The sequence below is a fragment of the Methylobacterium sp. Leaf123 genome (assembly GCF_001423405.1).
In the GTDB taxonomy this organism is placed as follows: Bacteria; Pseudomonadota; Alphaproteobacteria; order Rhizobiales; family Beijerinckiaceae; genus Methylobacterium.
The window spans coordinates 113,020-169,479 of record NZ_LMNS01000036.1 but is presented as its reverse complement, the minus strand read 5'-3'; the positions used below and the strand labels follow the sequence as shown (position 1 = coordinate 169,479).

The 56,460-nt window shown below is 68.6% G+C and carries 53 protein-coding genes and 2 tRNA genes (2 of these 55 cut by a window edge); 30 read left to right on the top strand and 25 right to left on the bottom strand.

Translation table 11 applies throughout. From position 1 onward, the window contains the following. The 3 genes in view from ASF53_RS17910 to ASF53_RS17900 are tightly spaced (each overlapping or abutting the next) and all read right to left on the bottom strand, a layout consistent with a single transcriptional unit that may run on beyond the window. Nucleotides 1-771, bottom strand: the 5' portion of a protein-coding gene (locus ASF53_RS17910) for a cytochrome b/b6 domain-containing protein (RefSeq protein WP_286134514.1). Its footprint begins 6 nt before the window's first position; the window shows 771 of its 777 coding nt (coding positions 1-771); it begins with the start codon at nt 769-771; its stop codon lies off the left edge, out of view. After that, on the bottom strand, nt 768-1,364 hold the full coding sequence (locus ASF53_RS17905; protein WP_056201459.1) for an SAM-dependent methyltransferase: 597 nt from the start codon (nt 1,362-1,364) through the stop codon (nt 768-770). The genes ASF53_RS17910 and ASF53_RS17905 overlap by 4 nt, the downstream gene beginning before the upstream one ends. Further along, the gene (locus ASF53_RS17900; protein WP_056201457.1) at nt 1,361-2,536 is read right to left on the bottom strand and encodes an acyl-CoA dehydrogenase family protein; all 1,176 of its coding nucleotides are present in this window, start codon (nt 2,534-2,536) and stop codon (nt 1,361-1,363) included. Before ASF53_RS17900 ends, ASF53_RS17905 begins: the two co-directional genes overlap by 4 nt. Before the next feature lie 241 nt (nt 2,537-2,777). Between ASF53_RS17900 and ASF53_RS17895 the strand changes: the two genes are divergently transcribed. The 3 genes from ASF53_RS17895 to ASF53_RS17885 are packed head-to-tail and all read left to right on the top strand — an operon-like array spanning nt 2,778 to nt 3,538. Further along, the gene (locus ASF53_RS17895; protein WP_042508976.1) at nt 2,778-3,065 is read left to right on the top strand and encodes a hypothetical protein; all 288 of its coding nucleotides are present in this window, start codon (nt 2,778-2,780) and stop codon (nt 3,063-3,065) included. 6 nt (nt 3,066-3,071) lie between these two features. Then, nucleotides 3,072-3,317, top strand: a complete 246-nt coding sequence (locus ASF53_RS17890; RefSeq protein ID WP_015824037.1) for a hypothetical protein — start codon at nt 3,072-3,074, stop codon at nt 3,315-3,317. A 2-nt stretch (nt 3,318-3,319) separates the two neighbouring features. Continuing rightward, entirely contained in the window at nt 3,320-3,538 is a 219-nt protein-coding gene (locus ASF53_RS17885; RefSeq protein ID WP_056201453.1) for a hypothetical protein, read from the top strand. Nucleotides 3,539-3,637: 99 nt separating this feature from the next. On the opposite strand, the gene ASF53_RS17880 is transcribed toward ASF53_RS17885, so the two are convergent. Continuing rightward, a complete protein-coding gene (locus ASF53_RS17880) occupies nt 3,638-4,672 on the bottom strand; it encodes an aldo/keto reductase (RefSeq protein ID WP_056201450.1) in 1,035 nt (344 codons plus the stop codon). Nucleotides 4,673-4,986: 314 nt separating this feature from the next. Between ASF53_RS17880 and ASF53_RS17875 the strand changes: the two genes are divergently transcribed. After that, nucleotides 4,987-5,214, top strand: coding sequence for a hypothetical protein (locus tag ASF53_RS17875; RefSeq protein ID WP_056201447.1), 228 nt, complete (start codon nt 4,987-4,989; stop codon nt 5,212-5,214). Between the two features lie 52 nt (nt 5,215-5,266). Here the strand turns inward: ASF53_RS17875 and ASF53_RS17870 are convergent, their stop codons facing one another. From ASF53_RS17870 to arsH, 10 genes are all read right to left on the bottom strand, one after another. After that, complete coding sequence (locus tag ASF53_RS17870; protein ID WP_056201444.1) at nt 5,267-5,866, bottom strand: cysteine hydrolase family protein; 600 nt, start codon at nt 5,864-5,866, stop codon at nt 5,267-5,269. Between the two features lie 256 nt (nt 5,867-6,122). After that, nucleotides 6,123-7,436 carry an efflux RND transporter periplasmic adaptor subunit gene (locus ASF53_RS17865; RefSeq protein ID WP_286134513.1) on the bottom strand — a complete coding sequence of 438 codons (1,314 nt, stop codon included), beginning with the start codon at nt 7,434-7,436 and terminating at the stop codon, nt 6,123-6,125. Next, the gene (locus tag ASF53_RS17860; RefSeq protein ID WP_056201439.1) at nt 7,429-10,659 is read right to left on the bottom strand and encodes an efflux RND transporter permease subunit; all 3,231 of its coding nucleotides are present in this window, start codon (nt 10,657-10,659) and stop codon (nt 7,429-7,431) included. Before ASF53_RS17860 ends, ASF53_RS17865 begins: the two co-directional genes overlap by 8 nt. A gap of 318 nt (nt 10,660-10,977) precedes the next feature. Beyond that, entirely contained in the window at nt 10,978-12,336 is a 1,359-nt protein-coding gene (locus ASF53_RS17855) for an NTP/NDP exchange transporter (protein WP_056201436.1), read from the bottom strand. Further along, entirely contained in the window at nt 12,333-13,070 is a 738-nt protein-coding gene (locus tag ASF53_RS17850; RefSeq protein WP_056201433.1) for an NADPH-dependent F420 reductase, read from the bottom strand. The genes ASF53_RS17855 and ASF53_RS17850 overlap by 4 nt, the downstream gene beginning before the upstream one ends. Next, on the bottom strand, nt 13,060-13,989 hold the full coding sequence (locus ASF53_RS17845; RefSeq protein WP_056201430.1) for an aldo/keto reductase: 930 nt from the start codon (nt 13,987-13,989) through the stop codon (nt 13,060-13,062). Before ASF53_RS17845 ends, ASF53_RS17850 begins: the two co-directional genes overlap by 11 nt. A 72-nt stretch (nt 13,990-14,061) precedes the next feature. Beyond that, on the bottom strand, nt 14,062-14,613 hold the full coding sequence (rsmD, locus tag ASF53_RS17840) for a 16S rRNA (guanine(966)-N(2))-methyltransferase RsmD (protein WP_056201427.1): 552 nt from the start codon (nt 14,611-14,613) through the stop codon (nt 14,062-14,064). 12 nt (nt 14,614-14,625) lie between these two features. Then, a complete protein-coding gene (locus tag ASF53_RS17835) occupies nt 14,626-16,665 on the bottom strand; it encodes a pseudouridine synthase (RefSeq protein WP_056201423.1) in 2,040 nt (679 codons plus the stop codon). Nucleotides 16,666-16,755: 90 nt separating this feature from the next. After that, complete coding sequence (locus ASF53_RS25225) at nt 16,756-16,932, bottom strand: DUF1328 domain-containing protein (protein ID WP_012456035.1); 177 nt, start codon at nt 16,930-16,932, stop codon at nt 16,756-16,758. Between the two features lie 167 nt (nt 16,933-17,099). Next, nucleotides 17,100-17,867: an arsenical resistance protein ArsH gene (gene arsH, locus ASF53_RS17830; RefSeq protein ID WP_056201419.1), complete on the bottom strand. Its 768-nt coding sequence runs from the start codon at nt 17,865-17,867 to the stop codon at nt 17,100-17,102. 50 nt (nt 17,868-17,917) lie between these two features. Between arsH and ASF53_RS17825 the strand changes: the two genes are divergently transcribed. Genes ASF53_RS17825 through arsB form a run of 3 tightly spaced genes read left to right on the top strand, consistent with a single transcriptional unit; the run spans nt 17,918 to nt 19,784 of the window. Beyond that, nucleotides 17,918-18,277, top strand: a complete 360-nt coding sequence (locus tag ASF53_RS17825; protein WP_056201417.1) for an ArsR/SmtB family transcription factor — start codon at nt 17,918-17,920, stop codon at nt 18,275-18,277. Beyond that, complete coding sequence (arsC, locus tag ASF53_RS17820) at nt 18,270-18,707, top strand: arsenate reductase (glutaredoxin) (RefSeq protein ID WP_056201414.1); 438 nt, start codon at nt 18,270-18,272, stop codon at nt 18,705-18,707. The genes ASF53_RS17825 and arsC overlap by 8 nt, the downstream gene beginning before the upstream one ends. A 9-nt stretch (nt 18,708-18,716) precedes the next feature. Continuing rightward, complete coding sequence (gene arsB / locus ASF53_RS17815; RefSeq protein ID WP_056201411.1) at nt 18,717-19,784, top strand: ACR3 family arsenite efflux transporter; 1,068 nt, start codon at nt 18,717-18,719, stop codon at nt 19,782-19,784. A gap of 108 nt (nt 19,785-19,892) precedes the next feature. On the opposite strand, the gene ASF53_RS17810 is transcribed toward arsB, so the two are convergent. Further along, nucleotides 19,893-21,995, bottom strand: coding sequence for a putative bifunctional diguanylate cyclase/phosphodiesterase (locus ASF53_RS17810; RefSeq protein ID WP_056202009.1), 2,103 nt, complete (start codon nt 21,993-21,995; stop codon nt 19,893-19,895). Nucleotides 21,996-22,295: 300 nt separating this feature from the next. Here ASF53_RS17810 and ASF53_RS17805 point away from each other — a divergent pair, with 300 nt between their 5' ends. Beyond that, on the top strand, nt 22,296-23,201 hold the full coding sequence (locus ASF53_RS17805; protein ID WP_056201408.1) for an alpha/beta fold hydrolase: 906 nt from the start codon (nt 22,296-22,298) through the stop codon (nt 23,199-23,201). A gap of 4 nt (nt 23,202-23,205) precedes the next feature. On the opposite strand, the gene ASF53_RS17800 is transcribed toward ASF53_RS17805, so the two are convergent. From ASF53_RS17800 to purD, 3 genes are all read right to left on the bottom strand, one after another. After that, nucleotides 23,206-23,907, bottom strand: a complete 702-nt coding sequence (locus ASF53_RS17800) for an SDR family NAD(P)-dependent oxidoreductase (protein ID WP_056201405.1) — start codon at nt 23,905-23,907, stop codon at nt 23,206-23,208. A 91-nt stretch (nt 23,908-23,998) separates the two neighbouring features. Then, nucleotides 23,999-24,442 (bottom strand): nucleoside deaminase, encoded by a 444-nt coding sequence (locus tag ASF53_RS17795; RefSeq protein ID WP_056201401.1) that lies wholly within the window; start codon nt 24,440-24,442, stop codon nt 23,999-24,001. A 13-nt stretch (nt 24,443-24,455) separates the two neighbouring features. Beyond that, complete coding sequence (gene purD, locus ASF53_RS17790) at nt 24,456-25,778, bottom strand: phosphoribosylamine--glycine ligase (protein WP_056201396.1); 1,323 nt, start codon at nt 25,776-25,778, stop codon at nt 24,456-24,458. A gap of 107 nt (nt 25,779-25,885) precedes the next feature. On the opposite strand from purD, the gene ASF53_RS17785 reads away from it, so the two are divergent. The 5 genes from ASF53_RS17785 (at nt 25,886) to ASF53_RS17765 (ending at nt 30,230) form a co-directional block, all read left to right on the top strand. Then, on the top strand, nt 25,886-26,623 hold the full coding sequence (locus ASF53_RS17785) for a hypothetical protein (RefSeq protein ID WP_056201392.1): 738 nt from the start codon (nt 25,886-25,888) through the stop codon (nt 26,621-26,623). An 86-nt stretch (nt 26,624-26,709) separates the two neighbouring features. Next, a complete protein-coding gene (locus ASF53_RS17780; RefSeq protein WP_056201389.1) occupies nt 26,710-26,925 on the top strand; it encodes a hypothetical protein in 216 nt (71 codons plus the stop codon). A gap of 247 nt (nt 26,926-27,172) precedes the next feature. Next, nucleotides 27,173-28,741, top strand: coding sequence for an exodeoxyribonuclease VII large subunit (xseA, locus tag ASF53_RS17775; protein WP_056201385.1), 1,569 nt, complete (start codon nt 27,173-27,175; stop codon nt 28,739-28,741). 149 nt (nt 28,742-28,890) lie between these two features. Next, entirely contained in the window at nt 28,891-29,118 is a 228-nt protein-coding gene (locus ASF53_RS17770) for a DUF4170 domain-containing protein (protein WP_056201383.1), read from the top strand. A 167-nt stretch (nt 29,119-29,285) separates the two neighbouring features. After that, complete coding sequence (locus ASF53_RS17765) at nt 29,286-30,230, top strand: ribose-phosphate pyrophosphokinase (RefSeq protein ID WP_003599505.1); 945 nt, start codon at nt 29,286-29,288, stop codon at nt 30,228-30,230. A gap of 129 nt (nt 30,231-30,359) precedes the next feature. Here the strand turns inward: ASF53_RS17765 and greA are convergent, their stop codons facing one another. The 3 genes from greA to ASF53_RS17750 form a co-directional block, all read right to left on the bottom strand. After that, nucleotides 30,360-30,824, bottom strand: a complete 465-nt coding sequence (gene greA, locus ASF53_RS17760; protein WP_056201380.1) for a transcription elongation factor GreA — start codon at nt 30,822-30,824, stop codon at nt 30,360-30,362. 20 nt (nt 30,825-30,844) lie between these two features. Then, entirely contained in the window at nt 30,845-31,843 is a 999-nt protein-coding gene (gene acuI / locus ASF53_RS17755) for an acrylyl-CoA reductase (NADPH) (protein ID WP_056201376.1), read from the bottom strand. A 92-nt stretch (nt 31,844-31,935) separates the two neighbouring features. Continuing rightward, nucleotides 31,936-32,541, bottom strand: coding sequence for a hypothetical protein (locus ASF53_RS17750; protein ID WP_056201373.1), 606 nt, complete (start codon nt 32,539-32,541; stop codon nt 31,936-31,938). Between the two features lie 474 nt (nt 32,542-33,015). Here ASF53_RS17750 and fdxA point away from each other — a divergent pair, with 474 nt between their 5' ends. The 12 genes from fdxA to ASF53_RS17695 all read left to right on the top strand — a co-directional run bounded on the left by fdxA (nt 33,016) and on the right by ASF53_RS17695 (nt 45,972). Next, entirely contained in the window at nt 33,016-33,354 is a 339-nt protein-coding gene (fdxA, locus tag ASF53_RS17745) for a ferredoxin FdxA (protein WP_056201369.1), read from the top strand. Between the two features lie 519 nt (nt 33,355-33,873). Then, nucleotides 33,874-34,464, top strand: a complete 591-nt coding sequence (locus tag ASF53_RS17740) for a CarD family transcriptional regulator (protein ID WP_003599510.1) — start codon at nt 33,874-33,876, stop codon at nt 34,462-34,464. Between the two features lie 283 nt (nt 34,465-34,747). After that, complete coding sequence (locus tag ASF53_RS17735; RefSeq protein WP_056201366.1) at nt 34,748-35,620, top strand: RNA polymerase factor sigma-32; 873 nt, start codon at nt 34,748-34,750, stop codon at nt 35,618-35,620. 1,507 nt (nt 35,621-37,127) lie between these two features. Further along, nucleotides 37,128-37,204: transfer RNA gene (locus ASF53_RS17730), tRNA-Pro, on the top strand. A 46-nt stretch (nt 37,205-37,250) separates the two neighbouring features. Next, nucleotides 37,251-37,327, top strand: a tRNA-Arg gene (locus tag ASF53_RS17725). 273 nt (nt 37,328-37,600) lie between these two features. Continuing rightward, nucleotides 37,601-37,792 carry a hypothetical protein gene (locus tag ASF53_RS25895; RefSeq protein ID WP_156635629.1) on the top strand — a complete coding sequence of 64 codons (192 nt, stop codon included), beginning with the start codon at nt 37,601-37,603 and terminating at the stop codon, nt 37,790-37,792. A 574-nt stretch (nt 37,793-38,366) separates the two neighbouring features. Beyond that, on the top strand, nt 38,367-38,801 hold the full coding sequence (locus ASF53_RS17720) for a hypothetical protein (RefSeq protein WP_156635627.1): 435 nt from the start codon (nt 38,367-38,369) through the stop codon (nt 38,799-38,801). Continuing rightward, nucleotides 38,798-40,063 (top strand): glycosyltransferase, encoded by a 1,266-nt coding sequence (locus ASF53_RS17715; RefSeq protein WP_056201361.1) that lies wholly within the window; start codon nt 38,798-38,800, stop codon nt 40,061-40,063. Before ASF53_RS17720 ends, ASF53_RS17715 begins: the two co-directional genes overlap by 4 nt. Before the next feature lie 3 nt (nt 40,064-40,066). Then, nucleotides 40,067-41,392, top strand: a complete 1,326-nt coding sequence (locus ASF53_RS17710; RefSeq protein WP_056201357.1) for a glycosyltransferase family 2 protein — start codon at nt 40,067-40,069, stop codon at nt 41,390-41,392. A gap of 205 nt (nt 41,393-41,597) precedes the next feature. Then, nucleotides 41,598-42,971 carry a hypothetical protein gene (locus ASF53_RS26160; protein WP_210168541.1) on the top strand — a complete coding sequence of 458 codons (1,374 nt, stop codon included), beginning with the start codon at nt 41,598-41,600 and terminating at the stop codon, nt 42,969-42,971. After that, complete coding sequence (locus ASF53_RS17700; RefSeq protein WP_056201352.1) at nt 42,968-44,995, top strand: glycosyltransferase; 2,028 nt, start codon at nt 42,968-42,970, stop codon at nt 44,993-44,995. Before ASF53_RS26160 ends, ASF53_RS17700 begins: the two co-directional genes overlap by 4 nt. Before the next feature lie 41 nt (nt 44,996-45,036). After that, a complete protein-coding gene (locus ASF53_RS17695) occupies nt 45,037-45,972 on the top strand; it encodes an NAD-dependent epimerase/dehydratase family protein (RefSeq protein ID WP_162242236.1) in 936 nt (311 codons plus the stop codon). Between the two features lie 74 nt (nt 45,973-46,046). Here the strand turns inward: ASF53_RS17695 and ASF53_RS17690 are convergent, their stop codons facing one another. Both ASF53_RS17690 and ASF53_RS17685 read right to left on the bottom strand, forming a co-directional pair. Next, complete coding sequence (locus ASF53_RS17690) at nt 46,047-46,763, bottom strand: nucleotidyltransferase family protein (protein ID WP_056201346.1); 717 nt, start codon at nt 46,761-46,763, stop codon at nt 46,047-46,049. Nucleotides 46,764-46,773: 10 nt separating this feature from the next. Then, nucleotides 46,774-47,748, bottom strand: coding sequence for a GDP-mannose 4,6-dehydratase (locus tag ASF53_RS17685; protein ID WP_286134511.1), 975 nt, complete (start codon nt 47,746-47,748; stop codon nt 46,774-46,776). A 526-nt stretch (nt 47,749-48,274) separates the two neighbouring features. On the opposite strand from ASF53_RS17685, the gene ASF53_RS17680 reads away from it, so the two are divergent. The 4 genes from ASF53_RS17680 to wecB all read left to right on the top strand — a co-directional run bounded on the left by ASF53_RS17680 (nt 48,275) and on the right by wecB (nt 52,314). Beyond that, nucleotides 48,275-49,036 (top strand): glutathione S-transferase family protein, encoded by a 762-nt coding sequence (locus ASF53_RS17680; protein ID WP_156635625.1) that lies wholly within the window; start codon nt 48,275-48,277, stop codon nt 49,034-49,036. A 4-nt stretch (nt 49,037-49,040) separates the two neighbouring features. Continuing rightward, the gene (locus ASF53_RS17675) at nt 49,041-49,916 is read left to right on the top strand and encodes a dTDP-4-dehydrorhamnose reductase family protein (RefSeq protein WP_056201336.1); all 876 of its coding nucleotides are present in this window, start codon (nt 49,041-49,043) and stop codon (nt 49,914-49,916) included. Beyond that, the gene (locus ASF53_RS17670) at nt 49,916-50,950 is read left to right on the top strand and encodes a polysaccharide biosynthesis protein (protein ID WP_056201333.1); all 1,035 of its coding nucleotides are present in this window, start codon (nt 49,916-49,918) and stop codon (nt 50,948-50,950) included. The genes ASF53_RS17675 and ASF53_RS17670 overlap by 1 nt, the downstream gene beginning before the upstream one ends. Nucleotides 50,951-51,177: 227 nt before the next feature. Next, nucleotides 51,178-52,314 carry a non-hydrolyzing UDP-N-acetylglucosamine 2-epimerase gene (gene wecB / locus ASF53_RS17665; protein WP_056201330.1) on the top strand — a complete coding sequence of 379 codons (1,137 nt, stop codon included), beginning with the start codon at nt 51,178-51,180 and terminating at the stop codon, nt 52,312-52,314. Between the two features lie 70 nt (nt 52,315-52,384). On the opposite strand, the gene trmFO is transcribed toward wecB, so the two are convergent. Next, entirely contained in the window at nt 52,385-53,809 is a 1,425-nt protein-coding gene (gene trmFO / locus ASF53_RS17660) for a methylenetetrahydrofolate--tRNA-(uracil(54)-C(5))-methyltransferase (FADH(2)-oxidizing) TrmFO (protein ID WP_056201325.1), read from the bottom strand. Between the two features lie 296 nt (nt 53,810-54,105). Between trmFO and ASF53_RS17655 the strand changes: the two genes are divergently transcribed. Beyond that, nucleotides 54,106-55,728, top strand: coding sequence for a calcium-binding protein (locus ASF53_RS17655; RefSeq protein ID WP_056201322.1), 1,623 nt, complete (start codon nt 54,106-54,108; stop codon nt 55,726-55,728). 36 nt (nt 55,729-55,764) lie between these two features. Here ASF53_RS17655 and ASF53_RS17650 read toward each other — a convergent pair whose 3' ends face one another. Beyond that, nucleotides 55,765-56,460 carry the 3' portion of a S1C family serine protease gene (locus tag ASF53_RS17650; protein ID WP_056201319.1) on the bottom strand. 279 nt of this gene lie beyond the right edge of the window, so only the last 696 of its 975 coding nucleotides appear in the window; its start codon lies off the right edge, out of view; its stop codon occupies nt 55,765-55,767.

Here is a 56,460-nt window from a genome sequence, read left to right as displayed (position 1 = left end):
GGGCGTCTCTCGGCCCTTGTTTTGACGCGCATTCTTTCGACGAACCGGCAACCACTTCGTCGGAATGCGCTCTCGCGGCGCCGGCCCGGATGTCGGCCGGGCGGAGCGCCCGGTGATCATGCCCCGCATCAGGTCGAGCGGCCCGTTGGCGAGCACCTGCCAGACATGGATGAAGAGGAAGCCGACGAGCCCGGCCGCCGACAGGAAGTGGATCGTGCGCGCCGATTGCCGGCCGCCGAACAGGGTGAACAGCTCCGGGTAGGCCGCGGTGACGCCGGGCGACATCGTGAGACCCGAGAGCAGCATCACCGGCGCCAGCACGAGGATGACGGCGAGATAGGCGAGCTTCTGAAGGACATTGTAGCGGCGTGCTCCGGCAGCACCCGAGCCGGTGAGCCGCAGATGCGCGCGGATGTCGGCCGCGATGTGCCGGGGGTGGAGCTGGTCGCGATCGGGGGTCAGGCGGCGCCGGAAATGCCCGCTCGCCAGGGCGACGAGCCCGTAGAGCGCGCCGTTGAGCACGAAGATCCAGGCGGCGAGGAAGTGGAGGTTGCAGCCCCAGCCGGTCTGTTCGAGATTCACCGGCAGCGGCAGGACGATCCAGGCCGGGGCGTCGTTGGCGCCGGTCTCGCCCCAGAACAGCCGGGGCAGGGCGAGCAGGATGGCGAATCCGCTGACGAGGAGCGCGAGAAAGGCGCCGGTGTTCACCCAATGGGTCAGGCGCACCCAGAGCGGGTGGCGCGGGACGGCCTTTTCCGCACGCACCATCATGGGCCATCCACCCGCCGCAGCACGTCGAGGCGGTAAGCCTCCGTGCGCGCGCCGGACAGCACCCGGCTGAACGGGGCGGCGCCCGCGATGAAGCCCTCCGCCGCCGCGTCGCCGGAGAGGGGATAATCGGTCTCGCCGAGCCAATGCACGAGGACGCAGTCGCCCCCCGGCGCCTGGCTCGCCTCCACCCGCGCGACGAGGCGGGCCAGATCCTCCGGGCTCAGGAAGTAGAGCATCTCGCCGAAGATGATGAGGTCGAACTGGCCTTCCGGCCAGACCTCCGGCACCGCGCCGCGGACGAAGCGGACCTGCGGATACGCCGCGCAGCGCGCCTGCGCGGCGTCGAGGGCCGCTTGCGCAACGTCGAGGGCGGTCAGCGCCCCGCAGCGGGGGGCGAGCGCCCGGGTGAAGACGCCGATGGAGCAGCCGACCTCGAGAGCGTGCTCGTAGCGCGCCCGCGGCAGAGCCTGGAGCGTCGCGGCGTATTTCTCCGCCTCGTAGGCGCTGGAGGTGAAGCGCCAGGGATCGGGATCGGAGGCGTAGATCTCCGAAAAGTAGTGCTCCGGCAGCGTCTCCGTCCGTCGGCCGCTCATCCCACAGCCTCCGCGACGCGCGGGGCTGCCTCGTCGGGCCACAGGGCGTGGAGCGGCGCATCGGCCGCCAGCGCGTGCGCGGCCATGCCGGTCAGGGCGAAATCCGGGGCCGGCTGGCGCAGATAGGTCGCGAGGTCGCGCATCAGGCGCTCCAAGGGGTGGCTCTCGAGGAAACCCGCGAGACCGATCGAGCGCTGCGCCAGGGTGATCACGTCGAGGCCCGCCTGCTCGACCGCGGCGCGGGCGAGGTTGACATAGGCGATGACCCGGTCCGGGTGGCCGGCTTCCGCGGCGGCGAGGCGGGCGGCGCGGGCGACGAGCAGGCGACTCGTCTCGGCGGCGACCATGGCGCGCCCGAACCGGGCCTGCTGGTGCGGGTCCTCGGCCCGGCCGGTGGCGGCGAGATGCGCCCGGTGCGTCTCGATCACCGCCTCGATCCCGCCGAGCTGGACCGCGAGGAAGCGCCACGCCCCGGCGAAGAAGAAGGGCTGGCGCCCATAATCGTCCGGCGCGCCGATGACCTCGCCGTCGCGCAGGCCGAGCCCGGAGAAATCGACCGTCCCCGTCGCGGTCGCCCGCATGCCGTGGACGCACCAATCCGACAGGTCGGCCCGTTCACCGGGTTCGAGGCGCAACACCAGCATCAGCCGACGCCCGTCTTCGATCCGCGCCGTCACGAGCGGGCGGGTGACGAAGCCCGCCCCCGAGGCGTAGGTCTTCACGCCCTGAAGCCCGTCCGCACCGTCGAGGACGAGGCCGCCCTCGGCCGGCTCGGTGTTCCAGACGCCGAAGAGCTGGCCCTCCGCCGCGTCGCGGGCGAGCCGCTCGGCGACGGCGGCGTCGGCGTAACGCAGCACCAGGGCCAGCGCGTTGACATGGCCCTCGTAGAGCCGCCCGACCGCGAGATCGTCGCGGCCGATCTGCGTCAGGAGGGCCCGCAGCGCGTCCACCCGGGCGGGCTCGCACAATCCGGCGCCGCCCAGCGCCTCGGGCAGGGGCGCGGCGAGATGCCCGGCCCGCCGCAGCCGGGCGATGGCCTGCGCCGGAAAGCCGCCCTGCGCATCCGCCGTCTCGTCGCAGGCGTCGGCTCGGGATGCCCCAGGAGACCGCGCGCGAGAGAGGAGCGAATGGGGCGACACGAGCGGCTCGGGGTTCGATGAATCGTACGACATCCCCCGAACGGCTGCGGCACCCCCGCGCGGGCGCACCGGCCCGCGAGCGGGCTGCCGGCCTTACGGGAAAGCCATCCAGGAACAAAACCTAGAGCGGCAGAGCGCGTCTTCCCATGCGGCGCAGTGGCGGGGGCTGGATTATCCCCGGCGCTATCACGGGCGGAACCGCGGGGCGCCTCATGGGCGTTCCAATCTTCGGCCGGACCGCACAAGCGGCCGGGACGACATCCGGAGGGGAGCGATGGCGGACGACACCGAGCGGCTCGGCCTTCTCATGGGCGTGTTCGAGCTGGCGCTCAGCCGCCTGTTCGAGGCGAGCCCCGGGGGAGGGCAGGCGCGCGACCTGTTCGTGGAGGACGTGCGCCGGCTCCTGGCCGACACCCGCGAGCTTCAATCGGACTCCCCGGCGGTACAGACCTACGAAGCGCTGCTGCGGCGGCTCGGGGCCACCCGACCCGGCGATGCGGACGGGCTCGGTGTGATCCCCACGCCGGAGCAGGGCGCACCGCCGGTCGGATCGGGCGTGTAAGAGAGGGTGCAGACCGTGAGCGAGACCGAACACGAGACCGATCCGGCGCCCGAACCGAAGCTCGCCGGCATCCTGACCTTCCCGCCGGAGGTCGTGGCGGCGCTGGACGAGCATTGCGCGGTCGAGCGCCTGCCGCGGGACCGGGCGATCTGCGAGATCGTCGCCGAGTATCTGCGCTTCAAGGGCTACCTGCGCGCCCGCCCCGCACACCCCCATCGCACGCCCAAGGGCGAAAAGCCGGAAGGCCTCTGACGATGGCGAGTTCGTTCAAGGGCCTCTTCCTCTGCCCGCCGAAGCAGCCGCGCCCGAGCCATGTCCGGGTTCAGGACGGGGAGGGCGGTGAGACCACCCTGCCGCTCGAGGAATACGAGGCCCGCGCCGGCCAGCCGCCGTGGCAGAGCCTGCCCTGGCAGGGTGAGGCCGGCCCCGTGCCGGACGACGGCGACAAGCACGGGCCCGAGATTAGCATGTGAGGCCGTTCACGGCACACCGGGTCGAGTGCGGACGCATCTCCTCTCCCCGCTTGCCCTCTCCCCGCGTGCGGAGAGAGGGGATGGCTGAACCGCCCCGCCTCACCAAGCCGTCGGCTTGGGGTTGCGCTCGTCGAAGCCGATCTGGTGCCAATAGGGATAGATCGGGTTCTCGCGGCTCGCCGCGTCGAGGCGGGCGATCTGGTCGGCCGTCAGCGACCAACCCACCGCGCCGAGATTCTGCTTCAACTGCTCCTCGTTGCGGGCGCCGATGACGATGTTGCACACGGTCGGGCGGCTGAGCAGCCAGTTCAGCGCCACCTGCGGCAGGGTCTTGCCGGTCTCGGCGGCGACCGCGTCGAGGGCATCGACCACGTCGTAGAGGTAATCGTCGGAAACGGTGGGACCGCCCTCCGCGCCGCCCGCCGTGGACAACCGCCCGCCCGAGGCCGCCTGCCCGCGCCGGATCTTGCCGGTGAGCCGGCCCCAGCCCAGCGGGCTCCACACCATCAGGCCGACGCCCTGGTCGAGGCCGAGCGGCATCAGCTCCCACTCGTAGTGGCGGCCGATCAGCGAGTAGTAGCCCTGATAGACGACGTAGCGGGCAAGCCCCTCCTTCTCCGAGGTCGCCAGCGCCTTCATCAATTGCCAGCCGGAGAAGTTCGAGGCGCCGATATAGCCGATCTTGCCCGAACGGGTGAGGTCGTCGAGCGCCCGCAGGGTCTCCTCGACGGGCGTCAGCGCATCGAAGCCGTGCATGAAGTAGACGTCGATATGGTCGGTCTGAAGCCGCTTCAGGCTCGCCTCGCAGGCGCGGATCAGGTGGTGGCGCGACGAGCCGACCGCGTTCACGTCCTCACCCACCCGGAAGGTCGCCTTGGTGGAGATCAGGAGCCGGTCGCGGCGGCCCTTGATCGCCTGGCCAAGGATCGTTTCGGAATCGCCGCTCGAATAGAGGTCGGCGGTGTCGAGGAAGTTGACGCCCGCATCGAGGCAGAGATCGATCAGGCGGCTCGCCTCGGCCACGCCGGTGCTGCCCCAGTTCTGGAAGAACGCGTCCGTGCCGCCGAAGGTGGCGGTGCCGAGGCTGAGCACCGGCACCTTGAGGCCCGAGCGTCCGAACTGCCGGTATTCCATGTCCGTCACTCCGCTGTGGCTGTCTTGAAACGGCTCTGAGGCCGCCGGCCCTCGTCTTGAGGAGCCCGGCGCGCCCCGGCCATGCGGCGGACCGGGCGGGCCGCCCTGTGAGGCGCGAAGGGCGCCGCTGCCATCATACCGCCATCGGGCGCCCGCGGTTCCGCCACCGAAAGGGACAGGTTCCGCAAAGACTTCGTCAACCAAGAGCCACTATTAAAGCTCAAGTTTTAGGAACCCGGATCCGGGCTGCCTCTTCATTCATCACATCCGGCGGCACCGTCGCCAGCCGGCCTTAACATTGGGAAAGTCGCTCCGTGAGTTTCACCGTCAGCGCCGGCACCGCTTCGCGCGTCTATTCCTGGCAGCACGGCTCCCTGCTGAGCGCCCTGGAGCAGGGCCTGTCGCTGACCACCTCGGGCATGAGCGATGTCCGCATCGTGGACTCGGAAGGCCGCAGCCACAGCCCCGCCGCGCTCTACCAGCGCGTGTTCGGCCAGCAGCCGACGGACGCGGCCGCGCAGACTCTCGCCCGCGCGGCCTGATCCTCCTCGCGCATCGTCCCGAAAGCCGCGATCCACCTTTCGGGCGGATGCTCTAACCCCGGATCGCCGCAGCGTCCGGCGCCACCACCGCGAACAGGTCGCTCAAACCGGCGAGGCTTGCGGCCTGCACCGCCGCCGCCGGAACGGTCGCGCCGTCCGGACCCGGCAGGGCGCGGGTTGCGGTCGCCGCGGCCACCACGGTCGGGCGGAAGCCGAGATTGAAGGCGCTGCGCGCGGTGGAATTCACGCACATATGCGTCATGAAGCCGGCCAGGATCACATCCTTGACGCCTGCCGCCTCCAATTGCGCCTGAAGGTCGGTGCCGACGAAGGAACTCGGATAGGCCTTGGTGATGACGGGCTCCCCATCCCGCGGCGCGACCTCGTCGCTGATCTGGCCGATGGCGGCGGTGAGGTCGTAGGGCGAGCCCGGTCCGGCATCGTGGCGCACATGGAAGACCGGGATACCGGCCTTGCGCGCCCGTTCCAGCAGCGCCTGCGCCTCGCGGATCGCCGGCTCGACGCCCTCCAGGCGCATCACGCCCTCGCGGTAGGTGTTCTGCAGATCGATCATCACCAGCGCCGACACCGACAGGGAAGCGGGCTCCGGCGGCAGGCCGGACAGGCTGCGAAGCGTTTTGAGGTCGGTCATGGGTGGCCCTTCTCGTGGGATGCGTTTCCGGGCGGGATGTGAGCCGAGCGGGGCCGCCCGCGCAACCTGTCGATAAGGCCAACAGGCGTGAAGCCGCCGATCCCACCCACCCCCTCATCCTGAGGTGCCCGCGCCAGCGGGCCTCGAAGGATGCTCCCGATCCCGCGCGATGGCTGGAGGATCCTTCGAGGCCTCCGCTTTCGCCCCGGCACCTCAGGATGAGGACCAGGGGTAGGATCAGCGCTGCCCGAAGGCCCTAACGCTGCGCCGCTTGCATCGGCTTGTCCGATTTCGGCGGCTGGGGGGCGATGCGGCCGCCGTCCTTGAGATCGGCCGGGGGGCTCAGCACGAGGCGCTCGCCGCCCGAGAGGCCCGTGTCGACCTCGACCACCGTGCCCTTGTCGCGGGCGACATGGACCTCGACCCAGGTCACGCGGTCGTCCTCGCGGGCGACCGCCACGCGGGTGCCGGACTGGTTGAACACGAGAGCCTCGGCCGGCACCGACACCGTGGCGCCGCCGGTGCGGGGGATCGCCAGGGTGACGTAGACGTAGAGGCCCGGCCGCAGGGTGCGGTCGGGATTCGGCACATCGACCTGCGTCGTCAGGGTGCGCGAGGAGGCGAGCAACGCCACCGAACTGCGCTCGACCGCGCCGGAGAAGCTGCGGTCGGGCATCTGCGGCACCTTGATCCGGGCCGCGATGCCGGGCTGCACGCCCACCGCCGCGTTCTGCGGCACGTTGACGGAGATGCGCAGCACGTCGTCCCGGTCCATCGACAGGAGCGGCGTGCCCGAGCCCGCATCGGCCTGGACGAGATCGCCGACATCGACGTTGCGGGTCGTCACGACGCCGTCGAAGGGCGCGGTGACAATCTCGAAGCCGGTCAGCGCCTTGAGCCGCCCCACGGTCGCCTGCTGCGCCTTGATGTTGGCCTGGGCCACCTTCACGTCGGCCTCCGCCGAGGCGAGGTTCGCCTGCTGCGCCAGCACGCCGGCCTGGGTGTTGTCGGCGTTCTGCTTCGAGGCCCAGCCCTGGCCGGCGAGCGTCGAGGTGCGCGAGTTCGTGGCCTGGGCGAGGTTCGTATTGGCCTTGGCCTGATCGACCATGGCCCGGGCCCTCAGAAGTTGCGCCTCGAGCTGCCCGAGCTGCGCCTCGGCCTGGGCGAGCTGCTGGTCGAGATCCGGGGCGGCGATGCGCAGGAGCACGTCGCCCTTCTTCACCCGCGAGCCGAGATCGACATGGCGCTCGGCGATGTAGCCGGTGGCGCGGGGATAGATCCGCGCGGTGGCGAAGGGCTCGGTCTGGCCCGGCAAGGTCAGCTCGATCGGCCCGTCGAGGCGCTTAGCCTCCTCGGTGCGGACTTTCGGCACGAACTCCATCTGCCGGGCCCGCGTCGACTCGGCCCGGGCCGCCCGCTGCCAATGGCCGTAGCCGCCGTAAGCCAGCAGGCCGAGCGCGATCAGCCCGGCCAGCGCGAAGCCGCCCTTGCCCGGCGGTGGCGGGATTTTCTTGTCCTCGCCATCGGTCACGGGCGAATCCTCCGGTCGGATCGGACGGGCATCAGACATAATCCTCGAGCGGCTTGGCCTCGCCCCGCCGCAGCAGGCTGTAGAGGAACGGCACGAACAGCAGGGTCGAGGGCGTGCCGAGCGCGATGCCGCCCATCACGGCCCGCGCCAGGGCCGCGTTCTGCTCGCCGCCCTCGCCGGTGCCCAGCGCCATCGGCACGAGCCCGAGGAACATCGCACTCGCGGTCATCAGCACCGGCCGCAGGCGCGTCTCGCCCGCGACGATGGCCGCCTCACGGGCCGAACAGCCCGTCGCCTCCCGGTGTTCCTTGGCGAAGGTGACGAGCAGGATCGAGTTGGCCGAGGCGATGCCCACCGACATGATCGCCCCGAACAGCGACGGGATCGAGAAGGTGGTGCCTGTGATGAACAGGCTCGCGACGATGCCGCAAAAGGCGACCGGCAGGGCGGCCAGCACCACGAAGGGGTCGCCCCAGCTCTGATAGTTCACCGCCATCAGCAGGTAGACGGCGATGACCGCGATGCCGAGGCCGATCCCGAGCCGGAAGAAGGCGGCGCGCATGTTCTCGATCTGCCCGCGCACGCTGATCTTGTCGGGGGCCGGCAGGGTCTTCTGCTCCTCGGCGACGATCCGGTCGATGTCGCGGGCGACCGCGCCGAGGTCGCGGTCCTGCACCGCCGCGTAGACGTTGAAGGTCGGCTGCGTGTTGACGTGGTTGATCACCGTCTGCGTCGGCTGGCGGGTGATCGTGGCAATGCTCGACAGCAGCGTCAGCGCGCCGGGCCCGCTGCCGGCATTGGCGCGGGCAAAGAGCGGGGTGTTCTGTAGGGCGGTGAGCGAGGCGTTGCGGTATTCCGGGGTCTGGACCCAGAGCTGGTAGGGGATGCCGGTCTTCGGGTCGGTCCAGAAGTTCGGGTTCACTTGGAAGGAGCCCGACAGCGACACGTTGAGGCTCTGGGCCACCTGCTGCTGCGTCAGTCCGAGTTCGGAGGCGAGCCGCCGGTCGACATCGACGAAGAATTGCGGCGCGTCGACGATCTGGTGCAGGTGCACGTCGACGAGGCCGGGCGTCTCCTTCAGCCGCGCCTCGATGCGCCGGGCAGCCGCCAGATCCTTCACCGTGTTGCGGCCGGAGACCTGCACGTCGATCTGCGCGATCACCCCGAAATTGAGGATCTGCGTGATGATGTCGGAGGGCTGGAAATAGACGATCATGTCGGGGAAGCGCTCGCGCAGGGTCTCGCGCAGGCGGCGCTGATACTCGGCGACCGGGCCGTGCTCGTCCTTCAGGTCGATCAGCATCTGCCCGTCATTGTAGGAGACGAATGAGCCGTCGGAGAAGGCGAAGTTGTAGTTGTTCGAGGGCAGGCCGATATTGTCGAGGATCTGGTCGATCTCGTCCTCGGGGATCACTTCGCGCACCACCTTCTCGACCTCGGCGAAGACCTGCTCGGCGGTCTCGATGCGCATGCCCGGCCGGGTGCGCAGGTGCATCGTCATCTGGCTCGATTCGACCTGCGGGAAGTAATCCTGCCCCGTGAAGACGAAGAGCCCGCCGGTGCCGGCAAACAGCAGGATGACGCTGGTCACGGTCGCGACCGGGTGGCGCAGAACCGCGTGGAGCAGCCCGACATAGCCGCGGTGGAACCGGTCGAACCGCGCCTCGAAGCCCCGGCGGAAGGCGCCCGCCAGCCGGAAGACGGGGGCGAGCAGCCAAGCCAGCGCCCGCTCGATCCGCCCGCGGCGCGGAGCTTCGCCCTCGCCGCCATGGTGCTGGAGGTATTCGCGCGCCACCAGCACGTCGATCATCACCGGCACGAGCGTGCGGGTGAGGAAGTAGGAGGTCAGCATCGCGAACACGACCGCGAGCGCCTGGGGCGTGAACAGGTATTTCGGGGTGTCGGTAAGCGCGAAGACCGAGACGAAGGCGGCGCAGATCGACAGCGTCGAGATCAGCGCCGGCTTGGCGATGCCCGCCGCGCCCTCGACCACGGCGTTGCGGAAGGGTTTGCCCTCCTCGAACAGACGGTAGGTGTTCTCGATCGCCACCGTCACGTCATCGACGAGGATGCCGACGGCGAGCGCGAGCCCGCCCAGCGTCATCACGTTGATGGTGTGACCGAGCGCGGCGAGCAGCGCCAGCGAGGTCATCAGGCAGAGCGGGATCGAAACGAGCACGATCAGGGTCGAGCGCCACGAGCCGAGGAACAGCAGGATCGTCAGGCCCGTCAGCGCCGCGGCGATGACGGCCTCGTGCCACACGCCCTCGATCGCGTTCGAGACGAAGACCGACTGGTCGAAGAGCGGCTTGATCTCCATGCCCTCGGGGGCCGCCGCGCGGATATCGGGAAGCGCCGCCTTGACGTTGTTGACGACGTCCAGCGTCGAGGCGGTACCGTTCTTCAACACCCGCATCAGCACCGAGGCGGCCCCGTCGGCCCGCACCACGTTGACCTGCGGCGGGCCGCCGTCGCGGACATAGGCGACGTCGCGCACCAGAACCGGCTGACCGTTGACCACCTTGATCGGGATCTCGTTGAGCGCCGCGATCGCATCCGGCGTCGCGTTCATCTGCACCGGGTATTGCTGCTCGCCGATCTTGGCGAGGCCCGAGGGGATCGTCAGGTTCTGCGAGGTGACGGCGTTGGTCACTTCCAGCGGCGTCATCCCCAGCGCCTGGAGCGCGTGCAGGTCGAGATCGACCATGACTTGCCGCGGGGCGCCGCCGAAGGGGGAGGGCAGGGTCGAGCCCGGCACCTGAGTCAGGCGCTGGCGGATGCGGTACTGGGCGTAGTCGTAGACCTTGTTGAGGCTGTCCTTGGCCGAGGTCAGCGCGAGCTGGATCACCGGCACCGAGGAGGCGGAGAAGCGCACGATCACCGGCGGCTGCACGCCCGGCGGCATCAGCGCGCGGATCGAGTTCGTGGAGGAGACGACCTGGGCGATGGCCAGATCGATGCTGACGCTCTGGTCGAAGTAGATCTTCATCACCGACGTGCCCTGCAGGCTCGTCGATTCCATCCGGGCGATGTTGTTGACGTTGTTGGAGATTCCGAATTCGGAATAGGTCGTGATCCGCTTTTCCATCTCCGGCGCGGACAGGCCCGTATAGGTCCAGACCACGACGACGACGGGGATATCGACCGCCGGCAGCACGTCCTTCGGGGTCACGACGATGGCGCTGACGCCGCCGAGCATCATCAGCACCGCGAGGACGTAGGTCGTGATGCGAAACTTGAGGGCGTACTGGACGAGTCCCATGAATCTCCGGTGAAGTTGGATCTCCGGTGGATGTCCGGTCAGAGTGCCTCACGAAACGCCCGGTCGCCGACGGCCCTTAGCCGGGCCATGCCGACGGAAATTTTGTGAGAGACACGAAGCCTTGCCCGAGCCATGGCGCGGGATGATCCCACGAATACCGCACGGCGACTGTTTCTGTTCTATGTCCGATTGTCGCCGAAAACATGCGCGCGCTGCGATGCCGCATCGCCGCCTGTCCCCGCTGTCCAAGCGCATCGCATCCGCCCGGCAGAGACAGGGTTAAACTGAAAACAACCTTTGCAACAATTGATCTCAAGGTCAGCGCGGTGGCAACGACGCCGGATTGTCGTCTGCTTGTGCCGCCAGCTGTGCCGCTTCTTGCTGTGCCGCGTCTTGCCGCCGCGCCTGCGCCCGGCCGAGCCAGAGCGCGTTGAGGAGCCACGCGGCCGAGAGCGGCACCGCCACCACCGCCGCGGCGTGGCCGCCGAAGCCGAGCGCGGTGAGCCCCGCATGGGACCACGCGCCGATCTGATCGCCGAGACGGTAGACCACCGTATCGATGAAGCTTTTGGCCTTGTAGCGATCCTCGCGCGGCACCACCGTGAACAGCACCTCGCGCACCGGCCGGGCGATGGCGAAGTTGCCCGCGCGGCGCAGCACGTAGATCACCACCACCGAGGCGACGCTTGGCGAGAGCGCGAGCGCGGCAAACCCGATGATGCTCGCCGCCGGCAACAGCGCCAGCGTCACCCCGACCCCGAGCCAGCGGGTGATGCGCCCTGTGAGGAAGAGCTGCACGCCGAGCGTCAGGGCGTTCACGGCGAGATCGACGTTGGCGAAGAAGGCGGTCTGCGCCCCCCGGCTGGGGAAGTTGTTCTTGGCCACCGCCGCCTGCTCGAAATACAGGAAGGTCGCGGTGATCGAGAACAGCGCCAGGAACAGCGCGATGTTCAGGAGGTAGGGCGAGGCGAAAGTGCGCCGGATGCCGGCCCAGATGTCGCCGCCGATGACGTCGCCCGCCCGCGATTCCTCCGGCACCTCGTGGAGGCGCCCGATCAGGCGGGCGAGGCCCCGCATGGCGAAGACCGCCGCTTCCAAGAGCACAGCGGCGGCGATGAGCAGCGCCCAGGTCGGCACGTCGCGGGCCAGCGTCGCCGTCACCGCCGAGCCGCAGATGGCGCCGAGCGTCGCGCCCGCGGCGATGAAGCCGAACAGGCGCTTGCCCTGCTCGGTCGAGAACACATCCACCACCGTGGCCCAGAAGATCGAGACCACGAACAGGTTGAAGATCGAGAGCCAGACGAAGAAGGCCCGGCCGACCCAGACCGCCGTCTCACCCTCGGCCATCGCGATGAGGCCGGCAAAGATCAGGATGTTGAGGATGAAGAAGCGGTAGGTGAGGGGCACGAAGCGCGCCCGCGGCAGGCGCTTGACCAGCCACGCGAAGGGCAGGTTCAGCGCCAGCATGCCGATCAAGGTCGCCAGGAACAGCCAGGGCAGGTTTTCCAGGCCGCCCGCCACGCCCATCTGGTCGCGGATCGGGCGCAGCACGTAGTAGCTCGCGAGCAGGGCGAAGATGTAGGCCCAGGACCACGCCAGCGCCGGGCCCTCGCCCGGCCTCACATCGACGAGGCGGGCGAGACGGTTCGTGAAGGAAGAGGCCGGAGCCTCGCTCAAGGCTTCACCCCGAGCTTCTGCTTCAGTTCCGGCGCCGAGAGGTCATGGCCGAAGCCGGGCGAGCCCATGGCAAAGGTATCGGCCGCCTTGAGTTCGCCGACCACGACGGGGTCGAAGCCGGCATCCGAGACCAGGGTGCGGGCGGTCTCCAGCGCCTTCGGATCGTTGCCGGCGATCGGCACCGCCATGCGCGGCTCGGGCCGGCCGGCATTCTTCTGGAAGATCTTGTAGTTGGCCGCATTGAAGGCGCGCACCACGCGAGCACCGGCCAGATACTTGGCCGAGACCGTACCGATGCCGTCGCGCTCGACCTCGTCGGCGACCGCCCCGTCGCGGGCCTTCACCGCATTGCCGGCATCGATCACCACCTTGTTCTTGAGCGCCGCGGCGTTCTCACGCCCCAGCTCCGGATAGGCCTTATAGGGCACCGCGATCAGCACGGCGTTGCCGAAGGCGATCGCTTCGGCCGGGGTTCCGGCCCGCGCCTTGGGCCCGAGTTCCTCCACCAGTGGCTTCAATTCCTCCGGATGGCGGGAGGCGAAGAACACCTCGTAGCCCGCCTTGATCCAGAGCCGGCCGAGCGTGCCGCCGATATTGCCCGCCCCGATGATCCCGATTCTTTTTGTCGTTTCGGACTGCGCGAAAGCGGGCAGCGCGGGGAGCAGGAACGAGCCGGCGAGGAGCGCCAGCGCCGCGCGCCGACCCAGAGAAATCCCAAAAGAATCAGACCGCATCGATGAAGGCCTCCATCTTGCGCCGCTCGGCGGCATCCGGCAGCCGCCCGGTCGCGGCGGCGAGGTTGTCCTCGACGTAACGCGCCTGGGCCATGCCCGGGATCGGGCAGGTGACGGCCTCGTTGGCGAGCACGTATTTGAGGAAGAACTGCGCCCAGCTCTTGCAGCCGAATTCGGCGGCGAACGCGGGCAGGGGCTTGTCCTTCACCGCCTTGAACAGGCGGTCGCGGCCGAAGGGCACGTTGACCATCACCGCCACGCCGCGCTCGGCCGCCAGCGGCAGGATGCGTTCGGCCGCCGCCCGGCTGTCGAGGGCGTAATTCACCTGCACGAAGTCGAGTTTCTCCCGCTTCATCACCGTTTCAAGCTCGGGGAATTGCTCGTCGCGCCAGACCGTGACGCCGACATAGCGGATGCGGCCCGTCTCCTTGAGGGCGCGCAGGACGGCGAGATTGGTCTCCGTGTCGATCAAATTGTGCACGGCGATCAGGTCGATCTTGTCCGTGCGCAGGCGCTGGAACGAGCGCTCGGTCTCGGCCTCAGCCGCCTCCCGGCCGCGGGCCGCGACCTTGGTAGCGAGAAAGATCTTTTCGCGCAGGCCCTGGAGGATGATGCCGAGCACGTCCTCGGCCGTGCCATAGCTCGGGGCGGTGTCGATCACCCTTCCGCCGAGCGCGACGAAGCGCTCAACCGCCTCGCGCAGAGGCGCGGTGGCTTCGGGCGTCGGCGCCACCTCGTAGCGGCGCGAGGTGCCGATGCCCATGGCCGGCAACCGCTCGCCGGAGGAGGGGATCGGCCGGGTGATCAGGGCGTCGGCGGCGCGGGCCGGGCGCAGCAGGGTCGGCGCGAGCCCCGCTCCGGCGGTGAAGGCCGCGCCCTGCAAAAGGGTTCGGCGGGAAAGCGGCGGGACGGGCGGCATGGAGGCGGGCTCCTCTCGCGGACGGGCGTGGCCCGAGCGAGATAGGGCAACCTCACGGCGCGGGCGAAGGGCTCAACCTTCGAGCCGAGCGAAAGTCACCACCGTCTCGCCGTAGCTGCGCCGCTCCAGTTCCTCGAAACCGGGCGGCAGGACCGGACCGGCCTCGGCGGCCTCCTCGACGAGGACCAGCGCGCCGGGGCTGAGCCAGCCGCCCTGAACCGCGGCCGTCAGCGCGGCGGGTGCCAGGTTCTTCCGGTAGGGCGGATCGCAGAAGACGAGGGACGCGGCCTCCGGGGCCGGCCCGAGCCGGGTCGCGTCGCGTTGGATCAGCCGGGCGCGGTCCTCGCAGCCCAATGCGGCGATCGCGGCGCGGATCAGGGTGCCGGCTTGGCGCCCCTCATCCACGAAGAGCGCGCGGGCCGCACCGCGGGAGAGCGCCTCGAAGCCGAGGGCGCCGGTGCCCGCGAACAGGTCGAGCACCACGGCGTCCTCGACCGCATCGTCGTAGGCATGGGCGAGCACGTTGAACAGGGCTTCGCGCAGGCGGTCGGAGGTCGGGCGGATGCCCTCCGCCTTCGGTCCGACCAGCCTGCGCCCGCGCCATTCGCCGCCGACGATCCGCACGCGCGAGGCCCCTTAGCCCTCGCCGCGCGGCGGGCGGCTCGGACGTCCGCCCCCGCGCGGTCCCGGCTTGCCACCACCACCGGGGCGACCGCCAGGGGCACCGCCGGGCTTGCCGCCGGGGCGACCGCCAGGCGCGCCGCCGGGGCGACCGCCCGGGCGCCCACCGGGCCGGCCGCCGCCACCGGGCTTGAAGTCGCCCCGCGGGCCACCTTTCGCGCCACCCTTGAAATCGCCCCTGGCGCCGTCGCGGTCACCGCCCTTGAAGCCGGGCTTGCCGCCGAAGCTCTTGCCCGCACCACCACCGGGGCCCTTGCCGGAACCCTTGCGGAAGGCGGGACGATCGGACGCCTCGGCGCCGCGCGGGGGCCGAGCCGGACGCTCGCCCTCGGCGGCACGGGGCCGGTCGCGGGGAGGGCCGCGACGCTCGGGCGGGCGCCCTTCGCTCGGGCGCTCGCGGCGGGGTGCGCCCTCGCCGCGCTCATGGAAATCACGTTGAGGCCGGCCCTCGCTCCGCTCACGCGGCGGACGCCCCTCGAAATCGGAGGGACGCTCGCGGGGCGGCCCACGGCGCTCGGCCGGTGCAGCCTCCCCGTCCTCACGGCGGCGGGGCCGGGCATCGCCCGCGGGGGGGGCGCGGCGGAAATCGTCACGGCCCGGCCGCTCGTCGCGGGCGCGGTTCTCGCGCGGTCCCTCGCTGCGCGGCCTGTCCTCACGGGGACGGTCTTCGCGCGACCGATCTTCGCGGGGCCGATCCTGGCGCGGCCTGTCTTCGCGCGGCCTGTCGCGGGGCGCGGACCGCTCCTCCTCGTTGCGGAAGCGGACCCGGCGATGCGGCTCGGGCGCGGGGGTCTCGGGCGAGGGCTGAAGCCGCTCCACCAGCACCCGGCGCTCGCCGGCCGCCTGAATCGCGCCGACGCGCTCGCGGCCGCGCTCGGCCGCCGCCGCGCGGGCGGTCTTGGGGTCCATGCCCCGGCGCGGCACCTTCGAGGCGCGGGGCCGTGTCTCCTCGTCGGCGCGCCACACGGTCGGGGACGGAGGCCGCGGGGCCGGGCGCGCACCGGCGCGGGGGGCGGCAGGGCGGGCGGGATCGCGCGGCGGACGGCCGGCCGACCCACCGCGAGAGCCCGAACGGGCTTCCGAGGGGCCCTCGTCGCGCGCCCCATGACGGCCCCGCGCCGCGGGCGCCGGGGCCGGCGTGGCACGCGTGGCCTTCCTCGGGCTGCCGAAGGGGGCGATCGTCTCGCGCACCGGGCTCTCGAAATCGACGCCGGCCTGTTCGGCGAGGTTCTTTCCGAGCTGCTCCTTGAGAACCTTGGTGCGGATCTCCTCGACGAGGCCGACTTCGAGGTCGCCGAGCTGGAACGGTCCGAACGAGAGCCGGATCAGCCGGTTCACCGAGAGGCCGAGATGTTCGAGGATGCGCTTGACCTCGCGGTTCTTGCCTTCGCGCAGGCCGAGCGTCAGCCAGACGTTGTCGCCCTGCGCCCGGTCGAGGGTTGCCTCGATCGGGCCGTACTCCATGCCGTCGACGGTCAGGCCCTTCTTGAGCTTGTCGAGATCGGGCTGGGTCACGTCGCCGAAGGCGCGCACCCGGTAGCGGCGCAGCCAGCCGGTATCGGGATGGGCGATCACCTTGGCGAGCCCGCCGTCATTGGTGAGCAGCAGCAGCCCTTCGGTGTTGATGTCGAGCCGGCCGATGGCGACAACCCGCGGCAGCTCTTCGGGTAGGCCGTCGAACACCGTCGGGCGGCCCTCCGGGTCGCGGGCGGTGGTGACGACGCCGCGCGGCTTGTGCAGCAGCCAGAGCCGGGTCCGCTCGCGGGCGGGCAGGGGCTCGTCGTCCACCGTGATGCGATCGGAATCGGTCACGTTGATCGCCGGCGAGGTCAGAACCTTGCCGTTGAGGGTGACGCGGCCGGCCTCGATCAGGGCCTCCGCGTCGCGGCGGGAAGCGATGCCGGCGCGGGCGATGGCCTTGGCGATGCGCTCGCCCTCGGGCGTGGCGGGTTGGTCCGCAGGCACGGCCGGGGAGGGGTCTGGAATGTCGGTCATCCGCGCCCCTTATCAGAGCAGCGGGTTGCACAAAAGGAAAAGGCGGCCCGCGAGGGCCGCCCTTTCATCGAACCGTGCGGTTCAGCTCGGTCACAGTCGCGGCGAACGACCGCGCACCGCACCCATCACCGCCGAGATCAGGAACAGCGCGATCGCGACGAAGAACACGATCTTGGCCGCCTCCATGGCGGTGCCGGCGATGCCGCCGAAGCCGAGCAGCGCGGCGATCAGAGCGACGACGAGAAAGGTAACAGCCCAACCGATCATGGTATCCTCCTGACGTCCGTCTCAGACGGTGTCTTGCAGTGTCTTCGAAGTCTTGTCCTGGCTGAGAAATTGCCAAGCTGCCGGAATCGTTCCGTCGATGGCGTTGAAAACGGATGCTGGGGGCGAAGCGTTCCGGGACGTGCCCGGCCCCGCCGCGTTCGGCCGACCTACGATGCCGGCTCGGCGGATGGCGCCCGGACAAAGCCCACATCGGCGGCGACCGCCTTGAGCCGGTCCGGTTCGCGTTCCTTGCGCTCGGAGTAGCGGTCGACGAGGTAATCGGCCCGCCCGCGGGTCAGGAGCGTGAACTTCATCAACTCCTCGCACACGTCCACGACCCGGTCGTAGAGCGGCCCCGGCCGCATGCGGCCGGCCTCGTCGAATTCCTTGTAGGCCATCGGCACCGAGGACTGGTTCGGGATGGTGATCATCCGCATCCAGCGCCCGAGCACCCGCAGGCTGTTCACCGCATTGAAGCTCTGCGAGCCGCCCGAGACCTGCATCACCGCGAGGGTGCGCCCCTGCGTCGGGCGGACCGAGCCCTCGCTCAGCGGCAGCCAGTCGATCTGGCTCTTCATCACGGCGGTCAGGTTGCCGTGCCGCTCGGGGCTCACCCAGACCTGCCCCTCGGACCAGACCGAGAGGTCGCGGAGTTCGCGCACCTTCGGGTGGTCGGCGGTCGCGTCGTCGGGGAGCGGCAGGCCGTGCGCGTGGAAGATCCGCACCTCGCCGCCCATCGCCTCCAGCAGCCGGGCCGTCTCGTAGGCCAGGAACCGGCTGAAGGAGCGCTCCCGCAGCGAACCGTAGAGGATCAGGAAGCGGGGCGCGTGCGCGAGCGGCGCCGACGCCTGCACCCGCTCGGCGGTGGGCCGCTCGACATGCGCCTCGGAGAGGTTCGGCAACCCGTCGGCGAACGGCTGATGGGGCTTGTCCACGCGGCGCTCTTTCCATACGCTTCAACAAACGTTGAATTGATGGACCAGCCATGGACGAACGGCAAGCCCTCGCCGCCTTCGCCGCGCTCGGCCAGGAGCACCGTCTCCGTGTCGTGCGCGCGCTCGTCATCGCCGGGCCCGACGGCCTTGCCGCCGGGGCGCTGGCGACCGAGGTCGGTGTCGCCAGCACCAACCTGTCCTTCCACCTGAAGGAGCTCTCGCATGCCGGGCTGATCACGTTCCGGCGCGAGGGCAAGTCGGTCATCTACAGCGCCGCCTATGCCGGCCTGTCCGATCTGATCGCCTTCCTGATGCGCGACTGCTGCCAGGGCCGGCCCGAGGTCTGCGCCCCGGCCGTCGCCGCCCTGTCGGCCTGCGCCTGCCCCAATGGAGACACCGCCCATGCCTGAGGCGTTCGACGTCGTGATCTACCACAACCCTGCCTGCGGCACGTCCCGCAACACCCTGGCCATGATCCGCAACGCCGGCATCGAGCCGCATGTGGTGGAGTACCTGAAGACTCCGCCGAGCCGGGCGCTCCTCACCCGGATGCTCGCCCGCGCCGGCCTCTCGGTGCGTGACGTCCTGCGCGAGAAGGGCACGCCCTACGCCGAACTCGGCCTGGCCGATCCGGCGCTGACCGACGCGCAGCTCCTCGACGCGATCGAGGCCCACCCGATCCTCCTCAACCGCCCGCTCGTGGTGAGTCCGAAGGGCGTGCGCCTGTGCCGGCCGTCCGAGGCAGTGCTCGACCTCCTGCCGGCCCCGCAGGGCGCGTTTGTGAAGGAGGACGGCGAGCGCGTGGTGGACGCGCACAGTCGTCGCGTCGCCAGTACCTGAGGAAGCCCGATGTCCCTGTTCGAACGCTACCTCACCCTCTGGGTGGCGCTGTGCATCGTGGCCGGCCTCGCGCTCGGCCATGTCATGCCCGGATTCTTCCACGCCGTCGGCGCCGCCGAGATCGCCCAGGTGAACCTGCCGGTGGCAGTCCTGATCTGGCTCATGGTCATCCCCATGCTGCTCAAGATCGACTTCGCCGCCTTGCGGCACGTCGGGCGGCACTGGCGCGGCATCGGCGTGACGCTCTTCATCAACTGGGCGGTGAAGCCGTTCTCGATGGCAGCGCTGGGCTGGCTCTTCGTGGGCACTCTGTTCCGTCCGTACCTGCCCGCCGACCAGATCGACAGCTACATCGCCGGGCTGATCATCCTGGCGGCCGCGCCCTGCACGGCGATGGTGTTCGTGTGGTCGAACCTGACCCGCGGCGAACCGCACTTCACGCTGAGCCAGGTGGCGCTCAACGACAGCATCATGGTGGTGGCGTTCGCGCCCCTCGTCGGCCTTCTGCTCGGCCTGTCGGCCATCACCGTCCCCTGGGGAACGCTGGTGCTGTCGGTGGCGCTCTACATCGTCATCCCCGTCGTGATCGCGCAGGGGGTCCGCCGAATTCTGCTGGCCTCCGGCGGCCAAGCCGGCCTCGACCGTCTGCTCGGGAGGCTCGGTCCGGTCTCGCTGGTGGCGTTGCTGGCCACCCTGGTGCTGCTGTTCGGCTTCCAGGGCGAGCAGATCCTGGCCCAGCCGGCGATCATCGGCCTGCTCGCGGTTCCGATCCTCATCCAGGTCTACCTGAATGCGGGGCTGGCCTATCTGCTGAACCGCGCTGCGGGCGAACAGCACTGCGTCGCGGGCCCCTCGGCCTTGATCGGCGCCTCGAACTTCTTCGAACTCGCAGTGGCAGCCGCCATCAGCCTGTTCGGCTTCAACTCGGGCGCGGCGCTCGCCACCGTGGTCGGCGTCCTCATCGAGGTGCCGGTCATGCTCACGGTCGTGTGGATCGTGAACCGCTCGAAGGGCTGGTACGAGCGCGGCGCGTCTGTCCGAGGAGCGATGCGGCCATCGGTTTCCCGGGAGACCTGAGACGGGAGAGCCGCGCGCGTCTGACCGCGGCCTCCGTGCGTAGAGGCGCCCGGAGCATGTCCCCCAGGCGCTCGAAAAGCTTCCGAACAGATCCTTCCCCAAGGTCCGTCAGGCCACCAGCGTCCGTGCGGGCCGGCCCTCGGAGGCGGTTCCGGCTTCGAGCAGGGCAGCGATCTCGTGGATCGGGCGGGGCGGGCTGAACAGGTAGCCCTGCACCTCCTGCGCACCCTCCGTCCGGATCGTGGCGAGCTGCGGCTCGGTCTCGACGCCCTCGACCAGCGTGGTGATGCCGAGGCTCGCCCCCAGGCTCACGATGGCGCGGATGATCGCGCCGGCCTCCGACTCGGCGGCGCAGTCGCGCACGAAGGAGCGGTCGATCTTGATCTTGTCGAAGGGGAAGCGGCGCAGGTAGCTGATCGAGGAGTAGCCGGTTCCGAAATCGTCCATGGAGATGCGCACGCCGAGCTTGCGCAGGGTGTGGAGCGTTTCGAGGTTCGCCTCGGTGTCTTCGAGCAGCACGCTCTCGGTGATCTCCAGTTCGAGCCGGCTCGCCTTGAGGCCGCTGGCCGCGAGCGCGCCGAGCACGCTCTGGACGAAGCTGCGGTGGCGCAGTTGCAGCGGCGAGACGTTGACGGCCACGCTGATCTCGCCCGGCCAGGCCACCGCGTCGCGGCAGGCCTGGCGCAGCACCCATTCGCCGATCGGCACGATCAGGCCGGTCTCCTCGGCGAGCGGGATGAACACCACCGGGCTCACGAGCCCACGCTCGGGATGGTGCCAGCGGATCAGCGCCTCCATGCCGGTGATGCGGTTGTCGGACAGGTCCACGAGCGGCTGATAATGCAGTTCGAAGCGGTCCTGCGCGAGCGCCTCGCGCAGCTCGCGTTCGAGGCCGAGCCGCTCGCGCAGGGTCTCGTCCATCTGCGGTTCGAACAGGCGGACGGTGCCGCGCCCCTCGGTCTTCGCCTCGTAGAGGGCGAGATCGGCCTCTTTGAGGAGGCGCTCGATGTCGTGCGGGACGTCGCCCTCGGCCAGGGCGATGCCGGCGCTCATCCCGATCTCGACGGTGATCCCGTCGAGGGCGTAGGGCGCGGCCACGACCTCGATCAGGCGCTCGGCCAGGGCCGTGGCCCCGGCCGCATCCTCGACGCGGGAGAGCACCGCGAATTCGTCGCCGCCGAGCCGGGCCACCACGTCGTGGCTGCGCACATGCCCGCGCAGCCGCTCGGCCACCGCCCGCAGCAGGGCGTCGCCCACCGCGTGGCCGAAGCTGTCGTTGACGGGCTTGAACCGGTCGAGGTCGAGGCAGAGCACCGCGAGCGGCGCCTCCGCGTCGGTGCGCAAGGCCGTGATCCATTCGGCGCCGACCTCGCGCAGGCGGGTGCGGTTCGGCAGGTCGGTGAGCCCGTCGTGGCGGGCCATGTGGATGATGCGCGCCTCGTTGCGCCGCCGCTCGGTGATGTCCTCGAAGGTCGCCACCCAGCCGCCGCCCTCGGCCATGGGCCGGTGGGTCACGGCGATGACCCGCCCGTCGGCGAGTTCGCGCAACACCGATTTCGACCCGTCGCCGCTGAGCGAGGTGCGGGTGCCCTCGCTGATCGCATCGACCGTGGCGCCGCGCTTGTAGCGCCCGAGCGCCACCAGCATCTCGATGATGGCGCGCTGGCCCATGCCGACATGGACCACATCCTCGGGCAGGCCGAAGATTTCCAGATAGCGCCGGTTCCACACCAGGAGCCGCTGCTCCGCATCGAACATGCACAGGCCGTGCGTCATGTTCTCCAGGGCCGCGTCGAAGCGCCGGTTCTGCTCGCTGAGTTCGGCATGCGTCTCGATCAGAGCGCGCCGGGTCTGGTGCTGCTCGGTGACGTCACTGCCGACGCCGCGATAGCCGAGGAACTCGCCCTCGGGCGAGAAATGCGGGCGGCCGCTGATTTCGAACCAGCGCGGCGTGCCGTCGGGATGGCGGTAGACGTAAGTGAGTTCACGGAACGATCGCCGCGCGGCGATCGTCTCGCGGTAGGCGGCCAGGCTCGCGCCCTCCTCCCCGCAGAACAGGGCCGACCGCGTCACCCCGATCAGATCCTCCGGAGGGCGGCCCAGCAGGCGCTCGGCGCCCGGGGAGACGTAGCTGAAGCGATCCTCGGCATCCGTGGCCCAGAGCCAGTCAAAGGCGATTCGCGCGAGTTCTTCGAGGTCGTTCAGGGGCATGGGCTCACCGCAGACGAGCCGGACCTTCACGCCCAAACGTGAATATTTCCTCATGCCCGCGACTTGGACATCCTGCCCAATTTTTGCCCGAGCTGTGATGGCCCAAGTGAGCTGCAAGTGAGCCCCAAGTGCAGCGGAGACCCAAGACTGTCGCCTGAATTGCACGGACCTGGGAAAGTTCCACAAGGTTGCATCGCCGCAATCTCAGGGCCCCAAACGACCGTCCGATCCGGTGCGCCGGAGCCTTCGCCCCGCCGAACCGTTATCCGCGGCACGACAGCGGCGTCGGAAGGATCGCGGATGGCAGAGGGCGACGACCTGTTTCCCGGCTTCGCGCCGCTCTGGATCGAGGGGCCGGCGGGCCGCTGGTTCGGCCGGGCCGGCGGCTCCGAATCGGCACCGCCGCTCCTGCTGCTGCACGGCTTTCCGCAGAGCCACGCGATGTGGCACCGGCTGGCGCCGGCGCTCGCCGAGACGCACCGCGTCATCGCCCTCGACCTGAAAGGCTATGGCTGGTCGGCCGCGCCGGATTCGGGGAGCGGGCAGAACGCCTACGCCAAGCGGCGGCTCGGGACGGAGATCGTCGCGGTGATGGAGCGGCTCGGCCATATCCGCTTCGCGCTGGCCGGCCATGATCGCGGCGCCCGGATCGGCTACCGGCTCGCCCTCGACGAACCCGGCCGGATCGAGCGGCTCGCGCTGCTCGACATCGTGCCGACCGACGTACAGTGGGCCCGCATCGAGGCGAACCCCGCGGCGAACCCGCACTGGCCGTTCCTGTCGCGCCCCGCCCCGGAACCGGAGCAGGCGATCCGCCGCGATCCGGACGGTTATTTCGAGGGGCTGCTGCGCGACTGGACCGCCGCACACGATCTGGCCGCCTTCGACGCCCGCGCGCTCACCCTCTACCGGCAGGCCTGGGCCGTGCCTGAGCGCATCCACGCGATGTGCGAGGATTACCGGGCCGGCGGCGCCGACGGGCCGGACCGCGACGACCTCGCCGCGGGCCGGACCCTGGCGATGCCGGTGCTCGTGCTCGCGAGCGAAGCCTATCTCGATCGGGACAAGCCCGAGACCGCGCTGGCGGCCTGGCAACGGACCTTTGCGCCGAAGGCGCAAGGCGCGCGGATCGCCTCCGGCCACTTCATGGCCGAGGAAGCGCCCGAGCCGACGCTGCGAGCGTTGCAGGCTTTCCTGGCGGCGTGATTCCTCAAAAGCGCTCGACCCACGGCCGCAGGGCGATCTCGTCGGTCCAGGCGCTGCGATCCTGGCGCAGGAGGGCGAGGTAGCTTTTCGCGATGGCGTCCGGATCGAGGGTCGCGTCGGGGTGCTCCCCCGGATCGGGCCGGGCGGCGGAGCGGATGGCGCCGTCGATCACGATATGGGCAACATGGATGCCCTGGGGCTGCCACTCCCGGGCAAGGCTCTGCGCGAGGCCGCGCAGGGCGAACTTGCCCATGGCGAAGGGGGCCGAGCCCGCAAATCCCTTTACGCTCGCCGAGGCACCGGTGAACAGGATCGCGCCGTGGCGGTGGGGCAGCATCCGCCGGGCGGCGGCCTGCGCCACGAGGAAGCCGCCATAGGCCGAGACCGTGAGCGCGCGGGCCACGGCCTCCGGATCGAGATCGACGGTGGCCCCGCGCAGCCGGCCGCTGGCGTTGTAGACCACCACGTCCGGCGCACCGCCCAGCGCCGGTTCGAGCCGGGGGAACAGGGCCTCGACCGCGCCCGGATCGGTCGCGTCGCAGGCATGGAGTACGGCCCCCGTCTCCGCGGCGAGGGCGTTGAGCTTTTCGGTGTTGCGCGCCGCCAACCCGACCTTCAGCCCCTCGGCCGCGAACAGGCGCGCCAGGGAGGCGCTCAGGCCGGGGCCGGCACCGACGATCAGGGCGCGCTGGTAGGTCGGGACCACGGGAGGGGGCTCCGGTGCGGTAAGGGGATGAAGGGGCGAACGCGCCGGGCCGAGCCGCGGTTCGAGGCCCTGCAACAACGCCTCTCCCGGCTCACCCCCGCCGCTCGGCAAAAAAATCCCTGAGGAGGCCCGCCGCCTCGCCCGCGCGAAAGCCCGAATAGACCTCCGGCGCGTGGTGGCAGGTCGGCTGGTTGAACACGCGGGGGCCGTGCTCGACGCCGCCGCCCTTGGGGTCGGAGGCGGCGTAGTAGAGCCGGCGGATGCGGGCGAAGGCGATCGCGCCCGCGCACATCGGGCAGGGCTCCAGGGTCACGTAGAGGTCGCAGCCGGTCAGCCGCTCGTCGCGCAGCGCGGCGCAGGCGGCGCGGATCGCCAGGATCTCGGCATGGGCCGTGGGGTCGCACAGCGTGCGCGGCCGGTTGCCGGCCACCGCGAGCACGGTTCCGTCCCGCACCACCGCCGCGCCGACCGGCACCTCGCCCAAAGCCGCGGCCTCGCGGGCGGCGGTGAAGGCGAGGTCGAGGAAATCGGGCATCCGTCGCCCTTCGTCAGTCGCCCTTGGAAGCCGCCTCTCCGGCGGCCGCTTCGCGGGTGACCTCCCGGCCGCCGATATCGCTGCGGAAGAAGCCGTCCGGCCAATCGATGCGCTTCACCGCGGCATAGGCGCGGTCTTTCGCTTGCCCGACGCTGGCGCCGAGCGCCGTGACCGCGAGCACCCGTCCGCCATCGGCGAGCAGCAGGTCGCCGTCGCGGCGGGTGCCGGCCTGGAACACCAGAACCGTCTCGTCGCCCGCCTTACTCCCGGTCGCCTCGACGCCGCGGATTTCCGTGCCGCGGGTCACCGCGCCGGGATAGCCCTGCGCCGCCATCACCACGGTGAGCGCGGCGCGGGCGGCGTCGAAACCGATGGCGACGCCGGAGAGGTCGCCCTGGGCCGCGGCCAGCAGCGCCGGCACGAGATCGCCGGTCAGGCGCGGCATCAGCACCTGCGCCTCGGGATCACCGAAGCGGGTGTTGTACTCGATGAGCTTCGGCCCCTCGCTCGTCAGCATCAGCCCAGCATAGAGGATGCCGGAAAACGGCGTGCCGCGGGCGGCCATGCCGGCCAGCGTCGGCGCGATGATCCGGGCCATCACCGTCTCGGTGATCTCCGGCGTGACGATGGAGGCGGGGGAATAGGCGCCCATGCCCCCGGTATTGGGGCCGAGGTCGCCGTCATGGACGCGCTTGTGGTCCTGCGCCGTCCCGATCGGCACCGCACGGGTGCCGTCACAGAGGGCGAAAAAGCTCGCCTCCTCGCCGAACAGGCATTCCTCGATGACGAGCGCCCCGCCCTCCGTTCCGTCGAGGATCGCCCGCACGGCGGCCTCGGCCTCGGGCAGCGTTTCGGCCACGGTCACGCCCTTGCCGGCGGCGAGCCCGTCAGCCTTGACCACGATCGGCGCACCGCGCTCGCGCAGATAGGCCAAAGCCGGATCGAGGTCGGTGAAGCGGGCGAAGGCGGCGGTCGGGATGTCGTGCTCGGCGCACAGATCCTTGGTGAAGCCCTTCGAGCCTTCGAGCTGCGCCGCGGCCTTCGTCGGCCCGAAGGCGGGGATGCCGGCGGCCTGAAGGTCGTCGACGAGCCCGGCGACCAGCGGCGCCTCCGGCCCCACCACTACGAGCCCGACCTTTTCCGCCCGGCAGAAGGCGACGACGGCGGCGTGATCGGACACCGCGAGGTCCGGCCGGTTCTCGCCGTGCTGCGCCGTCCCCGGATTGCCGGGGGCGATGAACAGCCGCGTGCAGAGCGGCGATTTCGCGATGGCCCAGGCCAGCGCGTGCTCGCGCCCGCCGGAGCCGATGAGCAGGATGGAGAAGGGCTCGGTCATGAGAAGAACCCTATCCAAAAAATTTTGGGCCGGGGGAAGGGCGTTTCGCGTTTGCCCCGGCGACGCGGCCGGTCCTCCCCCCGGTCCCGCAAGGGGGAAGTCGCCGCATGGCGCCGCAAGATCGTCAGCCAGACCGTCATGAGGGGCCGGGCCGAAAACGGCGCGGGCTCGGCCTCACCGGCGCCAACACCCTGGTGCAGACGCTGGCGATCCTCGGGGCAGGGGCCTGGGGCGTCTACACCTTCGTCTACGAGGCGCGGATCAAGCCGGGGCTCGCCCCGCCCTCGGTCTCGGTGAAGACCGACCTCGCTCGGGTCGGCGAGCGCGGCGACCGGGTGGCGATCCGCTCGACCGTGACCCGCACCAATGTCGGCCAGGCGGGCGTGCGCGTGCTCGGGCTGACCTACACCGTGGTCGGCATCCGCACCCGCTTCTCCGAACCGGGCGACGACACGGCGGCGCGGGAGGCCGCCTTCCGGGCCTCGCTCACGGGCACGGCGACTGTCGATGCCGCCCGCGATTATGTGCGCGAGAGCGGCGGGACGCCGATCCTGCGCCAGGGGTTGCTGTTCTCCGGCGCGACCCCGCTCCCGAGCGAGCCCTCCGACCTCAATCCGGGCGAATCCGTCTCCCGCGACGTGATCGTCTATGCCGACCGCAAGACCTTCGACGCGGTGCGCTTCGAGGTGCGGCTCGCCTACGCCAAGGAGGACGACCCGCCGGTGCGCCTGCGCTTCGAGGCGGGGGCGGACGGGGTGCTCGCGACCGTCCCGGCCGAGCCCTGCCCCGCACCGAAATGCCCGCTGCGGACCACGGATTTCGCCACCGAATTCTCGCTGTGGTGAGGGCGCCGACGCGGCCCTCCGCCGGGATCGTTTTATCGCGTGCGCCGGACGGAACGGTTGGCCGGGCTCACCTGTTGATGACTGCCATGCCGATCTGTCGCCACTCGATCGCCTCCCCCGCCCGCCCGCCCCGCGAGCACCCGATCGTTCGGCTGTCGCACTACGTGGTGCAGCGCCGCTCGGCGCCACGGGCCGCCAACGACAACCGCCGGTCGCGGCTCGCGCCGGTCTGGCCCTGGGCCATGGTGGCCGCCGCCGCCCCGGCCGTGACGGCGGCGCTGATCCTCTCGCGCCTGATCTGACGCCGGGCGCCCTCGTCGCACGCGTTGTCCTGTCTGCTCTCCTTCGTTTCTCAAGTGCCCGGCGCAGCCGAAGTGTTGCTCCGTACAGGGCGCGTGCCCTTCGCTTGGCGCGTGAGCCCTGCTTGGCCGAACAAGCCGTCGGCGCGGCTGGCGGACGCGGCTCCGGGGCCACACCCGCACGCCGTTCCCCAGCCGATCGCGCGGGCGCCCTTTACCTCACCCGGCCCGTTCCCTAGCGTCCGGCCCCATGCCGCTCGTGCCCCCGCCGCGTCCTGCGACCTCTGCCGCCGCCGTACCGCCGCCGGGGGAGCCGGCGCCCTCGGCGCTGCTCCAGGCCAACACTCCCGAATGGTCGGTCGGCGATCTCGCCGCCGCCCTCAAGCGCACCCTGGAGGACGCCTTCGGGCATGTGCGCCTGCGCGGCGAAATCACGGGCTATCGCGGGCCGCACGGCTCGGGCCACGCCTATTTCTCGCTGAAAGACGGCTCGGCGAAGATCGATGCGGTGGTGTGGAAGGGCGTGCTCGGGCGCCTGCGACAGAAGCCCAAGGAAGGGCTTGAGGTCGTCGCCACCGGCAAGATCACGACCTTTGCCGGAAAATCCTCGTACCAGATCGTCATCGACTCGATGGAGCCCGCCGGCATCGGCGCCTGGATGGCGCTGCTGGAGGAGCGCAAGCGCCAGCTCGCGGCGGAGGGGCTGTTCGAGGCGGACCGGAAGCGGCCGATCCCGTTCCTGCCGCGGGTGATCGGCGTCGTCACCTCGCCGACCGGCGCGGTGATCCGCGACATCCTCCACCGGCTGGAGGATCGCTTTCCCCGCCCCGTGCTGGTCTGGCCGGTGCGGGTGCAGGGGGAGGGGGCGGCCGAGGAGATCGCCGCGGCGATCCGAGGCTTCAACGCGCTCGCGCCCGATGGCCCGATCCCGCGGCCAGACGTGCTGATCGTCGCCCGCGGCGGCGGCTCGATCGAGGATCTCTGGGCCTTCAACGAGGAGGCGGTGGTGCGCGCCGCCGCCGAGTCCGAGATCCCGCTGATCTCCGCCGTCGGCCACGAGACCGACACGACGCTGATCGACTTCGCCTCCGACCGCCGCGCGCCGACGCCCACGGGTGCGGCCGAGATGGCCGTGCCGGTGCGGGCCGAACTCAGCGCCCAGGTCCATGAACTCGGCGCCCGGCAGGCGGGCACGATGCTGCGGCGGATCGAGCGCGAGCGGGCGGATTTCCGGGCGCTGGTGCGGGCGATCCCCGGTGCCGACGCCTTCCTCGCCGTCAAGCGCCAGCGCCTCGACCTCGCCGACGCGCGGCTGCGGCCGGCGCTCGCCGCCAATGCCCGCGATTCCCGTGAGCGCCTGAACCGCCTCGCCGACCGCCTCACCCGGCGCTCCCCGGCGATCGCGCTGGCCGAGGCGCGGGCGCGGCTCGCTGCCATCGACCACCGCCCGCGCACCGCCATGAGCCGCATCATCGAGCGCCGCCACGACCGGCTCGACGCGCTCACCGGCCTGCTCGGGGCGCTCAGCTACAAGGCCGTGCTCGCCCGCGGCTACGCCCTCGTGCGCGATGCCGACGGCCTGCCGGTGCGCTCGGCCGCAGCCGCGGCCCAAGCCGCGCGGTTCCAACTGCAATTTGCCGACGGCGCGATCTTTGCGCGCCCCGAAGCTGCTCCGGACGACCCCGTTGTGCCCCCCCTCGCCGATACCCCGCCCGCGGCGCGCCCGAAGCGCGCGCCGCGCCGGGCGACATCCGAGTCCGCTCCGAAGGCAAAGGAGACAGCACCCAAGACCGCCGCACGGCAAGGATCGCTGTTCTGATCGCCCGCGGCCGGGCGCTGTCCGCCCCGCCCCCGGCTCACCCCCTCCTTGCGCGGCACGCACCTTGACCGGCAGGGCCGCCTCTGCGACCGAGCGGCACGGCTCCTGCCTCACCGGCGGCGGGCCCCGGCATCCCGCAGGAGAGACGCGTGACCACGACGATCGACTCGGATCAGAAGCTCCACCTCGTGTTCGGCGGCGAGCTGGAAGATGTCTCGAGCGTGCGCTTCCGCGACGTGAAGGATCTCGACATCGTCGGCGTCTTTCCCGACTACGCCTCGGCCCAGACCGCGTGGCGCTCGAAGGCGCAGGCCACCGTCGACAATGCCCAGACCCGCTACTTCATCATCCACCTGCACCGCCTGCTCGAACCGTAATGGGGGCGGGGCAGGGCCTCGTGCATGAAGCCTTTGTAACGAAACCATTGTGAGGGCTCGGCCCCGCTGGTATGAGCCGCGCGGCCGGATGCTTATGCGGTCTCGGACGTAATCGTTTCGCGCGCGTCCCGCGAATGACTTGCAGAGTGAGCCGAGAGACGCCCGGCATGACGTCGTCCATCAAGATCATCGCCGGCAACGCGAGCCGTCCGCTGGCGGAAGCGATCGCCGGCTACCTCGAATTGCCGCTCGCGAACTGCATGGTCCGGCGCTTCGCCGACATGGAGATCTTCGTCGAGCTGCAGGAGAACGTGCGCGGCGAGGACGTGTTCATCGTCCAGTCCACCTCGTTCCCGGCCAACGACCATCTGATGGAGCTGCTGATCATGATCGACGCCGCGCGTCGGTCGTCGGCGCGGCGCATCACGGCGGTGATCCCCTATTTCGGCTACGCCCGGCAGGATCGGCGCACCTCGGGCCGCACGCCGATCTCGGCCAAGCTCGTCTGCAACCTCATCACCGAGGCCGGCGCCGACCGGGTGCTGACGCTCGATCTCCATGCCGGGCAGATCCAGGGCTTCTTCGACATCCCCACCGACAACCTGTTCGCTGCCCCCGTGATGGTGCGCGACATCAAGGAGCGCCTGGCGCCCGGCGAGCGCATGGTGGTCTCGCCCGACGTCGGCGGCGTGGTGCGCGCCCGCGCGCTCGCCAAGCGCATCGATGCATCGCTGGCCATCGTCGACAAGCGCCGCGAGCGGGCGGGCGAGTCGGAGGTGATGAACATCATCGGCGACGTCGAGGGCCAGTCCTGCATCCTCGTGGACGACATCGTCGATTCCGGCGGCACGCTGGTGAACGCGGCCGAAGCCCTGCTCAACGCGGGCGCCAAGGAGGTCTCGGCCTACATCACCCACGGGGTGCTGTCGGGCGGCGCCGTCTCGCGCATCGCTGCCTCGCGGATGAAGGAACTCGTCATCACCGACTCGATCCTGCCGACGCAGGCGGTCAAGCTCGCCCGCAACATCCGCGTGATCTCGATCGCGCCGCTGCTCGGCGAGGCGATCGGGCGTACGGCGACGGAATCGAGCGTGTCGAGCCTGTTCACCTGAACGAATAACGGGATTCCAAAGGGATCATCCCTTCGGCGGGGTCTCGGGGCAGCGCCCCGAGTTTCCTTCACCAGGGCTCCGCCCTGGACCCGCGAAAGGACTTGTCCTTTCGAAACCCCAGACTTCCGCTCAGCGGATTTCGGCGATCTCGAACTCGTGGTCGTTGACCGTCACGGTGTCGCCGACGGTCTTGCCGGTGAGCGCGCGGGCCAGCGGCGCGACGTAGGAGATCGAGCCGGTGGACGGGTCGGCCTCGTCCTCGCCGACGATGCGGAAGGTCTGGCGCGTGTCGTCCTCGCGCATCACGGTCACCGTCGCGCCGAAGCGCACGGTATCGCCCTCGAACGCTTCGACCGGTTCGGCCGAATTCTTCCGCGCGGTCCAATAGCGCAGATCGCGCGAGACACGGGTGTGGTCGGCCTTGTCCTGTTGCGGCGAGAGGCCAGACAGCTCCGCCTCCAAGCGTGACACCTCGGCTTCGATCTGCGCAAGACCCTCGGGCGTCACGAAGTTGGTGTGGGAGGAGATGGGCCGATCGGGAAGATCCTCGAAGGCCTCGCCACCTTCCGGCTCACGGACAAATGCTCTGCTCATGAAACACGCAATGCTCAAGCCTAAGCCGAGGTTCCACCGATGGTGACGACGGTGCGGCCTCGGACCTGACCGTCGAGCAGGGTTTCGGCGAGGCCGCCCGCCTCTTCCAGGGGGACCGTCCGCGTCATGGCCTGGAGCCGATCACGGTCGAGGTCGCGCGCGAGCCGGGCCCAGGCCTCGCGGCGGGGCCCTTGCGGCGTCGTCACGCTGTTGATGCCGAGCAGGGAGACGCCGCGCAGGATGAAGGGCGCGACCGAACTCGGAAGGTCCATGCCCCCGGCATTGCCGCAGGCGGCGATGGCACCGCCGCCCTTCGTCATGGACAGGACGTTGGCGAGCACCCGGCCGCCGACCGCGTCGATGCCCGCGGCCCAGCGCTCCTTGGCCAGAGGGCGCGGCTCGCCCGCGAGCGCCTCGCGCTCCAGGAGCTCGGCCGCACCGAGACCTTTCAGGTAATCGGCTTCGCCACTCCGACCGGTCGCGGCGATGACGTGCCAGCCGGCGCGCTTCAAGAGCGCCACCGCTACAGACCCGACGCCGCCGGAGGCCCCCGTCACCAGTGCCGGACCGGCCTCGGGCGTGAGCCCGTGCCGCTCCAGGGCGAGAACCGAGAGCATCGCCGTGTAGCCCGCGGTGCCGATCGCCATGGCCTCGGCCGGGCTCAGTCCCTCGGGCAGGGGCACCAGCCAGTCGCCGCGCACCCGAGCGCGCTCGGCCAGACCGCCGAGATGGGTCTCGCCGACGCCCCAACCGGTGAGCACCACGGCATCGCCGGCCTTGTAGTCGGGATGCGCCGAGGCTTCGACGGTGCCGGCGAAGTCGATGCCGGGGATCATGGGGAAGCGGCGGACCACCGGCATCCGGCCGGTCATGGCGAGCCCGTCCTTGTAGTTCAGGCCCGAATGGGAGACCCGCACGGTGACGTCGCCGTCCATCAGGTCGGCCTCGTCGAAGTCCCGCAGGGCGAGGCTCTGGCCGGCTTCGCCCTTCTCGATCACCCAGGCCCTGAACGCCGCCATGATCCGCTCCTCCCGTCTCGCGTTGGGAAGGGAGCTACGGCGGCCCGGCCTCGAATCAAGGCCGCCGAGCGGGGACGCCGCGGCGGCGTGCCTCAATAGCCGTCGTAGATGCTCCCCTGCGAGAAGCCGAGGCCCACCGCCACGTCGGCGGAGGAGGCGCCGGCAATGCCGAGGGCGTCCGGGATCGAGCCGACCCCAAGGGGCCCATAACCAGGGCCGTAGCCGGGGCCGGGGCCGAAATCGGGTCCGCCGGCGGGCACCCAGGCGGCGCGGGCGGGCTGCACCAGAACCCGGCGCTGCGTGGTGGTGTAGACCGGCGGCAGGGTGTGCGGGATCGCCTCCGGCGGCCGCACCAGCACGCGGCGGGTCTGCACCGCGTAGCGCGGCGGGGTGGTCACCCAGCAGCCGACGAGTTGGCCGTAGGCGTCGGTGCGCATCTCCCACCGGCGCCCGCCGGGGGCGACCAGCACCCGCTCGGTCACCGTGTCGTAGATCGGCGGGGAGGTGCGGTAGACGGTGCGCGGCGGCTGGACCAGCACCCGCTCCGCGACGGTGTCGTAGACCGGCGGCGTCACGACGCGGCGGTAGCACTCGGCGCTGACACAGCCGCCCCCGGCCTGCGCGGGCGCGGCCAGGACGAACACGGAGACGGCGGCAAGGGAGGGGAACAGGCTCGAGCGGGGCAGGGGGATGGCCATGGAACAACCTCGGAACGCGACTTCGATACGATTTCGACGCCGCCGCGAGTCCCGTGCGGACCTCAGCGTGGCATGCCATTCGACGTACAGAGTGCGGCCAAGGTTGCTGACCGAACAAGCTCGATTGTCAAAGACAGTAAAATTAACCAACGACTAAGACTACGCAGATCTAAACACCGGGCCTCGACTTGAAATATCCGCCGACAGGCGGGGTCGCGCCGGATCGGGGGCGAAGGCGGGGGCGTTGCCGAAAAACCCTTCGCGCCGCGCAGGGGAGGGCGGGCGGCAGGGCGCGCTTGTCAGCCCCTCGGCCAAGGGCTAGAGCGCTTCCAAATCGGGCGGCGGCGGCGCCCGGGACACTTGAAACCGCCGCACGGGGAATCGCATCCGCAAGCGGGTGACGGGCCGGTGAGGAGCGCGCCCGACCCTGCCCAGGCACGCGGTAGACAAGCGGATTTAAGGACCGAACGGCCCATGACCTACGTCGTCACCGACAACTGCATCAAGTGCAAGTACATGGACTGCGTCGAGGTGTGCCCCGTGGATTGCTTCTACGAGGGCGAGAACATGCTCGTCATCCATCCCGACGAATGCATCGATTGCGGCGTCTGCGAACCGGAATGCCCCGCCGAGGCGATCAAGCCCGACACCGAGGGCGATCTGGAAAGCTGGCTGAAGCTCAACGCCGACTACGCCAAGACCTGGCCCAACATCACCCAGAAGAAGGACGCCCCCTCCGACGCCAAGCAGTGGGATGGCGTGAGCGGCAAGCTGGAGGCGCATTTCTCGCCCAAACCCGGCTCTGGCGACTGAGACTCCGCCGCGCACTCACAGGGGGCACGGCGGGACGGGCCCTGGAAACGCGGCGGCCTCTCGTCGCAGGCGGTTCATCCGGGGCACTGATCCAAACGCACCACGGCCTCCCTCGAAAGATCCACCGGAAGTCCCGGCGACGCTCTTTTCGATCCGCGAAAAACCTTCGATCCTCCCATGCGGAGATGCGCTCGCGCGCCGGCAATCCTTTGATTCGCCGGCCCGTTCGTGTTACATAAGGGCTCGCCGTCGCTCACGCCCGATGCGCCCCCTCCTGATCGCCCTCAAAGCGAGTTCCGTCTTCCTGGAAAAGAGGTTGGCTGCGATCGACCGCCGGAAGCATCTCGCTCCCGGTGGGTGCCTTCGTGTGGTGTGAGCAACGCGAGAGCCCGGGAACCGGCCAGCGCCTCGATGGGCGCGCCGCCGGACAGAGGCATGCGCCGGGTGTCCCGCCCCGGAGGTGACGAGCGTGCGGGCGTGGACGCGCCCCGCGTGGATGACAGTGGAGGCTCATTCCGCATGACCACAGCCAAGAAGACGACGGTAGCAGGCCGCCAAGGCTTCAAGACCGGCGAGGCGGTCGTGTATCCGGCGCACGGCGTCGGGCGGATCACCGCGATCGAAGAGCAGGAGATCGCGGGCTACAAGCTCGAACTGTTCGTCGTCTCGTTCGAAAAAGACAAGATGGTCCTGCGCGTTCCCACCGCGAAGGCCAACAGCGTCGGCATGCGCAAGCTCGCCGAGCCGGAACTCGTCAAGAAGGCCCTCGACGTGCTGACCGGCCGCGCCCGCATCAAGCGCACGATGTGGTCGCGCCGCGCCCAGGAATACGAGGCCAAGATCAATTCCGGCGACCTGATCTCGGTCACCGAAGTGGTGCGCGACCTCTTCCGCTCCGAAGCCCAGCCCGAGCAGTCCTACAGCGAGCGTCAGCTCTACGAGGCCGCCCTGGACCGCGTCGTGCGCGAGATCTCCTCGGTGAACAAGATCACCGAGACCGAAGCGCTCAAGCTGATCGAGCAGAGCCTCGCGAAGTCGCCGCGCCGCGCCAAGGCCGATGCGGAAGCCGATGCCGAGGGCGAGGACGACGTGCAGGAAGAGGCCGCCTGAGACGGGTTCACACAGCGAATCAGATCGCTGCACGTTTCGTATCTGCGAACCAGAGGGCTCGGCGCCACGCCGGGCCCTTTTTTCATGCGCCGCCCGTACAGCTCTTGACGCTTTCGTGTTCGACGCCACGCGCCCGTAGGGAACAAGCGTCGCATGGATGTGTTGTGCCTCTGCCACGGATGGCTTGCCCCCTGGTCCTGTCCGGCCTGTCGCCGACCAACGGGACCGATGCGAGCCGATCCGAAACGCTCGAACCAAAAATGCTCGAACGAGAGAGGCGGGGATGGCAGAGATCGCGGGGATGCGGCGTCAGTTCATTCGAACAGCGATGGAGGCGCCGTTCCTTGCGAGGGATGAAGAGCGTGGGCTGGCGGTGGCCTGGAAGGAAGCGCGCGACGAGCGCGCCCTGCACCGTCTGATCTCCGCGCATATGCGCCTGGTGATCGCGCTCGCCGGCCGCTTCCGCCATTACGGTCTGCCGATGGCTGATCTCGTCCAAGAGGGCCATGTCGGCCTGATGGAGGCCGCAGCCCGGTTCGAGCCGGAGCGCGAAGTCCGCTTCTCCACCTACGCCACATGGTGGATCCGCGCCTCGATCCAAGATTACATCCTGCGCAACTGGTCGATCGTGCGCGGCGGAACGAGTTCCGCGCAGAAGGCCCTGTTCTTCAATCTGCGCCGTCTGCGCGCCCGGCTGATGCAATCGACCGAGGAGCAGGTCGGCTCTGAGATCCACGGACGGATCGCCACCGCGATCGGCGTCTCACGCGAGGACGTGGCGCTGATGGATGCGCGCCTGTCGGGCCCCGACATGTCGCTGAACGCCCCCGTCGGCGAGGAGAGCGAGGCCTCCTCCGAGCGCATGGACTTTCTGGTCGACAACGCCGCCCTGCCCGACGAAACGGTCTCGGCCCTGGTCGATGGCGAGCGGCGGCTCGTCTGGCTGCGGCAGGCCCTGACGGTGCTCTCCGAGCGCGAGTTGCGGATTCTGCGGGAACGGCGCCTCGCCGAGGATCAGGCGACCCTGGAAGCGCTGGGCCACCGCCTCGGCATCTCGAAGGAGCGCGTCCGCCAGATCGAGAACCGCGCCCTGGAGAAGCTGCGTCGGGCGCTCGCCGAGAAGTTCCCGCAAGCACCGAGCAGCGTCTACGCCTGATTTATCGAAGCAGGTCTGATCAAGGGCGGCACATCTGTGCCGCCCTTTCGCGTTCCAGAACGCGATTCAAAGGCGAGAGCCGTTCGCTCGACGGATCCAGTCGCCCTTGCCCTACCGCGGCCCGAGGTGCCGGCAGGCACGACTGCGAACCGCTTTGTGGCCAACGCGATAAAGCTGCGTGCCTTGGCCGCCAGGAGCCGCAAAGTCGGCGAAGGAGAACAGGGCATGCCGGCGGGCACCCGTCCCGTCAGCACGCACCGATGGGACCCGTGGAGGCCTCTCTGTTGACGATGGTGACGGTGAGCCCACGTCGGCCCTTGCCCAGCCACGGCAAAGCGTGGGCCAGCGGCTCAGCGCGTTGCGGGGGCGGGGACGCCCATGGTGATCGTGCTGACCTCGCTGCCGCGGTTGAGCGCCCAAGCGGTACAGGCTCCGACATCGGTACGATGAGCTGCGGCTTCGCGTTCGGGCGGTGTCATCGGCGCACTGCGCTCGGCGAGGTCGGCGAGCAAACTCGAAGATACCATCCTCAACCTCGGCCACCCTGCGCACGATCAGCGGTGTTTCCCGGGGCTCCTCGACAGCGACGGCGATGATTGACGTTGTGGCGCGTCAGATCGGCCTGTGCGGGCTTCAGATCGACGCGAACCGTGGATGTGCTCGTGGAGCGCGGAGAACGCCGTGATGCTCCCAGAGATGCCGCAGCACGATCCCACACGTCCGGCATTCTTGCCGACTTGCCTTGGCATCATGGGGCCTGTCGACGTGCCGTTGATCTGGATGCCGACGCGCCCGTCCGGGTTGGCCATGCCCCTGTAGCGGCACGGCATCGAGGTGGGCGCTATCTGCGGATTGTCTGCCGGTTGGCGCCTATCAGCCTCAGACCATGGGTCAGCGCCAAGAGAGTGCCTCGTGCCCGGCTTCCTCCAATCCGTGGGATTCGGACCGGGGGCGGGCTCCTCATTGGGGCCAGGACAGCGGCACCGGCCAGACTCGCCCGGCCCCGGTCGACTTTCGCCAGCCGCCCGCAGGCGCTTGAGCAACACCGTGTGAAGCGCGTCCACACGGCCTCCGCGTGCCCGTCACGCAGACGGCGCCAACAACCCAAGCTGCAGGTGAGACGGGCACGCGGACGCTCTTCGCTCCCGCCAAGCCAGAGACTTGCCTCAAGCGTGTCGCGGCGATCACCGGTCACGGCAGGGACCGAACAACGGAGCGTTACGCAATCACTCAAAGCCCAGCCGTCCCCCATGGCGCCCAGGCGCGACAGGCACCCGGCTCGCGTGGGACGCGCCGAGGCACCGCCCGACCACGACACGATGCCGTCGCGCAAAATATGATTTTTTAAATATCAATATTTATCAGTATGTTAGACTAAAAAAAGCTGAGCCATGGGCGTGAAAAGCCGCCCTTGGCGCGCAAGAACGGCCACGAAGCGCCCCGACCCGCTTGCGACCGCGAAAAGTGCCGGCTATAAGCCCGCTCGTCGGCCTTCGGCGGCCGGCATCGGAGTGTAGCGCAGTCTGGTAGCGCACCACGTTCGGGACGTGGGGGTCGCAGGTTCAAATCCTGCCACTCCGACCAAGCAAGAAGAGGAACGCCCCATAAGGGCGTCGAGACGTTAAAAAAGGCGCCCGTAGCTCAGCTGGATAGAGCACCAGACTACGAATCTGGGGGTCAGAGGTTCGAATCCTTTCGGGCGCGCCATTCGTCTCTTTTTCACACTTCACAGTTACAATTAATCCTCCCTCCCTAACGGGAGGAGGCGAGCTGAGCCACCGCATCGATGGTGTTCTGGCAAGCCGTCGCGGGACGATTGGAAGTCAGCCGCTGGTGGTGCCGGGCGCGTTTCAGAGGGACCGGCGTCTTCGGGTAAAGTTCGGCCCGTTGCCCGGCAAGAACGCCGCGCTTTGCAAATCGGCCTGAAAGGACTATCCCCAAGCTCGGCCATATCGCTGGCTGATTCTTCGAGGAGTTTGGATGACCATAGACAAGCAGCCCGATCGCACGACTGCGCCGCTCGCCTTTGTCTCTGACCAGAACTACCCAGGAAATCTTGACTGCACGTCCGATCGCCCCGTTGCCGACGAATCGGACGCAATTGAACGCCATCAGAAGGCGAGCGTATCGCCGACCAACACTTTCGAAGGTTTCGGCTCTTTTTCAGGCTGAGTCAGCGCCGCCCAAGAACCTCGGCAAGGAGCCTCGATAAGCACTATAGGCAGCACACCGCCTACGCGGCCGAGTCTCCTTCTCAGGCGCCGGACAATCCTGCCGCGGATGCGTATCTCCTGCGGTAGGCTCGCACTTCGATCCAGACCCTATCCGGACTGCGGTGCCGGAGGATCTCCGGCAGAAATGCCGTAAGAGAGGCAGAGGCCCAGTGCGATCTCGGATACTCCCCACCCGATTGCATCACACCTGCTCCCCAGGACTATGATGCGGCTACCAGTCCGTCGAACGGAAGCCTGCCTCCTGCACCACTCCATCTCCGCAACCAGCTCTCCATGCCAGGCTGATCACGTGGCCGAGGCCATCCGGCTAGCGATGACGGTCGCGAGATAAGGCAGCACGGCATCGTCGCACGTGGGCACGTTACGCTTCACGCAGGCTGAAATGCCAAAATCGCCAACTTTGAGCGTTGACCTGAGCGGTGTGCCCGCACGGCTTGCCAAGCCGCAACCCACCTGCTAGACGCAAGCATAAAGACTTGGTTGAACACCTATTCAGAAATAGATCCAGTATAATGGCGAAGAAGAGGCTGATCGTAATTGATGGGCTAGAAGACAAACAGGGACGATCCCTGCTTGTCATATCTTCACTTTATAAGTGCCGCTCCGAACTTGCCGACACCGAGATTCGCTTTATCGACGTAGATAGCCCGGCCGTGCGGGGCGCCGTCGATCTTCTGCATTGGGAAACCGGCCTCGACGTCCGCATCCCCTCCGATCTGAGCGAGTACGGCGGCGACTCGATGTTTGCCGGCGCCAGCCTGTACGCCGCCATTCGCTTCAACAGCCTGGATGGGCTGCACGTCGCAGAAGCAAAGTTCTTCAAGGTTCCGCTTCTCCTCGCCCTCCAGTTCCTCCCTGAATCGGCAACAAGCGAGCAATTGGCGCTCCTACAACCGGCGCACGATCCGGCTCTGTTCGCCCAACACCTGATCGAGCGCATGCGATGACCGAGCGCGCAGCGGGACGCCCTCCCATCATCCTCATCGTCGGAATGCAGAACAGCGTGCATGTTGCGCGCTGGATCAACATGCTGCGCGGGGATTTCGCACGCATCGTCGTCTTTCCAGTCCATACTGAGCAACCGGCACCGGAACTCCGACCTTGGTCCCTCGTCGCCGGCCTCAGCGACGTCGAAGCCTTGGAACCGGGCGAGGTTGGCGTTTTCCAACTCGGCAAATCCGACGGTGAACGCTATGCCACGTGGAAGTCGGAGCGGGCGGCCGGTCGGCTGTTTCCTGCTTCCCTCGGCATTGAAACGAACCCGAGTCTGACCCTGCCCGACGAGCTGATCGCCGCCATCCGGACGCTGCGGCCGGATCTGGTGCACACGATGGAAATTCAGCTTGCGGGCTATCTCGCCCTCGGCGCCAAGCGGTATCTTGGAAGCGCTATGCCGCCCTGGCTCCTGTCGAACTGGGGGAGCGACATCTATCTCTACCACCGCCTGCCCGCGCACCGGTCGGTCGTGCTCGAACTGGTGGGTGCCATCGACGGCTATCTGGCGGAATGCCGACGTGACGTGCCGCTGGCGCGCCGGCTCGGTCTAAAAGGGCACGCCTTCGACCCAATGCCGGCCTCCGGCGGTATCGATTTCAGCACGATCCCGGCGCTCGACCAGCTCGCCCCCCCGTCGCAGCGCGACACCATCCTGGTGAAGGGCTATCATGGTTGGTCGGGTCGTGGGATGCACATCCTGTCCGCTCTGCACCTCGCTGCGCCAGCCCTGCGCGGCCACCGCATCCGGGTCCAGTTCTGCTCCGCGGCGATGCTGGAGATGATGCGGGCCATGGCAGAATCGGACGGGCTCGACATCGCACCGGTCCCCTACGCCCCAACCCACGAGGAAGCCCTCGGCCGGGTCGCCGAAGCGCGCATTGTCGTTGGCATCGGGATCTCGGACGGGATCGGCACGACCCTTCTCGAAGCAATGTGCTACGGCGCCTTCCCAATTAAGGCGACGACTTCCTGCGCCTGCGAGTGGGTTCAGAGCGGCCGCGATGGCATCATCGTCGATCCCCACGACGTGAACGGACTATCCGAGGCTCTCGTGCGGGCCGCGTCGGACGACACGTTGGTCGATGCCGCCGCCACGCGCAACCGAGCCCACGTGGAGGAGCGCTGGGACGTCGGCCGCAACAGCGCGACCGTACGAGCGATCTATCGCCACATGTTGGGCGACGCCCCCCGAAACGCCGCGCCGGCCGCCTGAACCATGTCCACCGAGACTGTGACGATCCTCATCCCCGTCTACAATGGCGGGCCGTTCCTGACCCAGGCCATCGAGAGCGCGCTCGCGCAGACCTGGCCGGCGATCGAGGTGCTCGTCGTCGACGACGGATCGGAAGACGACGGCCATACCGAGCGGGTCTGCCGCTCCTTCGGTGACCGGATCCGCTATCTGCGCCGGGAGAATGGCGGTGTCGGCGCGGCTCTCAACACCGGCATCGCCGCGATGACCGGCCGGTATCTGAGCTGGCTCAGCCACGACGACATCTACGATCCGCGAAAGGTCGAGGTGCAGATGAAGGCCCTTGCGGCGCAGCCCGCCGCCTGCGTGATCTTCGGCGGCTACGCCACGATGAGCGAAGACGGCACCGTCCTGGCCGAGATCGAGACCGGATCGGGCTATCGCAGCGATCAGCCGCTCTGGGCGATCCTCGAAGGCCGCATCAACGGCTGCACCATCCTGCTCGACCGGGCTCTCCTTGAGCGCCACGGCAGCTTCGACATCGGACTGCCGACGACCCAGGACTACGAGTTGTGGTGGCGACTCGCGCTGCACTACCCCTTCATCTACGTGCCCGGTGCTCTGGTTCGGCACCGGGTTCATGAGGGACAGGGATCGCGGGGGCGTCGCCATATCGAGGAGGCGAACCTTCTCTGGATGGAGATGCTGGAGCAGGTGCCGGAGGAGCAGGCACGCGCGCATTCCGGTTCGGAGATGGCGTTCCTCCTGCGCGCCCGCGACTTCCTCCAGATCACCGGCTACGACAGCGCCAAGCAAGGTGCCGACGCGCTAATCCGCCGGCGGGCGGCGACAATATCCGTCGGCGTAGTTCTCGGCAGCCGCAGCCCGCATGAGGCAGCGCTCGCGAAAGTCGAACTTACCAGCAGCGGCCTCGATCTCGCTTTCCTCCTCGTGGATGCATCACCCGACCAGCATTCCCTGCTCATCGCCGACTCGCTTTCAGATAAACTCTCCGGCGACGTCATCGGCGCCCCGGTCGATCCGAAGGATCTGGCCGCCCGCGCCCTTGCCGAATTCGATACTCCGATCTTCGCCTTCCTTCCCCATGATGTGTCCGTCTCCGCTTTCTGGTCGGCGATTGCCCACCTCCTGCGTGATCCGGCCCTCGATGGCACCGCCATCCCGCAGATGGTGAGATCCGAGTCGGGCGCGCATCCGCTCGGTCCCTTGTCCGGCCTCATCGTGCGTCGCAACGCCCTCTCCGCCGCCTTGACCCGAGCCGTCGAGACCCGCAGTGACTTCATCTCCTCCCTCGGCATGTCGAACCGGCTCAATGTCGCCGCAGCCTGATCCGCTCCCCGACGCGTCCCACCTAGACGGTCTGCGCGTCCAAGTTCCCGGCGAGCATCAGATCTGGCTCGTCTTCGGCGATCAGCGCCACTACATCACGGGTATCGACGTCCTGCGGGCAATCTTCCGCGACGACGACTTTCGGGCCTCCCCGGATTGCGCAGAGCTGTTGGAGGGGAGCGTACTCGGTCCCGGCAGCCGGCTCGTGCGCGCAACGGAAAGCGAGTCGGTCTACCTCGTGGTCAGCTCGGAGCTCGGTCAGGAGACCCGGCATCTCGTCGTCGATGCGGCGCAGTTCGAGCGCTACGGCTTCGCCTGGGAAAAGGTCGCCGAGATTTCGCCGGAAGCTTTACAAGGCATCCCGGTCGGCCTGGCGCTCGGGCCGCTCGCGACCGCCACCGCTATGGCCGAGCGCGAGAACATGGAACGGCTACTTGAGAGCCTGCATCCAAGCCGGCCGATCCTACTGTTGCTGCTGGAAGAGCGGGACGAATTCGCGGAGCGGTTCGCCGCTCATCTTCAGGAGAGCGTCCGCCGCCGGGTTCATGTCCTTCTCGGCTGGCTTGAGGCCGGGCGACTCACCCTGTCGTCCGGTCTCCCCAACACGTCGGATGCTGTGACGGTGCGAATGTCCGACACGGCGCTGGCATCGGCTGCGCGGATCTTGCGAATCCAACGGATCGACATGCTCGCAACCCAGTTCCGGCCCACCGTGCGGACGGTCCTGAAGGCGCTCGATCGCCCCTTCGATCTCACCCCAATGCGCGTCCCTTCGGAACAAGGTGATGCAAACGGGGAAATGCAGGCGCTCGCGCGGAAGGCGGCCCGTGTCGTCGCCTGCAGCGATGCGATGCTGAGCGCCCTGCGCGCCGGGTTGCCGGGACAGACGATCGCGACCGGCCTCGATCCGGAAGCGCGCAAGCCCAACCTGTTCCGCGTGCACCCGGCCCGGCTCGATGCGGATGAGGCCCTGCGCATCCTGATCTGGGGCGGAGACTCGGGGCCGGAGAGCGGTCTCGTGGAGGAGACGGTCGCGGCCAGCCGCAACGGGGATCTCGCGCCGCGGTTCTTCGGCCTCGACGGGACGCAGGCGGCATCTCCCGCCGGATTACGGAATCTGGGCCTGGCCGATCGCCTCGACCTCAATAGGCTGGCCTGTGTCCTGCGCCCACATCTTGTCTGGTTCCCGAACCCGGCTCCAGAGGCGTTCGACTTCAGGGTCTCGGCGGCCCTGGCGCAGGGTTTACCGATCCTGGCCAGCGCCGCCTGCGGTCTCAACCTTCGCTTGGCAGGCCGGCCCTATACGTGGATCCTCCCTCCAGAGGCGACGGCAGCCACCGTGGTGGCCGAACTTGGGGCGATCCGGACGAAGTGGGCATCTGAACATGCTCGCCTGCATCGGACCGAAGCCGCACCGGGCTTCTATCCGGGCGCCTATCTCACATGGGCCACGACGGATGCGCCGCCTCAGGCCGAGCCGCCATCCAGCGATACGGTCGCCCTCGCGCCGGCCCCGCTTCCCACGAAGATGGCGCCTGCCCCGATCCCTGCAAAGAAAAAATGGCGGCTTTTCAAATGACGATACCGGCCGCAGCCGGATCGCCGGCCGGTCGCCGGCCGATCCGCGCGCTAATCTGTGATTTCGACTTCTACTCCGCCCTCGGCGGCGGGCAGACGTTCTACCGCCGCGTGATCGAGCGGCATCCAGATTGGACGTTCGTCTATCCATCGCGGGGCCGCGACCTCGCAGGTGACGTCCGATCCCGGCTTCCCGCCAATGCGAACCCCTACGGCTTCGACCGTTTTCTCTCTCCCTGGGGGCTCCTGGCTGCGCTGAAGATCGAAGGCTCTGAGGAGCTATTCTACGCGTCGATCGTCATCCAGATCGCCGTACCACTCCAGGGCCAGTTCCTCGACGTCGTCGAGGTGCCCTCGTTCTTCCCCGTAGCGCATCTCATCCGTCCGATCTTCGCCGCCTTCGGCATCGGCGTCGGAACGGTCTCGCTGGGGATGCTCGGATGGCTGAGCGTCAGCAACCGCAACGCCTACGCCTCGGAAGTTCCGGAGGCGGTGGTCGAGCGGCTCGAGGATCTGGAACGGCGCTGCATCGCTGGAGCCGACGTGAGCTATACGATCTCGGATCTCCATGCAGCCGAGAACGACCGGACGAAGCCCTCGGCGGTCATCGACATGCACGATGCCCTCGATACGGTGCCGCCGCCCGCTGCCCGTCCGCCGGGGGAGGGACCACCCGATCTCTGGTTCGTCGGACGTCTCGACCGGAACAAGGGCCCCGACCTCTTCATCGAGATCGCGTCGCAGATTCCCCGCTCGCTCTACCGGAACTGCTATCTGTGCGGTCCGGACAATCCCTGGGCCTCCTCGGGACCGCGCTGGTCCGAAACGGTCCTCGAACTCGCCCGCGAACGGCAGGTCCCCGCCGAGTATCTTGGCGAGATCAGTCATGAGGAGTTGTGGTCGCGCGCCTTCCGTGGCCGGTCGGTGCTCGTCATCCCGTCCCGGTCCGACGCATTCAACTACGTGGCGGTTGAGGCGACCATGTCGGGGGCTCCGATCCTGCTGTCGAACCAAGCGGGCGCCGCAGCCTTCCTCACGGCGCGCCATGCCGGCATCGCCCCGCCGATCATCGATCCCAACGATCTGGCCGACGCTGCGGCCAAACTGAAGCGTCTGCTCGGTGAGTACGAGACGCGGAGCCGGCACCTGCGCAAGACCATCCTGACCGGGGGTTGGCCCGCCCCCCGCAACGACTTCTTCGTGGACGTGATCGGTTCGGCCCCGGCGGGGTCGGGCCGCGCCGACCCTGATCTCCTCGAACGTGCCCGCGCAGCCGATCCGCTAAACTTGGCCCCTGCCCGGATTTGGCGCTCGGTGGCGCCTCCGCCCGCCGGAAACGACATCGAGATCATTCTGCGGGCAGGGCGTGACCGAGGGGCACTCGAACGAAGCTTGACGGCCTTGCGCACGCCGAATGCCGACGGCCTCGCGGTGACAATTCTGGTCGAAGGAGGGCGGGAGCCCGAAGGGCTGCCGCAACTCCTGCGCAGCTTCCATCCCGGCGCGGCGATCGTCCGCACAGGGAGCAAGGACACGGCTGCGGCGATCAACGAGGCGTTCGACCGATCGCAGGCTGCAGCGGTCATGCTGCTCGATCCAGGCGACAGCGTTGACGGTGTGGCCCTGCGCCACCTCTTCCAGGCTCTGCAAGGGACGCCGGATGCAGATCTTGCGATCGGCCTGTGGTCGGAACTCGACACGTTCGGATCGATCCTGCGGGATCACCCGGCCGAGGCTTTCGATCTTCGCACTCTGATCGGTCCGGGGGCACGCCCCGGCGGGATCTTGGTGCGCCGGACCGAGCGCCTCATGATCGACGAATCCATGGGAGATTGCGGCCTCCTCGAGCTCTATGGCCGCCTCGCCGCCGACGCTCCCATCGTGCGTGGCACCGAACGGATCGGCTGGTCCTGGCCTGCCGCCGAAGCCAATGCGAGACTGCACAACCCGGCCGACCTGTCGCCGCTGTTGCTGAAATGGCTGCTCGATTCCCCCCGCACGGGCAGCCGGGATGCTGCTGCTTGAGCACCGGAATGGTTACGCCGCAACCGCTCGAGCGCGTCCGTGTGCTCGTCACTGGGGGTTCGGGCTTCCTGGGCCAGCATCTGGTCCGGGCACTGATCCCGTTCGGAGCCGAGGTCATCGTCCTCATGCGCGATCCGGAGGCGAGCGGGTGGATGCAGGCTCTGAACCGCGAGCCGGAGCGCGCCGGCCGTTTCAGCGTCCTGCACGGCGATCTCTTGGATGAGGAGGCCGTCGTCCGGGCGGCGGCGGGCGCCCAGATCGTCTTCCATCTCGCCGGGCGTGGCGGCGGCGGTGGATCATTCCGGGCCTTCACGGATGCGAACGTCACCGGCACCTGCAATGTCCTGACCGCCTGTGCGGCGCATTCGGTCGCCCGCCTCATCTTCATCAGCACCGCCGCCGTCTACGGGAACGGCGCGCAGCTTCCACTCGATGAGAGCTACCCGCCGCGGGGCAGCAGCATCTACGCCGCCTCGAAGATCGCGGCGGAAGCCCTGGTCGCAGCTTATGTCGCGACCGGCGCATGGGCCGTGACGCTGCGCCCGTCCAACATCTACGGTCCAGACCAGATGACCGAGACGGTGGTGACCACTCTCTTGACCCAACTCGGCGCGACGGACGAGATCGTGCTTCGCGCCCTGCATCCGGTCCGCGACTACATCTATGTCCAGGACGCCGTCGATGCGCTGCTCGCCGCAGCCCTCCGTCCGGACCTGCCACCCGGACGCACGCTGAATATCAGCTCCGGCGCCGGATGGTCCGTCCGGCAGCTCGCGGAAGCCGCGATCACCGCCGTGCAGCGCACCGAGCCGAACCGATCCGTCAGGGTTCGGCCGGTCGACAGGCCTGCCAGCGCGCCGGTCGACTACCTCGTCTGCGACAACACCGCCGCCCGCGCAGCGCTCGGCTGGATGCCGCGCGTCGATCTCGTCGACGGCCTACAGGCAAGCTACGCCGCCCGGATCGGGCGAGCCTGACCCCGCCGCTCCACCCCCGCCTTGGGATGGCAACGGCATCGGCCCAAGGATCTTGTGTCGGCGTGCGGTCGGGCTCAGGCCGCCGGGAGGAAATGCTCGGGCCGAGCCGTGAACTGCTCCTGGGCGCGGGCATAGTCGTCGGGACGGCCGATATCGATCCAGTCGCAGTCCTCGACGTAGCTCACGACTTTCTGCGACGACGCCAGCAGTGCACGCACGAGGTCGGGCATGTCGAAGAAGGTGTCGGCTGGGATGAGCGGCGCGACGGCTTCCTTCGAGAGGACGTAGAGGCCCATCGAGGCCTCGAAATGCATCGACGGCTTCTCCCGGTACTCCGACACGGTCAGATCCGAGTCCACGGTGAGCGCCCCGAAATCGGCCTGCAGCGTCCGACGATGGGTCGCGATCGTGGCCGCCGCCCCACGATCGAGATGCTCGCGCACCATCGCCGAGAAGTTCAGCGTCGTCAGAAGGTCGCCGTTCGTGACGATGAAGTGATCGGGCAGTTGATCGAGGTTGGCGGCGATCGGGCCGCTGGTGCCCAGTGGCTTGTCCTCGACCCTGTAGGTGATGTTGAGGCCGAGATTCGATCCGTCCGTAAAAAAGCTCCGGATGAGATGGTGGAGATGGTTCACGGCCAGGATGACGTCCGTCACCCCATGCTGGCGCAGTTGGCGCAGCAGCAATTCGAGGATCGGCATCTCGCCGATCGGCATCAACGGCTTGGGCATGACAGCCGTGTAGGGCATCAGGCGCGTGCCCTTGCCGCCGGCGAGAATGATGGCCTTCATCGCTTGTCTCTCAGACGACGTAGCGATCGACGTCCCGCCGATCGTGCTGGGACCGGAAGTGCTCGATCGTCCGCTCCAGCCCCTCACGCAGGCCGACCTTCGGCGTCCAGCCTGACTGCGCCTGGAACAGGCGGTTATCGGAGATCAGCCGTTCCACTTCGCTCTTGCTCGGGCGGATGCGCTGCTCGTCCGTCTCGATCACCGCCTTCGAGCCGACGATCTCGAGGATCATGGCCGCCACCTCGCCGACCGTCTGGCCGGAGCCGACGCCGAGATTGAAGGTGCCGCCCTCGAGCCCTGGGGTCACCGCCGCGGTCAAGAATCCGTTGGCAGTGTCGGTGGCAAAGGTCAGATCCCGCACCGGCGTGGTCGAGCCGAGCTTGATCGCTGTCCGCTCTGGCTCCAGCGCCTGCATGATGACGGTGGGGATGAAAGCGCGGGCCGATTGGCGCGGGCCGTAAGTATTGAACGGCCGTACGGTCACCACCGGAACGTCAAAAGACCGGTAATAGGACTCGGCGATCTTGTCGGCGCCGATCTTCGAGGCCGAATAGGGCGATTGTCCCTGCAGGGGATGCGCCTCGTCGATCGGGACGTATTGCGCCGACCCGTAGACCTCCGACGTGCTGGTATGGACGACGCGCTGTACCCCATGCCGGCGCGCCGCTTCGAGCACGTTGAGCGTGCCCTCGACATTGACCTTCACGTAGTTGCGCGGCGCCAGATACGAGTACGGGATCGCGATCAGGGCAGCGAGATGGAAGACAATGTCGATGTCCTTGGTAATCGCCTGAACGTATTCCGGATCGATAATATCGCCGAAGACATACTCGATCTCGCGATCGATCTCGGGGGCGACGCCGGACAGATTTCCGCGGTCCCGCATGGCGTTGTAGTGCAGCAGCGCCGTCACCTTGGCGCCCTGCCGTACAGCTTCCTCGGTGAGATGGCTTCCGATGAAGCCGCCTGCGCCCGTGACGAGCACGCGTTTTCCGGAAAGGGTCAACCGATCATTCCCATCATTCGTGGGTGCGGCGGCTCGTCGTTCGAGGCCGACCGCCAGAACACCTCCGGCCCGGGCACGCCTCAGATCGCCTCCGCGGAGCAGTGACCGCAAGGCTTTGAACCCAAGACTTGGAACGCGGCCCCTGGCCGACCGGTCCGGGCCATTAGCCTAGTTCCCACGCCCCGACAAGCGATTGCCAAGTCCTGGTCCGCCTCGCTCCTTCGCAGTGCCCAGTTTGCCTGGATGAACCGTCCGGGCGGTGACACATTCCAGCGCCAGAGCATCAACGCGCGATGGAGACAACGCCACAAATACACAATCTGAAAGAAATAAATCTTGCAAAATATATCTGAGGTTGGAAAGATTACCGTGCGCCATCGTCGTTCGTGTTGCTTTGGCGCTGGGCGGCGATAAAAGACGGGACCGAGACCTCTCACACGCGAGTGTGGTGCCCCCGTATCCATGCTTCGGACCACGGGATCGAAGCCCTTACGTTCACCTTGCCGTGCGGGGCGAAACGGACCCTGGCGCGGGCGCGATCCACACATCCGAGAATGTTTCCGCCGTCGAAAACGGCTGCGACCGACCAGACGAAGAGCAGGACCGGCGAGGTGGGGTCGAGCTGATGCAATTGTTCTATGCGCCGCGCTCTCCTTTCTCGCGCAAGATCCTGGCGACCATCGTCGAACTCGATCTCGCCGCACGGGTCAGCCTCGTGCGGATCGATCCCTGGACCGATGAGACGCTTCGCCGGCACAACCCGGCTTGTAAGGTTCCGACCCTCCTTCTGGACGACGACTCGGCCCTGTTCGACTCGCCCGTCATCGCGCGCTATCTCGACACCCTCTCCGGACACACGCTCATCCCGTCCGCACCCCGGACTTGGGACACGCTCCGGCGCGAGGCGTTGGGAGACAGCTTGGCCGAGGCGGTGATTCGCCGATTCGTCGATCGGCTCGGCCCGCACGATGACCGCCTCGAGCGCGTGGTGGCGCGGCAGGAAGCCGCCATCACCGCCATCCTCGACGGGTTGGAGGCCGCGCCGGACTGGATGCGGGCTCCCACCGATCTGGGGCATCTCGCGATTGCCTGCGCCCTCGACTATCTCGACGGACGCTCGCCCGACCTTGAGTGGAATGCACAAAGACGCTTGCTCGCAGCGTGGTTCTATGATTTCCGTGAAAATTCATCAATGAAAATCGCTGCAGATCCGACAATCGGCACCTTTCGGTCCATCAATAGCCCACATCCGTCGGCAGAGGTCTGAGAAATTGAAGATTGCAGTCTTGGGCTCATCCGGCATGCTCGGAAGCGCCGCCTTCCGATATTTGTCACAACGCTTTCCTGGGGCTGTCTATGCGACAGCGCGCTCGTCGGCAGTCAAAAAAATCTTTCCGGAAAATGCCGCCAACATCACGGTCGGGATCGACGTCGAGAACGCGGACGCATTGGCCGGCTTCCTGCGTGAGGTGCGGCCCGACGTGGTCCTGAACTGCGTCGGGGTCGTCAAGCAGCTCGCCTCCGCCGAGGATCCGCTGGTCGCGATCCCGATCAACGCCATCCTGCCGCACCGGCTCGCCCGGTTGGCCGACCTCGTCGGCGCTCGTCTCATCCATGTGAGCACCGATTGCGTCTTCACCGGCCGCAAGGGCAACTACCGCGAGAGCGACGCGCCGGATGCGGAGGATCTCTACGGGCGCTCGAAACTCCTCGGCGAGGTCGATTACCCGAACGCGGTCACGCTGCGCACCTCGATCATCGGTCGTGAGATCGGCAGCCGCAACGGTCTCGTCGAGTGGTTCCTGGCCCAGAGCGGGTCCGTGCGCGGCTACCGGCGGGCGATCTTCTCCGGCCTCACCACCGACGAACTGGTGCGGGTGATCGCCGACCACGTGCTGCCGAACCCGTCGCTGCGCGGCGTCTACCATGTGAGCGTGGACCCGATCAGCAAGTTCGACCTGCTCGGGATCGTGAAGGACGTCTACGGCGTCACCACCGAGATCGAGCCCGACGACGCGGTGGCGATCGACCGCTCCCTCAATTCGGACCGGTTCCGGGCCGCGGTCGGCTACGCGCCGCCCTCCTGGCCGGATCTCATCCGCAACATGCGTCGTTTCGACGACGAAGCCTTCTCACGGATCCGCTGATGTTCTCCGGCAAGACACTCCTCATCACCGGCGGTACCGGCTCCTTCGGCAACGCGGTGATCCAGCGCTTCCTCGCCACCGATATCGGCCAGATCCGCGTCTTCAGTCGGGACGAGAAGAAGCAGGAGGACATGCGCATCCTGCTGCGCGATCCGCGGATCCGCTTCTTCATCGGCGACGTGCGCGAGTACAACTCGATCGCGCAGGCGGTGAAGGGCGTCGACTACATCTTCCACGCGGCGGCGCTGAAGCAGGTGCCGTCCTGCGAGTTCTATCCGATGGAGGCGGTGCGCACGAACATCCTCGGGGCCGAGAACGTGCTGAACGCCGCGGTCGCCTCCGGCGTCGAGCGGATGATCGTGCTCTCGACCGACAAGGCGGTCTATCCGATCAACGCCATGGGCCTCTCCAAGGCGATGATGGAGAAGCTGACGATCGCCAAGTCGCGCATGCTGGCCAAGGACGACACGATCCTCTGCGCCACGCGCTACGGCAACGTCATGGCCTCGCGCGGCTCGGTGATTCCGCTCTTCGTGAACCAGATCAAAGAGGGGCGTGACCTCACCATCACCGATCCGACGATGACCCGCTTCCTGATGTCGTTGGAGGACTCGGTCGATCTGGTGCTGTTCGCCTACCAGCGCGGCCAGCAGGGCGACATCTTCGTGCAGAAGGCGCCGGCCTGCACGGTCCGGGATCTGGCCGAGGCCCTGCGGACGATTTTTGAAGCCAAGAACGAGATCAAGATCATCGGTACGCGCCACGGCGAGAAGCTATACGAATCCCTGGTCTCGCGCGAGGAGATGGCGCGGGCCGAGGATATGGACGGGTTCTACCGCATCCCCGCCGACGACCGTGACCTGAACTACTCGAAGTTCTTCACCTCCGGCGAGACGGCGATCTCGGCCGCCGAGGACTACACCTCGCACAACACGCAGCGGATGAACCAGCAGCAGGTCATCGATCTGTTGCTGAAGCTCGACTATATCCAGCAAGCCCTGAAGCCCGCCTCGCGGGCCAGGGCCGCCTCCTAGAGCCGTATCCGACCTGATTGCACCAGGTCGGCGTCTCTAGAGCATCATCCCGAAAGTGGCCTCCAGCTTTTGGGAAAAAGACGATGCAAAAGCAAAGCCGAGAGCATCGTCTTGGATCCGACATCCGAGACGATGCTCTAGATCCTTGTTTTGACGCGCATTCTCTCGACGAACCGGTGACCACTTCGTCGGAATGCGCTCCAACTTCCGAACCGGGACCGAGACCTTTGAAAAAAATCCTCACCCTGGTCGGAACACGGCCCGAACTCGTCAAGATGTCGCTCGTGATCCGGGCGCTGGATCGGCTGACGAATCACATCCTCGTCCATACCGGCCAGAACTACGACTACGAGCTGAATCAGGTCTTCTTCGACGACCTCGGCATCCGTAAGCCCGACCACTTCCTCGAAGCGGCCGGGGCAAACGCGGCGGCGACAATCGCGCGGGTGATCGAGCGCGCCGACGCCGTGCTCGAACAGGAGCAGCCCGACGCCGTGCTGATCTACGGCGACACCAATTCGGGTCTCGCAGTGATCCCGGCCAAGCGGCGCAAGATCCCGATCTTCCACATGGAGGCGGGCAACCGCTGCTTCGACCCGCGGGTGCCGGAGGAGATCAACCGCAAGGTGATCGACCACCTCAGCGACGTGAACCTCGTCCTGACCGAGCATGCCCGCCGCTACCTCCTGGCCGAGGGGCTGCCGGCGCAGCGCATCTTCAAGGTCGGCTCGCACATGGAAGAGGTGCTGGCCGAGTTCCGCCCAAAGATCGAGGCCTCCGACGTGTTGGCCCGGCTTGGGCTCGAACCGGATCGGTTCTTCATCGTCTCGGCCCACCGCGAGGAGAACGTCGATTCGCCGGCGCGCCTGCGGGTCTTCCTGGAAGAGCTCGGCCGGCTGCACGCGGCCTTCGGCCTGCCCATCGTCGTCTCGACCCATCCGCGCACCCGCGCTCGGCTCGAAGCCGTAGGCGATCTGTCGCTGCCCGACAGTGTACGCTTCCTGCCGCCCTTCGGCTTCATCGATTACGTGAAGCTGCAGACGAGCGCGCATTGCGTCCTGTCCGACAGTGGCACCATCGCCGAGGAGGCGGCGCTGCTCGATCTGCCGGCTGTCACCTTCCGCGACGCGCATGAACGGCCAGAGGGCATGGATGCCGGCACGCTGATCGTGGCACCGCTCGGCAAGGTCGATCTGGTCGAGGCCGTGCGTGCGGTGCGCGACGGCTACGGTGAGGGCCGCCGCTTCGCCGGGTCCGTGCCGGACTACCAGGGCGGCGCGGTCTCGACCAAGGTCGTGCGGATCGTCCTGTCCTATATCGATCAGGTCAACCACACCGTCTGGTCGAAGCCCGGCCCCTTCTGAAGGTCCTGGGTTTCCAAAGGGCCTCACGGCCCTTTGGCGGGTATTCAGGGCAGCGCCCTGAAGCCGCTCTCTACTCCGCCGCTTGCGAAAACCCCTCACCCGTCATCCAGGCGGCGAGGTCTTCCCGCGCCCGGTCGGTGAGCGCGCGCTTCTTGAGCGCCGCCTTCTCGGGTCCGCGCAGGCGCTTGCCGGTCTCGTTGCGCGGCATCTGCGCCAGGGGCGGAAACAGGCCGAAATTCACGTTCATCGGCTGGAACGAGCGCGGCGCGTTGCGCTCCGCCTCCTCGGTCGCCTCGACGTGGCCGCCGGTGATGTGGCCGATGAGGGCTCCCAGCGCGGTCGTCGGGGGCAGGGGGGCGAGGGTCTGCCCGTCCGCTTCGGCGAGCGCGTAGCGGCCGGCCATCAGCCCGATTGCGGCGCTCTCGACATAGCCCTCGCAGCCGGTGATCTGGCCGGCGAAGCGAAGCTGGGGCCGTGCCTTCAGCCGGAGGGTTGCGTCGAGCAGGCGCGGGCTGTCGAGATAGGTGTTGCGGTGCAGGCCGCCGAGCCGGGCGAACTCGGCCTTCTCCAGCCCCGGAATCGTGCGGAAGACCCGGACCTGCTCGGCGTGGCGCAGCTTGGTCTGGAAGCCCACCATGTTGAACAGGGTGCCGAGCGCGTTGTCCTGGCGCAGCTGCACGATGGCGTAGGCCTTCACCGTCGGGTTGTGCGGGTTGGTGAGGCCGACCGGCTTCATCGGCCCGTGGCGCAGGGTCTCGGGCCCGCGCTCGGCCATCACCTCGATCGGCAGGCAGCCGTCGAAATAGGGAGTCGAGGCCTCCCATTCCTTGAACGCCGTCTTCTCGCCCGCGATCAGCGCGGCGACGAAGGCCTCGTACTGCTCCCGGTCCATCGGGCAGTTGAGGTAATCCGCCCCCGTGCCGCCGGGACCGGCCTTGTCGTAGCGGGACTGGAACCACGCCTTGCCCATGTCGATCGAGTCGCGGTGGACGATCGGGGCGATGGCATCGAAGAACGCGAGCGATTCCCGGCCCGTCAGCGCGCCGACGGCCTCGGCGAGCGCCGGGGAGGTGAGGGGGCCGGTGGCGAGGATGGTCGAACCCCAGTCCTCGGGGGGAAGGCCGGCGACCTCTTCGCGCACGATCGTAACGTTGGGGTGCGCCTCCAGCGCCGCGGTGACGGCCTGCGAAAACCCCTCGCGATCGACGGCGAGCGCCCCGCCCGCGGGGACTTGGTGGGCGTCGGCCGTGCGCATGATCAGCGAGTCGAGGCTGCGCATCTCCTGATGCAGCAGGCCGACGGCATTGCCGTTCGCGTCGTCCGAGCGGAAGGAATTGGAGCAGACCAGTTCGGCCAGCCCATCGGTGTGGTGGGCATCGGTGCCGCGAACCGGCCGCATCTCGTGCAGCACGACCGGGCGGCCGCCCTGCGCGACCTGCCAGGCCGCTTCGGAACCGGCGAGGCCACCGCCGACGATATGGATGGGGTTCGTCATCGCGACGGAATAGAACCACGCGGTCGCGCGATCAATGCGGGCAAGCCCGCGAACCGGAGGCGAAGCGGGGCGCGGCCGGTGCGACGGACCGGATGCGCGCCATCGCCGCGCCGGCAAAGGGCGCCCGAAGACCCTCCATGAAGCAGGCCCCTGGCGCGAACCAGGGCAACCGCTCCGGAAGACGTAAGCCGCAATTGCTCGCGGGTTCCACATCGCGGCCGAGACAGGAAAACCGCGCCGGCGTTACCGTGGCCCCTCGTCCCCGATATCCGGGCCGGCAAGCGGAGCGGACGGCTATGGCGATCTCTCCCGACGGGGCGCTGCCCTACTTCGTGTATGACGGCTACCTCGTCTCGCTCTATCCCTGGATGGGCCAGCGCGTCGCGCTCCTGACATCGGCCAAGGATCTCGACGGCGATGTCATGCAGGACATCCTGAACAGGATCGACGCCGCCTACGACGTCTACCACGCCATCACCGGGCAAGCCCCGGCCCCGTACAAATCCTATAACGGCCTGCTCACGATCGCCGAGGTGCCCACGGCGCTTCAAGGCGCGGCGAACGCGATCGGCTTTCTCGGCGCCGCCGGCATCGAGATCACGACCGGCGTGTTCGATCAGCTCTATGCCGGCGCGGCCGAAGCCGGCACCTTCGATCAGACGGTCTTCTACGAACTCGGGCGGAACTTCTGGTTCTACGGTCCGCAGCTCGGGGAGGTGGATGCCTTCGTCACGGGGTTCGCGATCGCCAACCGGTTCGTGTCGATGCAGGAGGCCGGCATCCCCGGCAGCGCGTTCGGTGCGCTGCCCTTCGCCGAATTCAAGCAATCCCTCCTCGAAGACCTGGCGCAGACCTTCTTCGGGGAGGCGGGCACCACGCTCGCCAACACCCTCGGCGCGGCGACCGGCGTTCCGAACGCCAACAATTGGGGGGCGGCCGACCTCGCCGCCTCCCTGCTCACCCAGGTCTACGAGGATCTCGGCTTTGACGCCTATGCGCGCTTTTATCAGGAGCTCGCCGGCCGTCCCGCCGCGGGCACGCCGACCGAGGCCTTCGGCAATCTGGTTGCCGCCGCGAGTCAGGCCACGGGGATCGATTACGGTTTCCTGAACAAGGCCGAGGGCGTCGCCTATGTCGTCGGCGGCCGGGGCGACGACCGGCTCGAGGCCGATGGGAGCGGCAATCCGGTCCTGGGCTTTGGCGGCGACGACACGCTCGTCGGCACGGCCGGAGCCGACCGGCTGTTCGGCGATGCGGGCAACGACATCCTGCGCGGCGGAGGCGGCCGCGATCAGCTCGTGGGCGGGGCCGGTGACGACACCTACTTCGTCGACACGCCCGGCGACCGGGTGTTCGAGGGTCGGGGGCAGGGCACCGACCGGCTCGTGGCGACGAGCGCGTACACGCTGGCAGCCGGCCAGGAGATCGAGATCCTGCAACTCGCCAAGAGCACCGGCGGCGCTCCGCTCTCCCTTACCGGAAACGCCTTCGGTCAGACGCTGATCGGCAATGCCGGCGACAACCGGCTCGCGGGCGGCGGCGGTGACGACAGCCTCGTGGGCGGCCTCGGCGCCGACCGGCTCACCGGCGGAGCGGGTGCCGACACCTTCGTGTTCGACACCCGGCCCGGCCGCGGCAACGTCGATCACGTCAGGGATTTCGCGTCACAGGACGACGTGTTCCATCTCGACCACGGGGTCTTCTCGGGCCTCGAAACCGGGGCGCTGGCGCCCGAGCAGTTCAAGACGCTCGGCCCGGCCAAGGCGATCAAAGCCGATGCCGACGACCGCATCCTCTACAAGCAGAAGACGGGCGAGCTGTTCTACGACGCCGACGGCAGCGGACGGAAAGAGGCTGTCCTGATCGCGGTCTTGGATAACCACGCCGCCCTCGACCACACGGATTTCCTCATCGTGTGATCGGGAGTGATCCCGGCTGCCGGGCGCAAAACCGGGTCAGTGCAGCTTCGGTCCGATTAGGAACCGGTCGCGATCGACCGAGGTCAGCGCCAGCCGGATCGGGCGCCCGTCCCGGTTGACCGTGAGGGGGACGCGCACCCCCGCCTCGCCGAGCGCCCAGACCTGCCGGAAGAAGCCGGCGAGGTCGGCGACCGGCTCGCCCGCCACCTCGGACAGCACGTCGCCCGCGCGCAGGTCAGCGGCCTCCGCCGGGCCCTTGTCGGCGGTGCCCATCACCACGACGCCGTCCTCGGTCTCCGTGGCGTAGAGGCCGAGCCAGGGGCGGGGCGGGCGGTCGGCCCGGCCACGGGTCTCAAGATCGGTCAGGATCGGCGGCAGGAGTTCGATCGGCACGACCATGTTGATCGCCCGGCCCGCCCCCGTGCCGCCCTGCTGGAGCTGAAGCGAGCCGATGCCGACCAGCGTGCCGTCGGACCCGATCAGCGCGGTGCCGCCCCAATGGGGATGGGCGGGGGTGGTGAACAGGGCGTCGTCGAGGACGTACTCCCAGTAGCCGGCGAATTCCTGCCGGGCGACGAGTTCGACTGCGAGGCTGTGCGAGCGCCCGCCCGCCCCCGCGACCACCGCCCGCTCGCCGACCTTCATCGTATCCGAGCGCCCGAGCTTCAGGGCGGGCAGGCCGAGGCGGCCCAGGGCCTGGACGAGGCCAAAGCCCGTCTCCCCGTCATAGCC

Coding starts and splice junctions, on each gene's coding strand:
- ASF53_RS17905 (WP_056201459.1), bottom strand. CDS start 1,364: ATGAGCGGCCGACGGACGGAGACGCTGCCGGAGCACTACTTTTCGGAG.
- ASF53_RS17900 (WP_056201457.1), bottom strand. CDS start 2,536: ATGTCGTACGATTCATCGAACCCCGAGCCGCTCGTGTCGCCCCATTCG.
- ASF53_RS17895 (WP_042508976.1), top strand. CDS start 2,778: ATGGCGGACGACACCGAGCGGCTCGGCCTTCTCATGGGCGTGTTCGAG.
- ASF53_RS17885 (WP_056201453.1), top strand. CDS start 3,320: ATGGCGAGTTCGTTCAAGGGCCTCTTCCTCTGCCCGCCGAAGCAGCCG.
- ASF53_RS17880 (WP_056201450.1), bottom strand. CDS start 4,672: ATGGAATACCGGCAGTTCGGACGCTCGGGCCTCAAGGTGCCGGTGCTC.
- ASF53_RS17870 (WP_056201444.1), bottom strand. CDS start 5,866: ATGACCGACCTCAAAACGCTTCGCAGCCTGTCCGGCCTGCCGCCGGAG.
- ASF53_RS17865 (WP_286134513.1), bottom strand. CDS start 7,436: ATGTCTGATGCCCGTCCGATCCGACCGGAGGATTCGCCCGTGACCGAT.
- ASF53_RS17860 (WP_056201439.1), bottom strand. CDS start 10,659: ATGGGACTCGTCCAGTACGCCCTCAAGTTTCGCATCACGACCTACGTC.
- ASF53_RS17850 (WP_056201433.1), bottom strand. CDS start 13,070: ATGCGGTCTGATTCTTTTGGGATTTCTCTGGGTCGGCGCGCGGCGCTG.
- ASF53_RS17845 (WP_056201430.1), bottom strand. CDS start 13,989: ATGCCGCCCGTCCCGCCGCTTTCCCGCCGAACCCTTTTGCAGGGCGCG.
- ASF53_RS17835 (WP_056201423.1), bottom strand. CDS start 16,665: ATGACCGACATTCCAGACCCCTCCCCGGCCGTGCCTGCGGACCAACCC.
- ASF53_RS25225 (WP_012456035.1), bottom strand. CDS start 16,932: ATGATCGGTTGGGCTGTTACCTTTCTCGTCGTCGCTCTGATCGCCGCG.
- ASF53_RS17825 (WP_056201417.1), top strand. CDS start 17,918: ATGGACGAACGGCAAGCCCTCGCCGCCTTCGCCGCGCTCGGCCAGGAG.
- arsC (WP_056201414.1), top strand. CDS start 18,270: ATGCCTGAGGCGTTCGACGTCGTGATCTACCACAACCCTGCCTGCGGC.
- arsB (WP_056201411.1), top strand. CDS start 18,717: ATGTCCCTGTTCGAACGCTACCTCACCCTCTGGGTGGCGCTGTGCATC.
- ASF53_RS17810 (WP_056202009.1), bottom strand. CDS start 21,995: ATGCCCCTGAACGACCTCGAAGAACTCGCGCGAATCGCCTTTGACTGG.
- ASF53_RS17805 (WP_056201408.1), top strand. CDS start 22,296: ATGGCAGAGGGCGACGACCTGTTTCCCGGCTTCGCGCCGCTCTGGATC.
- ASF53_RS17795 (WP_056201401.1), bottom strand. CDS start 24,442: ATGCCCGATTTCCTCGACCTCGCCTTCACCGCCGCCCGCGAGGCCGCG.
- purD (WP_056201396.1), bottom strand. CDS start 25,778: ATGACCGAGCCCTTCTCCATCCTGCTCATCGGCTCCGGCGGGCGCGAG.
- ASF53_RS17785 (WP_056201392.1), top strand. CDS start 25,886: ATGGCGCCGCAAGATCGTCAGCCAGACCGTCATGAGGGGCCGGGCCGA.
- ASF53_RS17780 (WP_056201389.1), top strand. CDS start 26,710: ATGCCGATCTGTCGCCACTCGATCGCCTCCCCCGCCCGCCCGCCCCGC.
- xseA (WP_056201385.1), top strand. CDS start 27,173: ATGCCGCTCGTGCCCCCGCCGCGTCCTGCGACCTCTGCCGCCGCCGTA.
- ASF53_RS17765 (WP_003599505.1), top strand. CDS start 29,286: ATGACGTCGTCCATCAAGATCATCGCCGGCAACGCGAGCCGTCCGCTG.
- greA (WP_056201380.1), bottom strand. CDS start 30,824: ATGAGCAGAGCATTTGTCCGTGAGCCGGAAGGTGGCGAGGCCTTCGAG.
- acuI (WP_056201376.1), bottom strand. CDS start 31,843: ATGGCGGCGTTCAGGGCCTGGGTGATCGAGAAGGGCGAAGCCGGCCAG.
- ASF53_RS17750 (WP_056201373.1), bottom strand. CDS start 32,541: ATGGCCATCCCCCTGCCCCGCTCGAGCCTGTTCCCCTCCCTTGCCGCC.
- fdxA (WP_056201369.1), top strand. CDS start 33,016: ATGACCTACGTCGTCACCGACAACTGCATCAAGTGCAAGTACATGGAC.
- ASF53_RS17740 (WP_003599510.1), top strand. CDS start 33,874: ATGACCACAGCCAAGAAGACGACGGTAGCAGGCCGCCAAGGCTTCAAG.
- ASF53_RS17735 (WP_056201366.1), top strand. CDS start 34,748: ATGGCAGAGATCGCGGGGATGCGGCGTCAGTTCATTCGAACAGCGATG.
- ASF53_RS25895 (WP_156635629.1), top strand. CDS start 37,601: ATGACCATAGACAAGCAGCCCGATCGCACGACTGCGCCGCTCGCCTTT.
- ASF53_RS17720 (WP_156635627.1), top strand. CDS start 38,367: ATGGCGAAGAAGAGGCTGATCGTAATTGATGGGCTAGAAGACAAACAG.
- ASF53_RS17715 (WP_056201361.1), top strand. CDS start 38,798: ATGACCGAGCGCGCAGCGGGACGCCCTCCCATCATCCTCATCGTCGGA.
- ASF53_RS17710 (WP_056201357.1), top strand. CDS start 40,067: ATGTCCACCGAGACTGTGACGATCCTCATCCCCGTCTACAATGGCGGG.
- ASF53_RS17700 (WP_056201352.1), top strand. CDS start 42,968: ATGACGATACCGGCCGCAGCCGGATCGCCGGCCGGTCGCCGGCCGATC.
- ASF53_RS17690 (WP_056201346.1), bottom strand. CDS start 46,763: ATGAAGGCCATCATTCTCGCCGGCGGCAAGGGCACGCGCCTGATGCCC.
- ASF53_RS17670 (WP_056201333.1), top strand. CDS start 49,916: ATGTTCTCCGGCAAGACACTCCTCATCACCGGCGGTACCGGCTCCTTC.
- trmFO (WP_056201325.1), bottom strand. CDS start 53,809: ATGACGAACCCCATCCATATCGTCGGCGGTGGCCTCGCCGGTTCCGAA.
- ASF53_RS17655 (WP_056201322.1), top strand. CDS start 54,106: ATGGCGATCTCTCCCGACGGGGCGCTGCCCTACTTCGTGTATGACGGC.